The organism is Flavobacterium sp. UGB4466 (assembly GCF_903469665.1).
GTDB lineage: Bacteria > Bacteroidota > Bacteroidia > Flavobacteriales > Flavobacteriaceae > Flavobacterium > Flavobacterium lipolyticum.
Genome location: NZ_CAGKLC010000001.1, coordinates 13,852 through 71,522, shown reverse-complemented (window position 1 = coordinate 71,522; position 57,671 = coordinate 13,852). Strand labels below are relative to the sequence as shown.

Sequence of the window (57,671 nt, the reverse complement as noted above, 5' to 3'; positions counted from 1 at the left end):
CTAAATATATCCAGAGGGTCTCTGTTTGAGATTGAAACTCAATTAGTAATTGCAAATGAACTAGGATTTATAACTAACGAAGTTCTTTATAGAGAAATTCTAAATCTAATTGAAGAAGAATCAAAAATGATTAATTCTTTTTGCAAAACACTTAAAGACTAATCACTTTTCACTAATTACCAGTTACTAAACCATGAAAATAGGCCTTTATTTCGGAACGTATAACCCCATTCATGTTGGTCATTTAATCATTGCCAACCACATGGCTGAATTTGCCGATTTAGATCAGATATGGATGGTTGTTACCCCACACAATCCGCTTAAAAAGAAATCTACCTTGTTAGACGATCACCAACGCTTGCAAATGGTGTATTTGGCCACTGAAGATTATCCAAAAATAAGACCTTCAGACATCGAATTCAAATTACCACAGCCTAGTTATACGGTCAATACACTGGTTCATTTGCATGAAAAGTATCCATCGCATGGCTTTTCTTTAATCATGGGCGAAGACAACTTAAAAACGCTTCATAAATGGAAAAACTACGAAGTGCTTTTAGCAGATTACGATATTTATGTCTATCCTCGAATATCTGAAGAAGAGGAAAACATTGAATTAAAATCGCATCCAAAAGTGCATATCATTGATGCTCCAATTGTAGAAATCTCTTCTACTTTTATCCGAAACAGTATCAAAGAAGGCAAAAACATACAGCCTCTTTTACCGCCAAAAGTTTGGGAATATATCGATCATAATAATTTTTACAAGAAATAATTTCTACGCAATCTTGTCATTCCGAGGAACGAGGAATCACAAGTCCATAAAAAATGCCCCAAATAGTGTCTAACTTTTTGGGGCATGTTCAAAATTCAGGCTTTTACATTTTATAATGTAACGCTTATTTGAGATTTAACTCGAAATCTAATATCTGCTAAAGACTGCTCTGTTAAAAGTTTCCCGTCTCTGAAAACTTCTTTTAATTCGCCTTGTTTTTCTTCTTCCCAGGAAACATTGTCCGTTAAATGATATACCCCATCAATTAAATCAATTTTCATTAATCCTTTGGCTGATTTTTTAGTTCCGTCATCTGTGATTGGATCTTTAAAGATCGCTCTGCCTTCTCCATTAACTTCTCCATAAGTTGCTTTCATTGCAAAACCAAAAGTATCTCGGGTATTGTATTGATAGGTAAACGAACCGATCCCCAAAACAACGTTTGTAGAAGCAAATCCTTTTTCTTTTAATCTTTCGCAAATTTGGGTGGCCCTTGCTACCGTAATACTATCACCGTAAATGGCACCAATCTGCGGAATAAGCTCTTTATATCCTTTTGCATTAACCGTGCCTCCAAAAACATCCCAAAGCAGCTCAATTACTCCTTTTTTCTCTTCTGCTGTTTTTCCGTTTGGATTACCACAAATAATATCTACCGGATCGCCACTATCAGGTCGGATCACCACTTTACCTTCTCTGGCAATTATTTCTTCTTTCAATCGTGGTAAATAGTCGGTCAGAACTTTCCATAAATCCCAGGTATCCGAAACTATAGACACGATTCCTTTTGGATACACTTCTGTAACCAGTCTTTTAAACGTTTCGCATTCTCCTTCAGTGGTTCCCATACACATTACAGAGTGCTCTGTTGCCGCAACTGAACCTGCAATCAATTCGGTATCAGAGTTAGCATTATAATATTCTTCAAAAAAGTCAATTACCGGAATGGTATCAGAACCCGTAAAACTCAATAAATGTCCAGCAGCAGAAGTAATTGCTGCCTCGATTCCACCCATTCCTCTCATTGAGAAATCATGCGCCTGCCAATCTACAAATTCAGGAACTGATGCTGTTTCGTCGGCAAATTTATCCAATACTTTTCGATATTCTTTTGCAATAGTAGCAGAGTTACAAGGCAACCAGACTACAGCAGACAATAAGGTTTCGAAATAATTAGTTAGCCAGAAAAACTCCGGAAGCGTATTGTACATCGTAAACATGGGTACTCTTAATGGCACGCTAACACCTTCTGGCAACGCTTTAAAAACCATTGGAATATATCCTAAATCATGTAAATCTTCAATATGTTTGGTTCCAACCTGATTTTCCCCTAAATAATTGTTGATTCTGCGAGCGTATTTTTTAACGACTTCTTCTTTTGGTCTTTTAAAGAAATCGGCCTCAAAATCATGAATGATATATTTTTTGATGAAATATTGCAATCCAAAAAACACAACTTCTTCTAAACCTTCAATTCTTGATTTTCTTGGCGTCCAGTTGGAATATACTAATGTTGTTCCGTCTGGGTATTGTCTTCTGTGGTCAACTTTGTAACCGTCGGTTAATAATAATGGGTTCATAAAATTTCTTCGTTATTTTTTCAATTATTTATTTCTTCCTTTTTCATTTGGATAAAGCTCTTGTACTATATCACTTTGCCAAAATACTTTTGTCTCTACATCAAGCCCCGTTAATCTGCCATAAAAGCCAGCCCCGGTATCGACATTCCACACATTACATCCTTGCATTGGAATCTCTACATTATAATGAAGGGTTGGTGTGTGACCAATATAAATCTCATCATAAAGTAACAATCTTTTCGGATAGGAAAGCGAATCTTTTTTAATTCTCTTATCCATTGTCAAAGCCATTTCCCACAACGTTCTATCCCACGAATAATTGCTTTGGTAATGTTCTTTCTCCGGGCCATGCATGGACGAAAAACCGGCATGAATGAATAAATTGTTACTTTCGTCTACAAAGTAATCTTTCATAGTATTGAAAAAATGGCGATGTTTTTCTTTTTCCGAACGTTCAATATCGACATAACTCTCTATAGTCGATTTTCCTCCATGCAAAAACCAAATATCGTCTATAACATCATTCTCTAACCACTCCTGACACCAGACATCATGATTTCCTTTGATAAAAATACACTCCTGTTTTTGGGGTAAATCAATCAGAAAATCAATTAATTGTTTTGATTCACTCCAGCCGTCTACATAGTCTCCTAAAAAAATAAACCGATCCTTTTCTGAGCAATCCATTCTCTCTAACAACTGAATTAATGCTTTTAATCCGCCGTGAATATCCCCAAAAACAAAGGTTCTTTTCATGATTTAATTAAACTTATTTTCGAGAGCCGCATCTAATTTTATTAGAAAGTCTTTTCCAAATGTATCATTCTCCAAACCTTCATACAAAAATGCGGGCAGGTTTTCATCGCAGTTTTCTTTGTTACTTAAAATCGCCATACACAAGGCAGCAACCGTATCGGTATCTCCGCCATAATCGATACTTGTTTTTAAGCAATCTTTCATGGAAGTCGCTTCGGAAACGATTTTAATAACCGCCTGTGTAGTCGGATAACCGTGCATATCGATTGGCGAAGTAATTTTATAGGTTTCATTCTCCTTTAGCGTTTCGTTCAAAAATGACACTAAAGTCGATCCATCACCCAAATTGTATTTGAAATAGTGAACGGCCAAGGCAATACGCTTCGCACAACTAATCCCTTCAGGAGTATGATGAGAAGTTCTTGCCTGAATTTCGCAGAAACTCATCAACTGCTCTATATCTTTTAAATAACCAATACTATAGGCCCGCATAGCAGAACCGTTTCCGTTACTGCCATTGTTGATTATTTTAATGAAATCAGATCCATTTCTACTTGCGTCCAAGGCATTGTAGACTCTATCAGAGTATCCTCTTCTTTTATCTCGGTGAAATACCTCAACAAACTTATCGGCTACTTTGATTTCGTTCCAATTATCCTCTTCTAATAACAATTCTGAGATGGCAATTGCCATTTGCGTATCGTCTGTATAGCGTTTGTAAATTTCAGTATAAAGTCCGTGTTTGTGATACTGGGTTAAATGGTTGTTTTGAGCAATAAAATCTAAATCCCGAAATTCAAAACCTGCACCATATGCATCACCTATTGCTGCTTCTAGTATCATAATTTGTTGTGTTTTATAATTTTAAAATGATGCCTACTACTCCTTATAATTTAAACTCTATGTACTTTGCCGGAACCTCAGCGGTCAGCCAAACATTATTTTCGGACAGATAAAATTGAAATCCGTCTCTGTACATGGCACCACTTCTTACGGTTAGAATTTGGGGGGCTCCTCGCCTGCTTCCCACCTTTATTGCCGTTTCTTTGTCTTTGGAAAGGTGTACGTGCTGACGGCTCATTTTTTGTAAGCCATCAAGTTTTATGCTTTCCATAAATTTCCCAACGGTTCCGTGGTATAAAAACTCTGAAGGTTCGGCCTCCTTCAAGTTGAGCTCAACTGAAATTGAATGTCCCTGACTGGCTCTGATCTTTGTTTTGTCTTCATTAAAAGCAAAACGTTTTTTATCATTATTTTCTACCACATAGTCCAAAAGTTCAGCCGTCATCTGATTTTGGCTTCCATTTTTATTACATTTTATAATCAATTCTTCAACATCTGCCCATCCGTTTTCGTCTAAGTTTAAGCCGATGGTTTCAGGTGAATGTCTGAGCACCAGACTAAGAAATTTGCTGACGCTTTTTGCTGTTTTTTCATTCATAACTTTTATTATTTTAACTTTAAAAACAATCGTTCACACAAATCATCAATATCGTTTTTTCTTGCTAATCCCAAAATCCACTTCTGAGGAATGTTCTCAATTCCATAATAAATACCTGCCAAACCTCCTGTAATAGCTGCAGTTGTATCAGTATCACCTCCTAAGTTTACTGCCTTTAAAACGGTTCCTTCATAAGAATTCCAATTTAAAAAACACCATAAACTGGCTTCTAAACTATGAAGAACGTAACCTGACGAATGAATTTCATTTTCGGGATATTCGGCTATATTACTCTTTAAAATTCTATCAAACAATTGAAGTTCAACAGGACTAAATTTTTTATCTCGCAAAAAGCCAGCGACAACATCCTGCATCCTTCTATAAGCTTCTGTCTTATCATTGGCATTTAAAAGTTCTAAACAGTAAACAACATAAATAAAACAGGCAAATCCTGATCTAAAATGGGCATGGGTAATAGACGATACTTCTTTTACTTTTTTATAAATGACTTCGATATCTTTTTCATTTTTAAGATAAAAAACTAAAGGTAAGATTCTCATCAAAGAACCATTTCCGTTATCTTTTTCTTCAAAACCGCCGCATAATTCTGGTTCATGTCCTTTCCCAATATTATGAATTGCATTTCTGGTTGCTATTCCAATATCAAAAACCTTTCCGTGTGGCGTCCATAATTCTGTGTTATACCATTTTACAAAATTTCTTGCAATATCAGATAAATCATAACCATTACACAAACTTTCTGCTAAACAAAAAGCAAGTGAGCTGTCATCACTCCATGTTCCTGCTGGCTGGTGATGTGTTCCAAAACCTATCATTTCAGAAACAGGATTTTCTTTTAAATCAGATCTAGAATAAAACTCAACTGGAACACCTAATGCATCACCAACCGCTACTCCAAACAAGCCGGATTTAATTTTATAATTGAAGTCATTTTCTATTATATCATTATAAATTTTGAAATTCTCTTCATCAAAACAAACAAAAACAATTTTTTCGAAATGATTTTTTAATTCAAAATTATCGATCATATTAATCGCAATTTCCGCCGCCAAATCTTTTGGGAATTTATAAATACCAGTACTTATATTAGGAAAAGCGATTGTTTTTATATTATTTGTGACCGCCAATTCTAAAACACTTAAATAACAGTTTTGCAACAATTCGACTTCAAAACTTTTACCTCCGTTCCAAACAGGTCCAACAGTATGAATCACATATTTTGAAGGCAAATTACCAGCTGTCGTTAGCACGGCATCCCCAACTTTACATCCACCCTGTTTATTTCGAATTTGGGTACACTCCTCTAAAATGGCTTTTCCTCCTTTTCTATGAATAGCCCCATCAACCCCACCACCGCCTAATAAAGAAGTATTTGCTGCATTGACAATAGCATCAACGTGTATTTCGGTTATATCGGTTCTAATGATTTCTATTTTCATAACCTATAGTTATCTCAATTCATCCCTAACTTCCATCAAAGCAAAACCTAATAAATTCAGCCCTTTCCACTTTTCAGGATTCAGAACATCTTTATGGTCACCTGCCATTCCAATTCCCCAGATAGGATCAACGGGACTCGCTTCGACTATTACTCTTTCATCTGTGTTTAGCAAAAATGCTTTCAAATCGGGGTTTTGACTGAACTTATGGTAGTTTCCTTGTGTAACAATCTCAAATCGATTGGCTAACCAAAGTGTATCGTCATAATTTTTAACTTGACGTCCCAACTTTTTGGCTTCAGCAGGAGAATTGGCTTTAATAATTTTTGCTAAAACTTCATTGTCATTAAACAATTCGGCTTTTTTTGCCATCATCCAATGTTCGGCAGTTTTGTAAGTCACTTTATCAACGGTAAAGGCACTTAACCACCACTGACTGAAACAGGTTTTCGAAATGCTTCCATCTTTTGTTGGCTGGTGTCCCCAGAAAAATAAAAATTTACTTTCCGGAGCTATGGTATCTATATTGTATTTCATGTTTTTTGTTATTGAAACAAAGAAACGAGTTCTCTGTTATTCTGTTTCAGGTTCCTTATACAGCTTGAAACCTGTAACTTGAAACTTCTTAAATTAATTGATCCAATCCAATCACCTGAACGCTTTCACCTTCGAAGTCTTTTACTGAATTGGTGGTAAAAATGGCATCGAAACAATCCAAAACTTCAAAACCTTTATTAAAAATTCCGTGGCTTACGGCCAAATACAATTTTCCAGCATTTTTCTTTTTTAATTCTTCAGCCAGCCCTACGAAAGTTCCTCCTCCGTCGCAAATATCATCTACAATTAAACAGTCCATTCCGTTTAGATCGTCTTCATAAACTTTAAAACCAGATAGTCTTCCAGTTTTTACATCACGGCTTTTGCTGCATTCTACTACTTCAATACCTCCAAGAAATTCAGAAACTTTGTAAATTTTCTTTAATGCTCCGCCGTCCGGAGAAATTAATTTTACGTTTTCGCCAATGACTTTCAAAACCGCTGCAATAAAAGTATGATTCGGAATCACTTCGCAATTGTTTACTAAGGCCGGAGTCACTTCAGAATGCGCATCAAAAACAAACACTTTATTCAACTGAAGTGCATTAATGATATCAGCATATACTTTTACAGATAAAGATTCCCCTTTAATCATGACACGATCCTGTCTGGCTGCAGGAAAATAGGGAATAAAAAGATCAATTATTTTAACCTCCATTCTGCGCAATGCATCTACTGTGATGCACAATAAACCTAAATCGTTGAATGAATTTAATCGGTGTGTGATGGTTACTTTTTGGGTATTATCAAAATCAGGATTGATTTTAATATGTGGTTCTCCTCCTGAAAATGTAAAGCTTTGGAATTTTATTTCTTCTTTATTAAGAATTGGAGTGAATTTTGGGTCTAAATTAAGTATCATAGTATTTTAGTTTGCGTTAATTATACGCAAATATAAAGCAATATATTTATTAAACAATTTATTTTGTGTAAAATTTACGCAAACTTTATTTCAAAGTGAAACCCTTTCTCAATTAACTCTTTATATTTCAAATCGTTAAACTTGAAAAGTTTTGCAGGACGCCCACTTTTAACTGGCGAAAAATGATCGGTTTGATCTAAAAAGCCGTAGCTGAGTATCTTCTTTCTGAAATTTCGACGGTCTATTTCTTTCTCCAAAATGGTACAGTAAAGATTCTCGAGGTCAGAAAACAGAAATTCCTGCGGAAGTAAATCAAAACCAACGGGTTCATAAGTCAGTTTTGCTTTTAATCTTGTTATGGCAGTTTTTACGATTATATTATGATCGAATGCCAGATCAGGGATCTCATCAATTTTAAACCATTGCACGCGTTCGGCATCGGTATCGGCTTTAATTTCCAGACCTGAGGCATCTACTAAAGCATAATAGGCAACAGAAATTACGCGATTTCTGGAGTCCCGGTGAATGTCATCTCCAAAAGTATACAGCTGCTCCATAAAAGTAAGCTGAACGCTGGTCTCTTCATGCAACTCCCTAATCACAGCTTCACTTAAAGATTCGTCCTGTTTTACTAATCCACCCGGTAAAGCCCAATACTTATCGGCAGAGCCAAATTTTTGCTCAATTAAAAGCACATACAAACTGTTGTTCTTATATCCAAACACAATGGCATCAACCGCAATTCGAATATTTTGAAAATTTTCCATATTTAAAAACTCCTATCTCACAAATATAACGAATGAGAGTCAATTTTATAATCTATCACATCAGCAATAAATTATAAAATTGACTCTCATGAATATCCTTTTCCTTCGGCCTGCCTAGTTTATTGTTACGTTTCTCTTTGGAATAGAAGTACAATTTGCACCATCTTTTGCAACTGTAACTTCCGCTTTAACTTCATAGGTTCCTGCTGCCGGATAAAGATGTGTAATATCTTTACCTGTTCCGGTAGTCCCGTCTCCAAATGTCCAATTTACACTAACTAAAGTTCCGGTTCCGCTATATCCAACAGAATAGTTCATTAATTTTGGATTAGTAGCATCTGTAGAATTGTGCAATTTTACATAAATTGCTTCTGCAAAACAATCCAAGATAACCTCGTCGTCATGTTTGCTACAAGAATTAGCCGTATAAAATATCAGGGCAAGCATTAAAATTGATGCAATCTTTTTCATTTTTAAAAATATTAAGAATTTATCTCCCAAAATTATTCTTTAAAAATACAGAAAACAATGATTTTCATCATAATCTGTTACCAAAAAACAATTTTAACTCTTTGGAAATAATTTCAAAAAACGAATTCAGATTATTGTTTTTAGCGGTTAGCAGGTACACATACTCTTCCGGTACGTAAAAACTATTCCATAATAACTGCAATTTATTTTCTTTAATATATTTTCGTGCATTGCAGTTCCAGGTTATCGCTACTCCTTCATTATCGGATAACATCCTTAACATTTCAGATTCAGACGGAATAATATAGTTCGGAACCATAGAGGGCCTTTTTTTATTAAAAGCGTGTAGCCAAAATAACTTTATATGTGGAATTCTGGCATCGTGACTGTACCATTTTTGTTCATTGAGCCACTGCTCTACTTCCGTATAATTATCTGATTTTAATTTCTGACGGAACTCTGTTCCGTCCAAACGTACTGGTGCCACCATGATGAGCTTAATTTTCCCCACAATTTCGTAGACCGTATCAAAGGTGTCAAATCTTTTTGTGGTAATTGCGAAGTCAAGCTTTTTAGCATCCACTAACTCAAAAAGCACATCGTTTTCTGCAAAAGTAAAATCGATCAAATCGAACTTAGCAATCAACAGGTTTCCAATACAATTAAAAAGATTTTTGGAGATCCCAACAGAGATTAGCCGATTGGCATCTTCCGCTTTTGCCCGAAAGCTGCTTTCTACATTTTCAAGCCGATCCAGCGCATCTATAATTAAATTATTCAGTAACTTAGCGTATTCCGTTGGTTCTACGCCTTTTGACTTTCGATTGAACAATTTATTTCCAACATGTGCTTCCAGCATAGAGATTTGCTGGCTCACCGCAGGCTGACTCATAAATAACTCTTTTGCAGCGATAGAAAAATTCCCGTTTTTATATACAGCCTTAAAGGTTCTGTACCACTCCAAATTCACCATGATATAAATATATTTATAACAAACATAGTTTATTTTATTTTTACTGATATCACTTTAGTCGTAAATTTGATCAAAATTTAAACTTATGAAAAAGATAACCTTACTTACGATTATAGCCTTTAGTGCTTTTAGTACTTCAGCTATAGCACAAAAAGCAACGAAAAAAAGCACCAAAAAAGTACTATTTGTTGTGACCAGTAACGATAAACTGGGAAATACAGGAGAGAAAACCGGATTTTGGTCAGAAGAATTTGCTGCACCTTATTACGAATTGTTAGATCAGGGCGTCGAGATTACAATTGCTTCTCCACTAGGAGGTCAGCCTCCAATTGATCCTAAAAGTGCCGATCCGGCATCGGCCACTGAAGACACCAAACGTTTTGACGCCGATAAAACTTTACAGGAGAAGTTAAAACACACCCATAAACTTTCTACGATCAACCAGAAAGGTTATGATGCTGTTTTTTACCCGGGAGGTCATGGTCCGCTTTGGGATTTGGTAGAAGATAAAAGTTCCATTGCTTTAATTGAATCTTTCTATACTCATAAAAAACCCGTTGCTTTTGTTTGTCATGCTCCGGCAGTCTTAAAAAACGTAAAAGTTAAAGGCGAATTTTTAGTAAAAGGCAAAAAAGTAACCGGTTTCACAAATGCCGAAGAAGAAGCGGTGGGCTTAACCAAAGTAGTTCCGTTCTTATTGGAAGATGCTTTGACCAAAAATGGTGCTATCTTTTCGAAAGCAGCCAACTGGCAACCTTATGCTGTAGAAGACGGCCTTTTAATCACGGGGCAAAACCCCGCTTCATCTAAATTAGTAGCCGGAAAATTATTACAGCAATTGAATTAATAAAGACACTGAGATACTAAGGTTCTGAGGTTCTAAGCAACAGGACTTAGAAACATTAAAATAAAACAATTACTATAATGAAAGATGCTGAGACATTGAGATTTTAAGAATCTAAAGAAAACTTAGAACCATAGAACCTCAGCATCTTAGAAACTTAAAAAATTACCGGGCAAAACCCCGCTTCATCTAAATTAGTAGCCGGAAAATTATTACAGCAATTGAATTAATAAAGATTCTGAGGTACTAAGACACTAAGATTCTAAGTTATTAAACTAATGAACTTAACAATAAAAAAATAATGAAAGATGCTGAGACATTGAGATTTTAAGAATCTAAAGAAAAAACTTAGAACCCTAGCCCCTCAGCATCTTAGAAACTCTAAAAAAAATGCTAAACTTTGAATTATACAATCCGACGAATTTAATTTTCGGAAAAGGACAAATTGAAAAACTTTCTACTCTGGTTCCTAAAGATGCCAAAATCTTATTGGCCTATGGTGGTGGAAGTATTTTTAAAAACGGAATTCACGAACAGGTGATTCAAAACTTAAAAGGTTTCGATATTGTAGAATTTGGCGGAATCGAACCCAATCCGCATTTTGAAACGCTGATGAAAGCGGTTGCTGTGATCAAAGCTAAAAAAATTGATTTTATCTTAGCTGTTGGCGGTGGTTCCGTAATCGATGGTGTAAAATTTATTTCAGCAGCTGTAAATTTCGACGGAGATCCGATTGATATTCTGCAAAAACGATTACTTATTAAAGAAAATGCTATGCCTTTCGGAACTGTTCTGACTTTACCTGCAACAGGAAGTGAAATGAATTCGGGAGCGGTTGTCACTATTGAGGCAACTCAGGAAAAACTTGCTTTTGGCGGAAGTGCTCTTTTCCCTAAATTTTCAATTTGCGATCCGACTGTAATTGCTTCGTTACCAAAAAGACAATTACAAAATGGCGTTGTGGATGCTTATACGCACGTAATGGAGCAATACCTGACTTATCCGCACGAAGGTTTTTTACAAGACCGCATTGCTGAAGGAATTTTACAGACGTTAATTGAAGTTGGTCCAAAAGTGGTTGAAAATCCTACCGATTATGCTTTGGCTTCTAATTTTATGTGGAGCTGTACCATGGCTTTAAACGGATTGATTCAAAAAGGAGTTCCTTCAGACTGGGCAACTCACATGATCGGACACGAATTAACAGCCTTATACGGAATTGATCATGCCAGAACTTTGGCAATCATCGGACCTAGTTTATACCAAATCATGTTTGAGACCAAAAAAGAAAAACTTGCCCAATACGGCAGAAGAATTTTCAACTTAGCGGGTTCTGACGATGAAGTAGCAAAAGAAGCCATCAATCAAACGGTAGCATTTTTCCATACTATGGGAATGGATACTAAACTTTCGCAATACACAGACGATTATAGCAAAACGGCTGATTTTATTGTAAACCGATTTAATGAAAGAGGCTGGAAAGGTTTGGGCGAAAAACAACTAATTACTTTAGACAAAGTAAAATCGATTGTTGAAATGAGCTACTAAGGCATAAATTCTAAATAAAAAAATCCAAATTCCAATTTTAAGCTCATTTGGAATTTTACAAAAAAAGGCGTTCTCATTTTATGGGAACGCCTTCTTACAATACTAAAACAAAATTAACTAACTCAATTCTTGCTAAACTCATTAAATTCTAATTTATAAATAGTTACAACGTACTGATTACCTTTTTATTGTGTAATCGTTAAAATATTTTCTATTCCAATTTAAATCCTCCGGAAACCATTGTATTTAAAGAGCCTTTCCAAATTTCTTAAATGAGATTTTGTATTATTACTACATTATTAAGTACTTTTGCTTTAAATTATTAAAATAATGAGTGAAAATTTAAAATTTGCAGTAATTGGAGGAGGAAGCTGGGCAACGGCAATTGCAAAGATGTTATGTGTAAATCTTTCAGAAATTGCCTGGTACATGCGTAATGATGCTGCTATCGAACACATTCAGAAATACAAACACAATCCGAATTACTTAAGTTCGGTTGAATTTGATACGGCAAAACTTAAACTGACCAATAATATTAATGAAGCAGTTGCCTATGCAGATTATGTAATTTTTGCAATTCCTTCTGCTTTTTTAGATGGTGAATTGAAAAACTTAACGGTTTCATTGTCTGATAAAATTATCTTTTCTGCTATTAAAGGAATCGTTCCTGAAACAAGTTTGATTGTTGGGGAACATTTTCACATTCAATACGACATTCCCTACTACAATATCGGTGTAATTACTGGTCCTTGTCATGCTGAAGAAGTAGCATTAGAAAGACTTTCTTACTTAACAATTGCCTGTGGGGATCCGGAAAAAGCTTCAATCGTAGCAAAACATTTGTCCGGAAATTATATCAAAGCCAAAATCTCAGACGATATTATTGGTACTGAATATGCGGCAATGCTTAAAAACATTTATGCTATTGCAGCCGGAATTGCTCACGGATTAGGTTATGGGGATAACTTTCAATCGGTTATGATGAGTAACGGAATTCGCGAGATGAAGAAATTTATCCGCAAAGTTCATAAAATGAAACGTAACATCAATGACTCCGCTTATTTAGGCGATTTATTGGTTACAGGTTACTCTGTGTTCTCAAGAAACAGAATGTTCGGAAACATGATTGGTAAAGGCTATACGGTAAAAAGTGCGATGATGGAGATGAGTATGGTGGCCGAAGGTTATTACGCCACTAAAAGCGCTTATAAACTAAATCAGGGCTATGGTGCAAAAACGCCAATTATCGATGCTGTCTACGCTGTTTTATACGAAGGAAAAGATGCAAAATCGGTTTTCAAAAAATTAACGGAGTCTTTGGATTAGTTTCTTTTTAGAGAAGTGAGAGTATAGAATATAGAGGCAAGAGCAAAGAGTATAGAGACAAGAGCAAAGAAGCAAGATTATAAGATTGTGAGCTTGTTTTTGACAGATAAAAAAAGAGTCAGGACAGAATTAAAATTCATCTTGACTCTTTTTTATTTTAATATAAAGAAATCTAAACTCTATATTCTATTCTCTACAATCTATCTTCTTGCCTCTTTGCTCTAGCTTCTTGCTTCTTGCTTCTACAAATCTGCACTCCGCTCTACTTACTTCACCATAACTCCTTCAACAAATAAAATAGGCACTTCCTCCGTATCGTTTTCGTTGATCAGGTTTGCTTTAAAAGTAAATTTCTTGTCGTACAATGTATTTCCAATGAAGAACGTTACCATAAACTCGTTGTTCAGTACCAGTAAACTCTTTTCAACCATTTCGATTTTGACAACCGAAACTGCAGGAACTTCTACAAAGGCATGACGTAAAACAGACGTTTTTTTCATCTCGCCATCAATCGTTCCAAATGCTTTTGAAACTACCATCACGCTGTCGAGGTTAAAATCACTGTCATTTACCAGGTAAGCGTACCATACTTTTTCCATAAAGTCGTCGCTCCATTCCTGTACTGCTGCAAGAAATACGTTTTCTACTTCGGGAATTGTTATATCTTTTTTCATAATCTTAGTAATTCATAAAATGTAAATAGTGATTAGAAAGAAGGCTTCTCACTAATCACTATTCACTAATAACTTTATTTTTAAATATTGGCCTTGAACTGTTCTAAGAAACGAACATCATTTTCGTAAAACATACGAATATCACCAATTTGATACAGTAACATAGCAATACGCTCTACTCCCATTCCGAAAGCAAAACCGTTGTATTCATCAGGATTGATGTCACAATTTTTCAAAACATTTGGATCTACCATTCCGCAACCTCCAATTTCCAGCCAGCCAGTACCTTTGGTAATACGATAATCAGTTTCGGTTTTTAGACCCCAATAAATATCAATTTCGGCACTTGGTTCAGTAAATGGAAAGTAAGACGGACGCAAACGAATTTTCGATTTTCCGAACATTTCTTTAGTGAAATAAAGCAACGTCTGTTTTAAATCGGCAAACGATACCTCTTTGTCAATATACAAACCTTCTACCTGATGGAAAATACAGTGTGAACGAGACGAAATCGCTTCGTTACGAAACACACGTCCCGGAGAAATAGTACGAATTGGCGGTTTATGATTTTCCATATAACGCACCTGAACAGATGATGTATGCGTACGCAACAACACATCAGGATTAGTCTGAATGAAAAAAGTATCCTGCATATCACGTGCCGGATGGTATTCCGGTAAGTTCAAAGCGGTGAAATTATGCCAGTCGTCTTCGATTTCCGGACCTTCAGAAACGTTGAAACCAATGTTTGCAAAAATATCAATAATCTGATTTTTAACAATTGAAATCGGGTGACGTGAACCAATAATTACTGGTTCGGCCGCACGAGTTAAATCACCAAACATTCCTTTTACTTCCTGCTTGCTTTCCAGCTCTTCCTGAATCGCTTTTACCTTTTCTTCCGCAGCAGTTTTTAAAGTATTCATTACTACTCCAAAATCTTTTTTCTGGTCGTTTGGAATATTTTTAAACTCATTGAAAAGTTCTCTAACTAAACCTCTACTACCTAAATACTTGATACGGAATTGCTCTAAAGATTCTTTATTTTTATCATTAAAGGCTTTTGCTTCCTCTATATGTTCTTTTATCTTGTCTATCATCAGTCTTGCTTTGAAGGTGCAAATTTACATAATTTTACTTTAAAGTATACAGTCTCAGTCTCAGTTTTCAGTCTCAATTGGACTTAAAACTGAGGCTGAGACTAAAAACTACTCTATCAGTTCTCTTTCTAAAAAATAATTCACAATGGCTTCTTTCATCAAAACCGATTGTTCGCCTGCTTTCAGTGGCGGTAATTCTTCTTTTACTTTATAATGTGGCCATCCCTCGGCATCAAAAAAGTCAAATTCATAAAACCCATAAGGTTCCAATAATCGACAAATGGCGATGTGCATTAGGTTTAATTTTTCATCTTTTTTGAATTCACGGTGTACTTTTCCAAGTTCCTGAACTCCGATTAAATAAATTATGGCGTCTAAATCTAAATCTTCTCCTTGTGAAAATTGATTAGACAATATATCGACGAGCTTTTCCCATCGCTCTTTTAGTTGTGTATCTCTGGACATTTTATGATTTTAGATTCTTGAGTTTAGATCTTAGATTGTTGCAAAATTCAATTCTGAAGGGGACAGAATTACAATCTTAACACTAAATTTTGATTTACAAAGATACATAGTTCAACACATTGCACCTAAAAAAATTAAACACTTAGAAAAGAAGAACTCCAAAAAAACAGCTGAACCTTTGCCACTCTGAACCTCCGAACCTAAAAAAGTATATCTTTGCGCTTTTTTAAACACACCCAAATATGAGTTTTTTTGATATAATTGTGGCCGCTCTTTTAGCTTTTAGTTTATATAAAGGAATTAAAAACGGGCTTTTTGTAGAAGTTGCTTCTTTCGTTTCTTTATTGTTGGGAATCTATATTGCGATTAAATTCTCTTCTTTTATGAAAGAATTGATCATGAAGCATGTTTCCTGGAATCCGAACACGATACAAATCACTGCTTTTATTCTCACTTTTATTTTAGTGGTAATTGGTATTTACTTCCTAGCTAAAATCCTTACCGGAATTGCCGATTTTGCCTTTTTGGGATTACCCAATAAATTAGGCGGTGGCTTTTTCAGAATTTTAAAAACCATACTAATCTTAAGTATTTTTATCGCTCTTTTTGAGAAGATCAATTTCAATAACACTTTTGCTAAAAAAGAAACCTTGGATCATTCTATTTTTTACAATCCGGTTAAAAAAGTAGCCGCTTTTGTTTATCCATCAATCGAAAAATGGTATGGGGAATTTAAAGGCCACCATACAGAAACGTCTAAAGAGGAATAATAGTCTCACTACTTTGCCAAACAGGTTATAAAAAATTAATCTTTGCAAAACACCTCAACTGCAGACAATTGAGCAAAATAAATTATCTTGGTCGATATTTTAACAACCGATTTAATTTATACCCCAGACCTGTATGTTGTATTTAACCGGCATTATAATCACCTTTTTTTTGGTTGTTGTACTGGCAAGCAAAAGGAACAAAACCGAGGCCGACAAGATTCTGGCACTTTGGCTGTTTTTTACCGGCTTTCATTTATTCCTGTTCTATCTTCATTACAAAAATGACTATAGGGACTTCCCTTTTTTACTGGGTTTAGAACTCCCAATGCCTTTAGTTCAGGGACCTTTTTTATTTTTATACACTTCGGCTTTAACGAACCAAAATCGCTATAAAAAGTTTAATCTTTTACATTTTATTCCTTTTCTAGCTGCCATTCTGATACTGATTCCGTTTTATAATTTGTCTTTCGAAGAAAAAGCAGCCGTTTTTAAAAACAAAGGCAAAGGCTACGAAACCCTAATATCTATTTTGTATGCTGCAATCGTATTTTCGGGAATTATTTATCCTTTACTTTCGCTGCAAAAACTTGTAAAACACCAAAAGAACATCAACAATCAATTTTCGCATACCGAAAGAATCAACCTGACCTGGCTGCGCTATTTAATTCTTGGATCTTGCATTATCTGGCTGGCAATTCTCTTCTTTGATGATCAATATATTTTTTCAGTTGTGGTTTTCTATCTCATTTTTATTGGTTATTTCGGCGTTAAGCAGGTTGGAATTTTCACCAATCAGCCGCTTTCCGAAAATAATCATTCTAAGACTTTAACATCTGAAAGCGTTGACACCAAAAATACATCTGAAAAAATTAAATACGAGAAATCAGGACTTACTTCTTCAGAACTTACGGCTATCCATCAAAGACTGACACAACTCATGGATGATGAAAAAATCTACAAAAATGCCGATTTAACTTTAACCGAGCTTTCCCAAAAGATAAGTGTTCATCCCAACATACTTTCACAGGTTATCAACTCGGCAGAACAGAAAAACTTTTACGATTACATCAATTTCCAGCGTGTTGAAGAATTTAAAAGAACCATTCTTTTACCCGAAAATCAAAAATTTACTTTTCTCTCCATAGCATTTGAATGCGGATTTAATTCAAAAACAGCTTTCAACCGAAACTTCAAAAAAGCAACTGGAGTTTCTCCTTCTGAATATTTAAAAAAACTTTCATTTTAAATCCGACAGGTTTTTAAAAACCTGTCGGATTTGAATTTATAATTCAAAAATCAATTCTCCTAAACACATAGAAACATAGTCTTTGTAAACTTAAAAAAGGCATTTCATTTGTTTCAAACAAACATAGCTATGTGCGAAAACTTGTTTTTTGATCTCCTTTATTTTAAGATAAAAATCTATGTCCCTATGTGTTAAAAAATGAGCTCATTCCTTAATCCCTGAAATAACTTCAATTTTAAACCCGACAGGTTTTTAAGTTATAAACTGGAACCACCTTACAAGTTGGGGCGACCAGCATAGTACCACAGTACATCTTTGCAGAAATTTAAACCAATTTATGCAATGAGAAACAAAGCTTTTTACTCTGTCACAATTGTCCTTTCTCTTTTCCTTTTCTGGGGATGCGAACAGGAAAATGATGTTGATGAACCAGGAAATTTAGTTCCGAAAACAGTCGACCAGGATCCAACCTTACCTTCGATTTTTATAAACGGAACACAACTTCATGCTGAAACTTTCGGAAACCCTAACCATCCTATGTTAGTTTTCCTGCATGGTGGTCCCGGATCCGATTACAGAAATGGTCTGAATGTAAAACAACTCGCCGACGAAGGTTACTATGTGATTTTTTACGACCAAAGAGGTTCCGGATTATCCAAAAGACACGACAAAAACACCTACTCCATTCAATTGATGATCGACGATCTCTCTGAAGTCATAAAATATTACCGTAAAACACCCACTCAAAAGACATTTCTTTTCGGACATTCCTGGGGCGCCATGCTTGCCGCCGCCTATGTCAACAAATACCCAACGGCCATCAATGGTGTTATTCTGGCGGAACCGGGCGGACTAAACAAAAAACTATTAGACGATTACGGAGAAATGAGCCGTAAAATAAAATTATTCTCCGAGGCCACCAGCAATTTATTGTATATCGATCAATTTTTAACGGGAAAAGAAAACCAACATGAAATTCTTGACTATAAACTGGGAGTTTCTACAGGTTTCTCTTATGCGAAAGGCAACAAGGAAGGTATTTCAGGTCCATCCCCATTTTGGCGAATCGGAACAACCGTTTTAGAAAGTTTAACTGACATTGCTGAAAATGAAGGCTTTGATTTTACTACAAACCTAAGTCAGTACAAAACGAAAGTCCTGTTTTTGTATGGCGAATTAAATCAGTCCTATGGTTTATCCTTCGCCCAAAAAGAAGCCGCCTTTTTTCCTAATACTGCCCTAGCTGAAGTAAAAGGTACTGGGCACGAGATGATCTACTTCAAATGGGAAAATGTGCATCCTTTTGTACTGAACTATTTAAATGATCTAAAATAATCCCATGATGAAAACAGTATTATTAATCAGCACCTTTATCTTCTCTCTTTTCGTAGGAAAAACCTATTCTCAAACCTTAAACTGGGAAAGTCTTAACAAGAATCAAAAACACATTCTAAACATAAATGCCGGCTGGGAACATAGTTTTGTTTACGAACTTGCTTACGGTTACCATCTCAAAACCAAACTGCCAATTGTAGTCGAAGCATCTTTTTCCTTGCCATCAGGCGAAACAGTATTGGATGATTTTAAAACTAAAATTGGCGGACAACTGAACCTTTACCAGCTGAATCATTTCCGTTTTAATGCCGCCCTTCACGGAATTTATCGCCGATACGAAAATCCGTTAGTCACCTTACAAAACTTTGGCGCCGATGCAACTGCGATTGTTGGGTATTATAAACCGAGATGGTTTGTCGCCGGAGAATTTGGTTTTGATAAAGCCATTGCTACCCATTTTAAAAATTCGGCTATTTACAAAGACGTCTATCCCAATGTAAAAGACGGTTGGTATGAACCTGCGACCGGAGGCAATTTCAACTACGGCATACAAGCCGGATATTCCTTTCGCCGAAGTGACCTTACTTTACGACTGGGAAAAGTAATTACCCAGGATTTTAAAACAAAACCTATGGTTCCGTTGTACTTTCAACTGGGTTATAATTTAAAGTTAGAATAATTTAGTTAATTGTTTTGCTACACCAAACCCGACAGGTTTTAAAATCTGTCGGATTTGCTCTATTTTTAGAAAAATCACAGTATTATCTAGTCTTTTAAAAACTATTTTAAAATTCCGTATTCAACTATCGGAGATCAACATTCCAGAATCCAAAACTTTGCGCTATCTTTGCGGTTTATTAACATGCTCTAAGGCAATTGCTACAGTGCAAGTTTAGACCCGGAAATTACTTAAACTCGTTTAGAGAATTGACATATTAAAATGAAGAAGATACGTAACTTTTGCATTATTGCACACATTGACCACGGTAAAAGTACACTGGCAGACCGCTTATTGGGCGCTACACAAACCGTTACAGCTCGTGAAGAAAAAGCACAATTGCTTGACAACATGGATCTGGAACGTGAACGTGGAATTACCATTAAGAGTCACGCCATTCAGATGGAATACACTTACAAGGGAGAAGAATATATTTTAAATTTAATTGACACTCCCGGTCACGTCGACTTTTCATACGAAGTTTCGCGATCTATTGCGGCCTGTGAAGGTGCTCTTTTAATCGTTGATGCAGCACAAAGTATCCAGGCACAAACTATTTCCAACTTATATCTGGCTTTAGAGAATGATCTTGAGATTATTCCGGTTTTGAATAAAGTAGATTTACCTAGTGCCAATCCTGAAGAAGTAAGCGATGATATTATCGATTTATTAGGATGTAAATTAGAAGATATTATTCATGCTTCGGGAAAAACTGGTTTTGGTGTGGAGAATATCTTAGCCGCTATTATTGAAAAAATTCCGGCCCCAAAAGGAAATGTTGACGAACCATTGCAAGCATTGATCTTTGATTCACATTACAACCCGTTTCGTGGAATCGAGGTTATCTTCAGAGTGATGAATGGTGAAATCAGAAAAGGGCAAAAAATTAAATTCATGGCTACTGGCAATGAATATTTTGCCGATGAAGTGGGGACTTTAAAACTAAATCAGGTTCCAAAAAATGTAATTTCTACCGGTGATGTTGGTTATTTAATTTCAGGAATTAAAGAAGCCAAAGAGGTAAAAGTGGGAGATACTCTTACAGATGCCAAAACACCAACAACCAATATGATTACAGGTTTCGAGGATGTAAAACCAATGGTTTTCGCCGGAATTTATCCTGTTGATACCGAAGATTATGAAGATCTGCGTTCTTCTATGGAGAAATTGCAATTAAACGATGCTTCATTAGTCTTTACTCCGGAAAGCTCTGCCGCTTTAGGATTTGGTTTCCGTTGCGGATTCTTAGGAATGCTTCATATGGAAATTATCCAGGAACGTTTAGAGCGTGAGTTCGACATGACGGTTATTACTACCGTACCTAACGTTTCGTATTTGGCGTATACCAAAAAAGATCCCGAAACTGCATTTGTGGTGAACAATCCTTCAGACTTGCCTGAACCTTCTCGTTTAGACCGTGTTGAAGAACCTTTTATAAAAGCAACTATCATTACAAAAGCCGATTTCGTTGGAAACGTAATGAGCTTGTGTATCGAAAAACGTGGTCAGATTACCAATCAAACGTATTTGACAACAGAACGTGTGGAACTGAATTTTGACATGCCATTGGCCGAAATTGTATTCGATTTTTACGATCGTTTAAAAACGGTTTCTAAAGGTTATGCTTCTTTTGACTACTCTCCTATTGGAATGAGAACTTCAAAACTGGTAAAACTGGATGTTCTTTTGAACGCTCAAACGGTTGATGCACTTTCTGCTTTGATTCACGAAGACAACGCTTACAACATCGGTAAAAAAATGACCGAGAAATTACGTGAATTGATACCAAGACAACAATTCGACATTCCGATTCAGGCTGCGATTGGTGCTAAAATTATCGCTCGTGAAACGATTAAAGCACTTCGTAAAGACGTTACCGCAAAATGTTATGGTGGAGATATCTCCCGTAAACGTAAACTTCTTGAAAAACAGAAAAAAGGTAAGAAACGTATGCGTCAGGTAGGAAACGTTGAGATTCCACAAGAGGCATTTATGGCTGTTTTGAAATTGAACGACTAAGTTTTTTTTGAGAAAATAGAGTAAAGAACAAAGAATATAGAGAAAACCTGATGATGAAAATTGTCAGGTTTTTTTGTTTCAATTTGAAAAGGAATTTATGGTAATGATTCTATTTTTCAAAAAAAGCTTCAGAATAAACTCAATTACCTCCAGCCGGAGCAGCAGACAAATAAAAATAATCTTGTTGTCAAGAAATTCATTCACTTTAAAATCATTTTTTCATTAACTTTGTTCTTATGGAAACTATAAAATTAAACATCAATCTAAGTGTTAACCAATTGATTGAGGCAGTAAAACAACTATCCCCAAAAGACAGGCTGAAAATCAATGATGCTATCTGGAATGATAGTATGGAAATTCCGGTTGAGCATCAGAAAATAGTTTTAGACAGAATAACAAAAGCCAAAGCAAATCCAGAAAGACTTTTAGACTGGGATGATGTTGCTAAAAATCTATAATTTTTGAATTACTCTTTAAAAATAGATATTGATGCTTTCAATGACATTCAAAATACTTCTGAATGGTATGAAATGCAATCAAAAGGTTTGGGATCACGTTTTAAAAATCAAACCAAAAAACAAATTAATTCTTTAAAGAAAAATCCATATTTGTTTTCAAAGAAATATCATGAAATAAGATGTTGGAAGATTGAAAAATTTCCGTTTTTAATTCATTATTCAATTAACGAAGACCTTAAAACAGTAAACGTTCTTGCTGTTTTTCATACTTCAAGAAATCCTGAGATCTGGAAAAAATAAGTAACATGAAGGTAAGGACTAAAGTTATCGGTACTTTACTTTTTAATATTGTTGTGTTTTTAGAGAAGCGAGCAATACATATTGTTTATTGTAATTGAAATAATTCATACACTTTGTTCAAACACATTATCGTGAATTTTTGCAGACCAGGATATTTACAAAAATTAGAAAACCCTGTACTGTAAGGCAAAATATACCGCTCCGCTGGAGCTTTTCCCCCTACTGCTTTTTATTATCTATAAATATTTTGCTCCAACGGAGTAAACAATGCCAATTATCTGAATAAACAAAGGGGCTGACTCATAAATGATTCAGCCCCTTTGTTTTACATCAATTAAAATTTTTCTCGAAAAGAACTACCACTTTTTCTATCTCAAACTGCTCCAGCGGAGTAAAATACGCATCGAAAATGTAATTCCCCAGCATCAAAAAGCTCCAATGGAGCGAAATACCTTTTTGAAACCAGCAAACTGTTATTTTATATTTCAACAATAACCTTATGAGCACATTATATCGCAGACGCAAAACAAAAGCAATCTGTCTCAATTTGGAACAGCTTTTTATTTCTTTAAACATCAAACCTTTGTAACTTTGAACCTCTGAACCTTTGAACCTAGAAAAAATGGACGAAACTCCAAAACGATTTGACCGAATTATCGCCATCCTCATCCAATTACAATCCAAAAAAATTGTAAAAGCACAGGAATTGGCCGATCGTTTTGATTGTAGTTTACGAACGATTTATAGAGACATTCGAACGCTGGAAGCTTCAGGAGTCCCTATTTACAGTGAAGCCGGAGTGGGTTATGCGTTAATGGACGGTTACAGATTACCTCCCGTTATGTTTACACGCGAAGAAGTAAGCAGCTTTATTGCTGCCGAAAAACTTATGCAGAAATTTACCGATCCTTCGCTTGGAGCTCATTATGCTTCGGCCATGTACAAACTGAAATCTGTTTTAAGAAGTACCGATAAAGACTGGCTATCCAATATCGAATCGCGGGTTATAATGAACACTTCCGAACCGATGTTTAATGATAATTCGCCAAATACTTTAGCACTTCTTTTTGAAGGTATTGCAGAGAAAAAACAGCTTTTACTTTCGTACAAAACCTACGAAACCGATACGGCTACGCAAAGAAACATAGAACCTGTGGGTGTTTTTCACGATAACAACAACTGGTATTTTTTAGGATATTGTCATTTACGACAAGACTATCGTCAGTTTAGAACAGACAGAATTCAGGGTATTCGAAAAACAGATTCTGATTTTACGATCGAACACGATGCTTTAGAAACTTATATCAAAAAAACAGAAACTTGTCCAACAACAAAAGTCCGAATTTTAGTTGACAAAAAAATCGCCCGTTACCTGGGTACCGAAAAAAAGTACCACGGATTCATTTCAGAAAAAGAAGTAGACGGAAAAATAGAAATGACTTTTATGTCACGCGATATTGAAAACTCATTTCCGCGATGGTTTCTAATGTATGGAGATTACGCTACGATTCTGGAACCTGAAATACTCAAGGCCAAAACACTGGAATTACTGGAAATCAACCGTAAAAGACTGCTATAAAAAAAAACTCCTAAAGATAAAATATCATCCTTAGGAGTTTTTCAAATCTAGTGTTTCTCTTTTACCACATTGTAAAAATTATAATCAGTGTTAGAAGCATCAGTAATACCAACATTTCTTCCAATGGTTACAATTTGTCCTCGGTGATACGTTCCGTGATTCACCACCTGCAGCAAGTAGTCGCTTACAGGCTGTTCGCACTGAAACCATGGATTTTCAATTTTGATTGTTTTCAATAACTGTTCGTCTGATAATGATGTGATAAATGCAGCTAATTTTGTGGAGGTACTCAATAATCCTTCAAATATTTCATCCTTGTTCAAATCAACAGCTTCCCTTCTTTCCGGTTGTGGAATTTCGGCTATTATTGAAAACCAGTATTCTTCGGTTTCCCAAATATGATGTAGCGTTTTAATAATGCTAGGATAGCTTGAAAGAACTTCTTTATGCAGCAATTCATCGGTTTTTGCCGAAAGCCAATTCACAAATTGTTGATTTACCCATAAATTATAAGCGGCATAATTGGTCATGATTTTTTTAAAACTCATACTGTTCGATTTATATTAGAATAAAATTTATCAAATACTTCCGGTTACGATTATCTTTCCCAGAAAAATGGAGGTTCTATATTTAAAGCTCTTAAATACACATATCCTTGTCCGCGGTGGTGTACTTCATTGTCAATAAAATACAGTATGTTCTGATATATTGGAAATTCATACTGACCAAAAAGGTTAAAATTTTCACTAAAGTCTTCGATCGATAATTTTTGCCAGAGTTCATTGATTTCAGCTGTTGCTTCATCCCATTTTTCAAGATATTGCGCTTTGAAAATCAGTTTCTCTGTTGCTTCTTCTGAAAATGGCTTCACTTCTCTGTTTACAATTCCTTTAATACCCGGAACTGCGATAGCTAAAAGCTCATCGGTCAACTTGGCGAAAGTTCGCATTCCTCCAATTGAAAATTCGAAAAAATCTTTCTCCGGAAATTTTTCAATAAGGTTACGTGTAAGCTTACGGTGTCCTTGCCAGTGTATCAATAAATCTTCTGGAGTAATTACTTGAGCTGCTAATGTTTTCATAATTTTAAAGTTTTAATTATTTGATACTTCAAAAGTATTGAGGGTCGGTGACAACAGTATGTCAGCAGGAAAATAAAATTTTAAAAATATTTTCTTTTCTAACAGCAGGACGCACAAATTTATTACATTTTGCTCAGATTCAACGCCATAAATCACTGATAAACAAACTCTAAAAAACAAAACAATAAATTTGCTCAGTAAAAATACAGATGAAGCAGCTTCTTCCCTTTTGAATTTATCTAATTTGAAGGCGGGAAGAATCCTATCGAAAATAAACGGAATCGACTTTTCCGGTAAAGCTCTTCATAATGAAAAAGTAATGCAGACGACAATCCAAAAAATTAAACAAAACCTTTGTACCTTTGCCCCTTACAAACTTTGGAACTTAAAAGAAAATGATCGAAGATAAAAATCCGCAACGTACCAGTATAGCACAATTAGGCGAGTTTGGCCTAATTGACCATTTAACCAAAAATTTTGATGTCACTCAGGAATCTACCCTAAAAAGTATAGGCGATGATGCCGCTGTCCTTGATTTTAAGGACAAAAAAGTAGTGGTCTCCACCGATTTATTAATTGAGGGCGTACATTTTGACCTGGCGTATATGCCTTTAAAACATTTAGGTTACAAATCGGTTGTTGTTAACCTGTCCGACATTTGTGCGATGAATGCAAAACCAACGCAAATAACGGTTTCTGTGGCGGTTTCTAATCGTTTCCCACTAGAAGCCTTAGAAGAATTATTTGAAGGCATTACACATGCTGCAAAAGAGTACAAAGTAGATGTTATTGGTGGTGATACTACCTCATCGCAAAAAGGACTAATTATTAGCATCACTGCAATTGGTGAAGCTAACGAAGAAGAAATTGTTTACCGAAATGGTGCCAAACAAACCGACTTACTTGTTGTTACCGGAGACATAGGAGCAGCTTATATGGGATTGCAGGTATTGGAGCGTGAAAAACAGGTTTTTCAGGTGAATCCTAACAGCCAGCCGGATCTGGATATGTACAGTTATTTGATCGAGCGCCAGTTAAAACCAGAGGCCCGAAAAGATGTTCGTACTTTATTGCATGCACTTGAAATTAAACCTACAGCGATGATTGATATTTCAGACGGATTGTCTTCTGAAATTATGCATCTCTGCAAACAATCAAAAGTGGGTTGTAATTTGTATGAAGATAAACTTCCGCTAGACCCTCAATTCATTTCGACCTGTGAAGAATTCAATATCGACAGTACAACGGTTGCTATAAATGGCGGTGAAGATTATGAATTATTATTCACCATCGATATTAATGATTTTGATAAAATAAAAGGCAACCCTAACTTCTCGATTATTGGTCACATGGCTGATGAAAGCGAAGGAGTTCATCTGGTAACCCGTGCCAATACAAAAATTGCACTGAAAGCCCGTGGCTGGGATGCTCTGACGGAGTAGTTTTTTAGTCGCAGTTTTCAGGCGCAGTTCCCGGTCGCAGTCTTTAGTAAAAATGAAACTGAGAACTGAGACTGAGACTGAGAACTAAGAACTGAGAACTGAGACTGAAATAAAAAAAATCCAAATTCCGGTAATATCCCTGGAATTTGGATTTTTTTTTGGAATTTCCCCTTCTAAAAAAGCCCTTTACATTTCGCTTCTTTGACCAGGTCTTCATCAAAACCGCTTCTCACTTTAAGCAGTTCTTTAAGACCCGCTTTGCGCTTTTCGATTTCATTAACAGAAATTGGAATGTATTGCGGCATGTCTGCTACAGAAGTTCCTTTTGACAAGTGAAATAAAATTTGCTTGTCAAACTCATCAATTTCAATAGAATTATGAGCCGATTGATTGAGTATCTTCTGAACGGACTGGCTGTAATATTTATCACTTTTCATTACTTTATCAAATGCAAAAAGCAATTCATCAAAAGTGAGATCATTTTTGATAATTAAACCATTGGGGCTAATGGTTCTGATGATTGTTTTAATTTTTAATAATTCGGTATACATTGTTAACAGAATTATTTTGCATTTTGGCATTTTCTTCAGAAGTAATTTCGCCAGATCTTCACCCGAAAAAATATTCTTTTCTTCGTATGGAGGCATGCTGATATCTAAAAAAGCAACATCAAATTCAGGAGTCTGAGCATCTTCGATTAAATCATACCCTGATTTACAATCATGGGCCTGCAAAATAAAAAACTGATACTTATCAGGATTATAACGTGTTATCGCATTCTTATATCCTTCAATAATAAAAGGGTGATCGTCAACAATTAAAATGTTTTTCCTAATTAATTGAGGAGCCTGTGGATTGGGGTCAATTGTCATGTATGCTGTAGATTTATTTTTTGATCTATTGGAATTTTAACTATCATAAGAGTTCCTTCTCCTTTGGCCGATTTTAAGAAAACAGAGCCTTTACATTCTGTCGCTCTGTATTGAATATTATGCAATCCTATACCTTTTCTTGTTGTTTTGGTATTAAACCCGATTCCGTCATCAGCAATTGACAAAACCAAATGGTCGACTTCACTTTTGAATTCAACCACTATTGTACTCGCCTTCGCATACTTATTGCAATTTTGAAGCGCTTCCTGAATAATTCTGTATAAATTAATTTTTACGTTATTACTCACGAGTTCCCATTTAATATTGGAATCAAAAGAACTAATTAATTTTACCTCATAGGTGTTTCTTTGATCCTCAAACAATTTGTTTAAAATCGCGATAAAATTATTAATTAATTCCGATTTTTCTCTGTTTAAATCATGCGAAATCTCACGTATATCTTCTTCAATTTTTTTCAGTTCCTCAAGGTATTTTTTTCTCTTAGGAGCCGCCTCACCCTCATCTACTTTATCTAAACTATCAAGACTGATTCTCACACCAAACATTCTTCCCAACACACCATCGTGTAAATCCTGCGCTACTTTTTTCTTTTCTTTAATTCGGGTTTGTTCAATGTCATTTTGCTGCAAAATCATCAAATTATAGATGTCTTCGTTCGCAACCTGCTGCTGTTGTTTAAAGAGTAATTCCCTGTGTCTGGCCTGCTGTGTTTTATAAACATAAAAAAACAGACCAATTAATGTGCAAATACTGAAAACATAAATTAAAGTTTTATTTTTCTCCTGTAAACTTGAATTTTGGTTCTTTATTTCGCTGGTTTCATATTGTATTCTGGAAAATTTTTCCCCCATGTTTCTCTCCAATTTAAGCATCTTGTCGTTTAACTGAATAAACTCTGCGGAATAAACGGACGCATTTTGAGGATCTACAACGGCAATTTGCCTCAGAACTTCCAAAACATTATTGATTTGATTTGAGCTACGGGACAAAATCAAAGCCTGTTTTGAATATTGAATAGCTTTAAAAGTATCTTTTTTGGAAGCAAAATATTCCGACAAATGCATTTTACTTAAAACCACCCCCGATTTAAGACCAAGACTGTCTCTGATTTTCAATGATTTATAAAACTGGGTAGATAATTCCTCAGGCTCTTCTAACTTAAATCTAGAATAAGCCAAGTTATCTAAGATGATAGCGTACAATGTTGCATTTTGTTTGTACAAATTTTTCTCTTCCAAAGCTTCCTTAAAATATGACTTTGCAATCTTGTAGTTATGTTTCTTTAAATTGACAAAACCTATATTATTTAATGATGTTGCTTTCAATTGAAACTCAGCCGGGATTGATTTATCTGTGAGAATCGCCAATGCTTTATTATGAAATTCAAGAGCCTTATTAAACTCTTCCCGTTCATTGTACAACAACCCCAATAAGTTGTAACAATCATAAAGCAAATCATTGACATTCTTTTCCTCCTTTAAGATCCGAAGCGCTTTAAAAACACTAATTTCACTTTCAAAATAATCTCCTTCATTAAACTGAAGATTCGCTTTGTTCAAATAGGTCTTAGCTAAATTGTACCTGTCATTTATTTTTGAATAAACTTTCTCGGCCTTAAAATAATTCAAAAAGGCACTGTCTGATACCGATTTTGACACATAATAATCTCCTAAATAACTGTACGCTTTAGCTACATTAACAGAATCCCCGGAGTCTATCGATCGTTTCAAAATGAATTTTGTGGTTTGAAGATAATCTTTCCATTCATTCATATTGTAATACCGGTTGGCAACTTTAAAAAGATTTACTTTATTAAGCGAATCATCTTCCTGATTCGTAATAATCATCAATGCTTTTGTATTGTATTTCTTTTTATACTCAAGAGGCAGATTGATATCCTTTGCCAACGAAAGGTAAATAGCAAGACTATCTTCTTGCAAAATATCAGGTTTGTGTTCTTTATTCTTTTCGCTACAACCCAAAAAAACAAAACAAAAAAGGAATAATATTAGAGAAGTATTTTTCAATATCGTTATAAGAGTTTTACCAAAAATACTAAAAGTATAGACACAAAAAAAGGCTGTCCGTAATGGACAGCCTTTTTCTTATCGTTTGTATTTTTCTCTTAGTCTACTTTTACAGTCATTCTTGTTGATTGACTATCTGAAGCAAAACTACTTAATTGCTTACTATTTGATTTTAAATTACTTGCTAATGAAGCAACATCTGCTTTTTGTCGTCCCTGATTAGTAGCTCCACCACCAAAAATAGATCCATCAAAAAATACTGCCGAAGCAGATAAATTATTCGGAACTTCAGGAGAAGAAAAAGAAGTTGAAACCATTACTAAAGAAAATATTCCTAATACTAAAGCTGCTTTTTTCATAATTTGAGGGTATTAAATGTTTGTTGTTTTTTTTTAGTTTTAAAAATCATCGCTATGCGCGAATCATGGTGTAAAACTAAATACACATTTAAAAAAAATAACAGGAAAAAAAAGGTTTATGGTAGATCGTACCCAATTGATAGTCAATGAGGGGCAAATCAATGTAGTTGCTTATTTTTTACACTTCTAAATAATTCCCTATAGCGAAATCAGCAATAATTAAGTCAACATTTGATTTATAGGTTTTCGAAAAAGGAATCTTTTTGGAGGAATTCCTGATATAACAAGTCGAGTTCCCGCTATGGATTCTTGCAATATAATTTTGATTGATGATGTAACTGTTATGAATCCTAATGAAAGGATGCGACAATACGCCTTCAAAATGCTTTAAGGTTTTAAAAGCGGTTATCATTTCGCCTGAATTCAAATAAATATCGGTCGAATTATTATCTGCCTGAAAGTAACTAATATCATTGGAATTGATGTAGCGATAATCTCCATAGGATTTCACACATAACACAAGGGGCTGCTCAGTACTTTTTGCCGGTTCAGCAAACAATTCACTCAATGGCGTACTGTCTTCCTCAACGGTATCAGAATCATCTGCAGGAAATGCTTTTTCGAGTTTCAGAATAGTCTTCATCAAGTCGATCCGTAGAACAGGTTTTAAAATATAATCAAAAACACCATGCTGAATAGCCTCAAAAGCAAGCTCTTTTTTTGTTGTTGTGATTATGATCTTAGGAATAAGCGACAAGAACCGATGAAGTTCATTTACAAAAGCAAGTGACAAATTGCTTGATCTGTCTTTCGGATCTATTTCTAACAAAATGAGGTGTGGTCGATGCTCTAAAACCAAATTCAATCCCGATTGATAATTCGCAGCCGATCCCACAAAAGTAAGTTCTGAAAAACCTTCTGCAATCGTTCTGGTTTTCAAAATACTTTCCACATCATCGTCAATAATAATATACGAATACTTTTTCAATCTTACTTTAGTTGATTTTTCCTAAACCCCCGACAAACTTTTATTTCATCGATCCTTTTAAAAGGCTCCTGTTTCGCTATTTATTCGCAATTAAAAATACAAATTTCAATTATTCTGCTATTTCATTGTTAATATATTACAAACAAATGTTAACACAAAAGGATGAAATGCAAAAATAATCGCCAAAATACACTATTCGGTATTAAAAAAGCCCAAATTCCTTAAAGGAATTTGGGCTTTTATATCTAAATGTCGTAAATATTACATTTTCATCAACCAGTTTTTCATTGAAACCTCGTTCTCGATGATGTCTTTTAATTCAGAGATCTTAACGCGATCTTGTTTCATTGTATCTCTGTGACGAATCGTTACAGTTTCGTCTTCAATCGTTTGATGATCTACAGTAATACAAAATGGTGTTCCAAGTGCATCCTGTCTTCTGTATCGACGACCTACTGCATCTTTTTCATCATATGCTACGTTGAAATCCCATTTTAAATCTTCGATGATTTTTTTAGAAATCTCAGGTAAACCATCTCTTTTAATTAATGGTAATACAGCTGCTTTTGTTGGAGCTAAAACGGCCGGCAATTTCAATACGGTTCTTGTTGATCCGTCTTCTAAAACTTCTTCTTGCAAAGAAGTGGCAAAAACAGCCAGGAACATACGATCTAAACCTACAGAAGTTTCCACTACATATGGCACGTAGTTTTCATTCAACTCAGGGTCAAAATATTGCAATTTTCTACCGGAATATTCTTCGTGTGCTTTTAAATCAAAATCTGTACGAGAGTGAATCCCTTCTAATTCTTTAAATCCGAATGGGAAGTTGAACTCGATATCTGCAGCAGCATTTGCATAGTGTGCTAACTTTTCATGATCGTGAAAACGATAGTTTTGCTCTCCTAAACCTAAAGACAGGTGCCAATTTAAACGAGTAGTCTTCCAGTGTTCGTACCATTTCATTTCTTCACCCGGACGTACAAAAAACTGCATTTCCATTTGTTCAAATTCACGCATACGGAAAATAAATTGTCTTGCAACAATTTCATTTCTGAACGCTTTACCCGTTTGAGCAATTCCAAAAGGAACTTTCATACGACCCGATTTTTGTACATTAAGGAAATTCACAAAAATACCCTGAGCCGTTTCGGGACGCAAATACAAATCCATTGCAGACTCTGCAGAAGCTCCTAACTTCGTACCGAACATTAAATTGAACTGTTTCACATCCGTCCAGTTTCTGGAACCTGTTTCAGGATCAGCAATTTCTAATTCTTCGATTAGTGCTTTTACGTCTTCTAAATCTCCATTTCCTAAAGAACGTCCTAAACGCTCTCTAATTTCTTTTTCTTTAGCCAGATATTCAATTACACGGGCATTTGTAGTAACAAATTCCTGCTCATTAAAAGCATCTCCAAAACGAGCACTCGCTTTTTCAATTTCTTTTTTAGCTTTCAGATTAAGTTTTTCAGCATAATCTTCTACCAAAACATCGGCTCTGTATCTTTTCTTTGAATCTTTATTGTCAATTAATGGGTCATTAAATGCATCAACGTGGCCTGAAGCTTTCCAGGTTGTTGGGTGCATTAATATTGCAGCATCCAAACCGACAATATTTTCATTCATCTGAACCATTGATTTCCACCAATATTCACGAATATTCTTTTTTAACTCGACGCCATTTTGTGCATAATCATACACTGCACTTAATCCATCGTATACTTCGCTTGACGGAAAAATAAATCCGTACTCTTTTGCGTGCGAAACCACATTCTTAAATAAATCTTCTTGTTTTGCCATAGTGATGCAAAAATATAAAAAGTACTTTTAAAAAAAAGAAAAATAATAAAGTTTGAAGCAATGATTTGGTTATTTTTATAGCTAAATTCTTTCTATTTGTGTTTAATTATCTCATCAACCTCTTTTTTCCTAAAGTTTGTGTAGGATGTCACACCCTTTTACTTAGTGGTGAAACTATTTTGTGCACCCGTTGTCGCCACGAATTACCTCTTACTCAATACCATTTGAATCCAAAAAATGAGGCTGTGAAGAAATTTTATGGAAGAATCGACATGCAGCATGCATCGGCATTTTTGTATTTCAACAAAAAAGGAATTGTTCAGGAACTGATCCATAATCTCAAATACAAAGGTCATGAAGAAATCGGGACTTTTCTAGGTAATTGGTATGCCGAAGATTTAAAAGAATTACGTTTAAAAATTCCTTTTGATGTAATCATTCCTGTACCACTGCATCCCAAAAAACTAAAAAAACGAGGTTATAATCAGGTGACTACTTTTGGCACCACTTTATCTAAAAGTCTGGCAATTCCTTTTGACCCAGGCTTATTGTATCGAAAAAAATATTCAAAAACCCAATCTAAAAAAAATCTTTTAGGAAGATCTGAAAGCATCGAAAACATCTTCGACGTCAAATTTTCGAATGAAAATCACAACAAACATTTTTTAATCGTTGACGATGTATTGACAACGGGCGCTACCCTTGAGGCCTGTTCCAGAGCTTTACAAAAAATTCCCGGTGCCAAAATCAGCATTGTCTGTATGGCAATGGCAAATTCATAAGATAAAATTCCAATCAAAAAAAATCCAAACTCCAACAACAGCAGTTATTGAAATTTGGATTTTTTTCAAAAATTTATCTTTTCTCTAGTATAGGACTATTTTCTTAACCGTTCTGCGCTCCCCCTCTATTACAGTCACCAGGTACATCCCTGCTGTAGCTCCTGCTAATTGAATATTTTGATTAAAATAAGGCGTTTTATCAAAAGAGTTAAAATATACTTGTCTGCCAAGAATATCGTGTACATAAACCTGAACTCTGTTGATTGAATCACTAGTAAACTGAATGGTAAAATTTCCTCTGTTCGGATTCGGGTATAAAGTAAACGCTACATTTTCAATATCAATCTCTCCTAAAAAAAATGCTTTATTGCAAATATTCAATGAAGCTGAATTTATAGTTCCAAAATTACCCGAAACTGCATCTCGAACTCTAAAACTCCAGGTTCCTTTAGGATCCTGACCGTTAAACACACTCAATAAATCAATTGGAACAACAATCTGACTTGTAGTTTTGGAACAATCTAAAGCAACTCCGGCATCGTCAAACTGAAGAGCCAAAGTAGAATTTATTCCGCCACAGCTGTTACGATTATATAAATTAACCACCGTACCCTGCGGATTTACTATTTGCAATTCGAAATCTGAAAGCTTATCGTGTGTTACATTAACCAAAACATTTACATCGGAAATTGTCCCGGTTGATGCCGGCACATTTACCGTTTTAGAAGTAAAGGAATTTCCGGAAGGAATAGCAAAAGCATTCCCGAAACTATAAGAATCACAAGTTGTCGTTGAAGTATACCCCACTGCAAACGACTTACTATTTAAAGCATAATAAATATTTGCTGTTGGTTCAATCTTAAGTCTGCAATTTGTTGAAGCAGTTACACTGGTCGGAATCTGAACGGTTTGCGAACCGTCATTCGGTGTGTTTGAGGCTAAAATTATTGGAAATGTCAGACCTCCATCTGTTGATAGCTTGATATTTACTGACGAAGATCCCTGTAGTGTACTGGTATTGTTCACTGCCCATGTTATAGTCTGGTTCGATCCTATTGGCCAACTAACGTCATCTGTATTTTGCGAAGTAACCGTAAATGGTCCGGCACTAGTTACGACCGTTGCAATCATTGTATCAGTATTCGTCTGTGCAACTCCCGATGCACCATTGTCTCTTGCAGTCAGGGTAAAATGCAATGTTCTTGCAACAGAAGAAACCGATTCCCAAGTTGTGGTCAACTTGTTCAAAAGTACAGTGTTCAAGTCGGGCATATAACGAACAAGTGAATTCCCCGGACGTACAGACCTAAATAGAGGTCCATTTGGTTTTTCAGGATAGGCTGTACTATTGCTGTTTGCAGTTGATGATCCCGACGCACTATCCAATTGCTCCCAGGTATAGGTCACACCAGTAACAGCTGAACCAGTACCGGTTAAAATAAACGGTGTACTAATCGGAATTGTATAATCTGCACCGGCATCAACTACCGGAGGATTATTTGCTATGGCTGTACTAACGGGACAATTCTTTCCAGACAACGTATTCTGGATTTGCAGAATGCTGGCGTAAGCAAAATAATCGTCTGAATGATTCTGAACATCATAGCCCTTAGACACTCCTGCATAACCCATTATAGTTGATCCGCTTCCCGGTTCAACATTTAAGCCTGTTCTTTCTGATCCATCAAAAGAAAAAGTATGATATCCTCCAAACTGATGTCCCATTTCATGAGCAACAAAATCAATATCAAAGCTATCACCTTCCGGTTTCTGGTCAGACGGTGATGTATAAGCACTTCCCTTCCCCATTGCATCAGACGGTGTCGGACTATCGCAAACACAGCCAATGCAACCTGCATTTCCTCCTCCTCCTGACGCTCCAAACAAATGTCCGATATCATAATTAGCTTCTCCAATTACACTCGTTAAAGTGCTTTGAACTTCTTTGCTCCAATAATCATTACCATCTGAAGGATCTTTAGAGGTTCCTCTATCTGGATTAGAATAAGGATCTGTTAGCCCATTGGTATAAATTACAGCATCATTATTGGCAATTAACACCACTCTTACAGCGAGGTCTTTATTAAAAACAGCATTTACTCGTGCCAAAGTAGCATTCATTCCTGCCAATGCACCTGCTTTTGTACCTCCAAAATAAGCGGTGTATTCACCTGTACAAGACAGTGCCAGTCTAAAGGTTTTGAAAACTTTATTGTTTGCTGCCGATTTTGCAGTATTGGGTGAAGTACTTGTATGGGCTAATACATCTGTTGTTTTACAAGTCAAGCGAGATTTTGAAGCTACATCATTTTTGGTAAACAAAACATAGGACGATTTGTCTTCCTGATTTTGCTCGATATATTCTGATGGCTTATCTGTACGAAGTACCATCGTCTGAACCCCAATTGGCGCTACACTAAAATAAATCTTCGCCGTCTTGTCGTCTAAACCGCGTCCTTCATAAGCTCTGATTTCCGGATATTTTGCCTGTAACTCAGGCTCAAAATTAGAAGATTCCCAAACTGAAAAACGTTCCAGTACACCTCCGGCATTAGGGAATGTAATTTCTGTCGAAGTATTTCTTGCTGTTCTAGCAGTAGTAACACTAAGTTTAGCCTTCAGAAAATCTGAATTCAGCTTATAGTACAATCGCCCTGATTGAGGCATAACTCCTCTTTTGCTTAGTGAAACAGCATCAACTTTTTGCCACAAACCATCATTTTGGGCATATACACCAGCACAGCAAAAAGTAAAAAATAAAAAAAGTAGGTTTTTTTTCATATTCTAAATATAAAAGTATATCAAAATTACGCGAATTAAATCAAAATCTTACACTTATTAGAGACAATTATACAGTTTTAAATTATAGACTGACCTATTTTCACAAAAACTAACAGTTGGAGCGTAAAAAATCAATTACGCTTAGCATTAAATTTAAAATAGAATAGTATAAATTTGCACCATCTTAAATTATTTGTTTTGAAGCTCTTTCATTCTATAAACGATTTTCAGTCAACCAAGAAAACAATTTTAACTCTTGGAACTTTTGACGGTGTACATATTGGCCATAAAAAAATTCTGGAACGCATTACCCAAAACACTGAAAACGGAAAGTATGAAAGTTTAGTGCTTACCTTTTTTCCTCATCCAAGAATGGTACTGCAGGAAAAATCAGAAATAAAACTTTTAAATACCATCACTGAAAAGTCAAAGCTTCTGGAAGCAACCGGAATTGAAAATCTGATCATTCATCCTTTTAACGAAAGTTTCTCCAGACTAACCGCTGAAGAGTTTGTACATTCAATTTTGGTAGATCAGTTTCATATCCAGAAAATAATTATTGGTCATGATCACCGCTTTGGCAGAAACAGAACGGCCAATATTGATGATTTAATCGCTTTCGGTCATGAATACGGTTTTGAAGTTGAGCAAATCTCCGCTCAGGAAATTCAGGACGTTTCTGTAAGTTCAACCAAAATCAGAATAGCACTCAGCGAAGGAAATATGTCTTTGGCAAATGATTATCTGGGCTATCACTACTTTTTATCCGGTGAAGTTGTTCAGGGAAAACAGCTGGGAAGAACTATTGGTTTTCCAACAGCTAACATCGAAATTAATGATGAGTATAAACTGATTCCTAAAGCAGGCGTATACGTCGTAAAAGTTTTGATCGATCAAAAAGAGGTTTCGGGGATGATGAACATTGGTTTTAATCCAACTGTTGACGGGCAAAAACAAACCATCGAAGTGAATCTTTTTGATTTTGATGCCGATATTTATGGTAAAAAAATTCAGGTTTCGTTATTACAATACCTGAGGGAAGAACAAAAATTCGGCTCTGTCGATTTGTTAAAAGAACAATTGCATCTGGACAGAAAAAATGCTCTCGCATTTTTAAACAAAATTTAGAATAGCTTTCAACCTCTGAGTTGAAATCATTTTAACCAGAAAAAAAGTCTTTCCTTCTTAGCTTCCCATTTTTAGACACTTAGACCTATGTTTCTAAGTGTTACAATAAAAAATTCATCGTTTCTTTTTTAGGGCAATGTCGCCTGACATACTTTTTACCCTTTTTAAATCATCGTAGTTATTTTTTTAGTAAATTTGATATAGAACTCTGTTTATCAAATATTTGCTATTAACTTCTTTAAAAATAACCATTATGAAATTACCTAAAGAAATTACCAACGGTTTTCTGATTTTCCTTGGAATTGGAATTTACTTTTTATTGATGAACGTATTAGGTTTAGCTCATTTATTCTATCTGCGAACCCTAAATGTCTTTTTTATATTTTACGGCGTGAATAAAACCATGCGAATGAATCTTCATGAAGGTGAAACTAATTTTGTATCAAATGCAGTCTCAGCAATGGCTACCTCTGTAGTGGGTGTAGCATTAAGTGTTTTTGGACTGCTCGTTTACAGTTATGCCCGGGGTGGAGATGCTTATGTAAAAACACTTTCGGAAACTTTTATGTTTGGCGGAAATCCTTCGGTACCAACTTATTGCATCTGCTTACTTTTTGAAGGAATCGCTTCATCAGTAATCGTTACATTGATGATGATGCTGTACTGGAATAACAAATATGCAGCCGATTAATTTTTAAAAGTAAATCAAACTAAATAGCACTCTAAAATCATAAAAAATTAAAATTATATGATTTTAGAGTGTTTGTTTTTTGAAAATAGCTGTCAAATATTCATTTACAGGATTGGGCATTGGTTGATTGGAACTATTTAACTACTTTTGGAGCATCAAAAAACTGCATCAATGAGCATTACAAAACACAATTGGACAAAAGACGAAATAATTGCCATATATAATAAACCTATGATGGACTTGCTGTATGAAGCAGCAACAATTCACAGGCAAAAACATGATCCTAACGTAGTTCAGGTATCTACTTTACTTTCAATCAAAACCGGAGGCTGTCCGGAAGACTGCGGGTATTGCCCACAAGCTGCACGTTATAACACGGGTGTTGAAGGAAACGATCTAATGAGTGTTAGCCAGGTTAAAGCACAGGCTTTACGTGCAAAATCCAGTGGATCATCACGTGTATGTATGGGAGCTGCCTGGAGAAATGTAAAAGATGGTGAAGAATTCGACCAGGTTTTAGAGATGGTTCGTACCATTAACAAACTTGACATGGAGGTTTGCTGTACCTTAGGTATGATTACCGAAAATCAGGCGCAGCGTTTGGCTGAAGCAGGTCTATATGCTTACAACCACAATTTAGATACTTCTGAAGAATATTATAAAGATGTTATTTCAACCCGTGGTTTCGAAGACCGTTTGCAAACTATCGAGAATGTTCGTAAAACGAATGTTACCGTTTGCAGTGGAGGAATCATTGGAATGGGAGAAAGTATCGAAGACAGAGCCGGAATGCTTGTAGCGCTTTCTACTTTAAACCCTCAACCGGAATCTGTGCCAATTAATGCTTTGGTAGCTGTTGAAGGAACTCCAATGGAAGAGGAAAAACCAGTTGAAATTTGGGAAATGATCCGTATGGTTGCCACTACAAGAATTGTAATGCCGGATACACAGGTTCGTTTGTCAGCAGGAAGAACTAACATGAGCCGTGAAGGACAGGCAATGTGCTTTTTTGCAGGGGCCAATTCTATTTTTGCAGGTGATAAACTGCTTACGACACCAAACCCTGATGTTCATGAAGACATGAAGATGTTTGAAATGTTAGGATTGAATCCACAAAAGCCATTTACAAAAGTTTCACAACCTAAAACAGTTGAAGCAGCTGATTCTCAGTTCGTTCCTCTAGGAGAAAAACCAAAATGGTCAAGACCAGGACACACTATTGAAAGAAATCTTGAAGCTACGGCCAAATCAAAAATTTAAGAAAAAGAGTTCCTAAATCTCGATAAATATTTCTAAATTGCTTATAACATGTGTTATAAGCAATTTTTTTATTTAATAGAGATGAAGTTAAAGCAAATCGAAAGGGTAAAAAAAATCTCAAAGGCTGATTTTATTTCCCAGTATGTGAAAAATCAAATTCCTGTAGTTGTCGAAGAATTGACCGAAGACTGGCCAGCTTATCACAAATGGAAATTATCTTATATCAACGAAATCGCCGGAAATAGTATCGTTCCTCTATACGATGACAGACCTGTAAATCATGAAGATGGTTTTAACGAAGCTCATACCACTATGAAAATGAGTGATTACATTCATCTTCTGGAATCAAAACCAACGAACTACCGTATTTTTCTTTATAATCTGATGAAAGAAGTTCCGCTATTAAAAGAAGACTTTTTATGGCCGGATATTGGCTTGAATTTGGTGAAACAAATGCCAATGCTATTTTTTGGCGGAGAAAATGCACGGGTGTTCATGCATTATGATATTGACTACTCCAATATTTTACATTTTCATTTTCACGGAGAAAAACAGTGCATGCTTTTTGCTCCCGATCAATCCAAATACATGTACAAGGTACCACATGCCTTAATTTCAAGAGAAGACATTGATTTTGACAATCCTGACTATGAAAAATTTCCTGCTCTTAAAAATGCACAGGGATTTATTACCAATTTAAAACATGGCGAAATGCTGTACATGCCTGAAGGATACTGGCATTACATGAAATATTTAACCCCGGGCTTTTCGATGAGTCTGAGAGCTTTTCCTAAAAACATTACCAACCTGTCCAAAGCCTTTTACAATGTTTTTATTATGCGCTATTTCGATATCATGATGCGTAAATTCAAAGGTCAAAAATGGATTGACTATAAAAATGAAAAAGCCATCCGGAATACCAATGAAAATCTGCAAAAAACCTCTTAAGAGCATTCTTTTTATTTCTAAAAAACTATTTTTCGTGTTCCTGTAGCATCATTTTCCAAAATCACTTTTACCAGTACCATCTGATTACCTGGTGTTAAATTTTGTATTTGAAACTCTTTATTCCCAATTTTACTTTTATTGAAAAGCAGTTTCCCCGACACATCATAAACAAAAACATCTTTAAGCTGTTCTTTTGACGACACATTTATTATTCTATTTTTAACAGAAACCACAATAGCATTCTTTGCATTTTCAAAATCGTCTGTTCCTAATGTTTTTCCGGTATAACGCAGCACTAATCGGTCTGAGAAGGTTCCGACTGCGGTTGTAAACGTATAATTGCTCTGTTTTAAATTATGAACTTCCCCAGTTGTTTTATCTTCGATATAAATAGCCTGTTCATTCATACTATCATCTACCTCATCAATTGAAATAGTAAAATCACCCGCGATTGTCGTACGATATCCTAAAGGAACAATATCAGTATCTACAAAAGGTAAAGCTCTACCCTGAATGACATAATTGTTTCCGTTTGCCACGCTAAAAAAATCGAGATAAGGGTTAGCATTAAAACTAATCCCATCATAATTACTATCATATTCATTAGTCGCCCCCTCTATGTATCCTACCAGCAACTGTTTGAAAGCTCCAGTCGTATTGCTCATGTTTAACCAGATACGTTTTTTCACCAAAGTAACTTCCTTAGATGCCCTTTCAGTTCTAAAAAACTGATTGTTATTAGCTCCACCTACTCGCATTGAATTGTTAAATTGTACTTTTCCTGCTGCTACAGTAGTCACAAAAAAGGATTGTCCGGCTGCTATTTTACCTGTTGGTTTAATTCCGTTATCATTTGCCGGAATGTCACTGTGCAATGGATCCGACTTTGCTGAAACCCCTCCACTTAAATTATAAGAAGCATAATCATCGGCTGAGTACTGATTTGTATAGGTTAGTTGTACAGGCGTATTATGCGTCCAAAAATAGATTGTTCCGCCTAGTATACTATTTGTACTTATAAGAGCATCAGCATTTAAAGCAGATGGATAAGGATTTCCTACCAAATAACTTTTTCCCGAGCTCAAAGATTCTCCTTCCAGACTTCCATTGTTTGGAACTCCTGAAAAAATTCCTGTGAAGGTTGTTTTAACCGTATTCGAATAGCTCTCCGGACCACGAATAATATACCCCTTGCCTACCACCATATTAGTTGTTCTGTCGGTAGATACCCATTGGGCACCATCGTAACCAAAATACTTTGTTGCTGATGTTCCGGACGAAAGGTCGATTAATCTTTGTGGATTTACCGGAGTGGACCAATATAAATAATCCTTTTTTAAAATTCCGGGACTTGTTCTCTCGTACGAAATATTTCCGGAATTAACTGCACTATTCACCTGAACCAAACTTGAACTGGTTTTAAAAGTCAAAGAGGTTCCTGCTCCCGAATTCACAATTAATGCATTCTTAACTGTTAACGTATTTGAACTATTTATGGTTACTTTTTTTCCGGCATTTATCGTACAACCACAGCTATTCACATCTCCGGACGAAGAAAAATCATCTGCAAAAACAATATTCTGGCTTGTCGTTGGCGTCCCAAGTGACCATCCTCCTGCAATTGTATACGTATTCGTTGCCAAAGCATTTACGACAATATTCGACAATGACAAAGAAGCACAAGTGCCCGGATATTGTACTGTGAAATTATAAGTACCGGGAGCCAGACCTGTAATGGTATATTTAGTCCAATCGGCACCAACTCCTCCCGAATAAGTATTTGAGAACGTACCGGTTTGCGTAATCGTATAATCATTTCTGTTTGGCAAATTCTTTAAAACCACAGTTCCGGTAAGAACATCACAGGTGGGTTGAACCACCGGATCATTAAGTGGTGTACCTGGCTGCGTAAATGTGGTTATATTTTGTACTGTTGCGGTACCTGTAGCACTGGTTCCACAACCATTCTTTGATCTGAGTCTGTAATAATAGGTTGTACCTACAGTCAGTCCAGTCACTGTATAGGTCGTTACATTTCCGATATCAAGGGCATTATATCCTGAGACAGTAGTGGCAAATGTATTTACAAGAGAGACATCTAACAGATAACTCACCGCATTGACTTCCGCACTCCAATTTGCCATAAATGATGTACAAGAAGTATTAGTGGCTGCCTGCAAAACAACATTCCCCGGAGAAACAGCAGGTTTGTAAGTTATGGTGTTCGAATAAGCACTCAAACAGGTCCCATTAAATGCTCGAACTCTGTAATAGTAAGTAGTCGCATTGCTTAAACTTGTGATATTTACCGTTAAAACATTCCCCACATTCAAACCGTTGTAGGTTCCAACAAAACTTCCAAAATTAATATCTGTCGAAAGATCCAATGTGTAATACGTTGATCCTGAAACAGATTGCCAATTTGCTGTAATCTGGGTACAGGTTGCTCCGGTTCCTGCTAAAGCAACAGGAGCTGTCCCGGATGACGTTACATTTACTGAAGCAGTATTATTGGCACTGATGGTTGAAGCACAATTATCGGCAGCATTGCCACTTGTTCCAGAAGTTAAAGAGGTAACTGTTAGACTTTTACTTCCTAAAGCTGAAAATCCGGGAGCTGTAAAAGTACCGGTTCCACTTGCACTTACAGTCATAGTTACCGGCGTCTGAGTTACTCCGTCTACCTGATAAGCAACGCTATATACTCCTACCGGTAAAGTACCGTTTAGGGTTATCGTTGACGATGTTCCGGAACAGATATTTACCGCTGAAGCACTCGTACTGGTCAGACTATAAGCTGCACAATCGTATGAGATAACAACTCTTCCCGGACCTCCGTCACCTCCGGCTTTCCCTGCCCCAAGAATAGAACTTTTAGCTCCACCTCCACCTCCGCCGGGAACTGTACCCGGATTTCCATCCGCTGTACCCAATAAAGATGAAAATCCGGCACCACCGGCACCACCACCATTTCCTCCATTGCCGCCTGAACCAGAAGCAGCTGTTAAACCACTTTGTCCGTCTACTCCTGCTCCACCATCAAATGTATTTGTACCCACACTTGAAGAAGCAAGACCTCCCGCTCCTTTGGCCGGAGTACCTCCCGATGTATTGGCTGTACCGCCACCCCCGCCCACAGCAGAAACAAAACCCGTAACCAGAGAGGTTTTCCCTGTCTGACCATTAACTCCGGTACCTCCAACACCTCCACCACCTGCGGTAAGAGAGATTGTTGCACCTGACGAAATTGTATATACTCCTCCGGCAAAAGCACCACCACCACCACCGGCAGCTCCTTTTTCTAAGCTTAATCCGGCACTAGTTGTACCACCTCCGGCACCTCCACCTCCCCAGGCACTAATTGTTAAAGATGTTGAACCGGCCGGAATCACAAAACTCGTAGTTAAATTTGTTGTTCCTGTTGCCGAGAAAGAGACTGTTTTAGTCTGTGCATAAAAAAATAAAGGCAATGCAAATAACTGAAGTGTAAGTAAAAATTTTCTCATCGTGGTATTTTTTAATATTTAAAAACATAACTTTTCAATCAGACGAGAATCTGATTAAAGTAATTTCTAAATACCTCAAAAAATAAAACGCCGAAACAGGATAGACTAATCCTGATAGTACAAGTGAAATGTTGAAGTGAAGAGTACTTTTTGTTTCATTTAATCGGGGCATTTAAATTAGCAATCAGTATTTTAGGCAGGTAAAGAGTATAGACACTCTATTTATAAGCTTCAATAGAAAATGATAAAAATTAACTTAACAGGCTTTTAAGTATTTCAATCGTAAAGCAATAACCAAGGTACGATTTTATTTACATTAAAACTAAATATTTTCGATTTAATTGTGAGAATTTAACACTTATAACTTTTTCAATATGATCAGAAACAGTATTTTACCAGTAAATATGGCGATTTATGCTATATATATTTAAGATGATAAAAAACGATTATTCCTTTAAGACAGTCATTTAAAGCAAAATTTTCCTTGTCATTATTTTCCCGTCTCCAAATTTAATTTTCACTATTAAAACCTGATGATAAGAATTGAATTTTGGCAGTTGAAATTCCAGATTTTCAATATTTTCTTTTCTATACAGTGGTTTGCCCAAAATATCAAAAACAGTTATTTGAGTGATTATATCCTGAGTTGAAATGACTTTAATAATTCTATCCTCTACCGAAATAAATACGTCCGGATTTTCCTCCGAAAAACTGTTGCTTGCTAAAGTTTCCTCAATATCAGACAGCACAAAACGTTCATTAAAAGTTTCCCGGTCAATAGAAAATGAATACCCCCCCTGTTTTGAATGGTTCTGTATTTTTAATTTTTCGCCTTTTAGAAATACAACCTTATTAAAACCAATTCCATTTACACAATCATTTGCTGTACTGCTACGCAGTTGCACACCGATTAAATATCGACATAAAGTTTGATTAAGGCTTAGCGTACAGCTTTTTTTGTCGGATTGTAAAAATTCCCTTCCCACTGTATTACCTTTTTTTCTATAATCAATCGTGCTAAAAAAAACAGCTGCTTTCCCTCGTTCCGCGTAAAGCCACGTACTATGAAAATAGTTCGTCAAAATCAGAAAAAAAAGCACTTTTTTTATCAAAATTGAAAGTTAAGATGTTAAATTTTAACAAGAATTAACGCAAAAATAGACACTCTTTATAAAATCCACAATCACCAATTTTGGTGATTTTTTTAAACATCTTATTTTCTTAAACACAAAAAAATCCACTCCAAAAAACGGAATGGATTTTTTGAAATGAACTCTTATTTAAAATTTACTGAAAAATAACTTTTCTTGTTGTTGTAAAATCACTTGCCAAAGCTACCTTCACCAATAAAACCTGATTGGATGATGGCAGGTTTTGAATTAGTAATTCTGTATTACCTACTTTCTTTTTATGGTAAAGCATTTTTCCTGACACATCATATACCACAACTTCCTTAATATTTTCCTGTGAAGATTGTACCGCAATTACTTTGTCTTTTATCGAAACTAAAATCCCGTCTTTCAGGTTTTCAAAATCTCCGACACCTAAAGTTTTACCGGTGTAACGCAATACCAAACGTTCAGAAAAGTTTCCCACCTCAGTTTTAAAAGTATAACTGCTTTGTGTTAAATCATGAATAACTCCAGTTGTTTTATCTTCAATATAAATCTTCTGATTGGCCATTTTACCATCAACCTCGTCTATTGCAATTGTAAAATTACCTGCAACGGCAGTTCGGTAACCTAAAGGAACAATATCTGCATCTGTAAAAGGTACCGCACGTCCCTGAATTACAAGTTTATTCTCATTACTGATACTATAGAAATCCAAATATTTGTTGCCATCAAAAGTTAACCCGTCATAATTACTATCATAATCATTAGTTGCCCCCTGTATGTACCCCACCAATAATTGCTTAAAAGCGCCTGTTGCACTGGTCATGTTTAACCAGACATGGCTCTTTTCAATCGCAGCTTCTTTTTTCGGATTCACAGATCTAAAAAACTGACCATTATCTGCTGTCCCCAGTCGCATTGAATTGGTAAAAAGAACTTTTCCGGCTGCTTTAGTAGTCACAAAAAAAGCTTGTCCGGCCGCTATCTTGCCTGTTGGTTTCATACCTTTATCAAACACTCGATCACTATTATAACCAGGATCTGATTTTGCCGATACTCCGCCGCTAAGATTGTAAGAAGCATAATCATTGCTCGTATACTGATTTGTCAGTGTAGATACCGCAGCCGTATTATGAGTCCAAAAATAAAGTGTTCCGTTTATTACAGCATTATTTGCTGCATTAGCAATAAGATCATCTGCACTTACAGCAGACGGATAAGGATTTCCTATTAAATAAGCTTTCCCGGAAGCCAGCTGCTCCGTTTCTATATTTCCATTATTTGGGACTCCTTTAAAACTTGCCTGATAGGCAGCCTTAGAAGTATTCGAATAATTTGACGGGGCACGAATAATATAACCTTTTCCAACCATCATGTTATCAGCCTTATTCGTTTGCACCCATTGTGTGCCATCGAAACCGTAATACATCGTACTTGGTGTTAAAGGTGAAAGATTCACTAATGTTTGAGGGCTTACCGGAGTTGACCAATACACATAATCTTTTAACAATATAGGAGGCGTGGTACGCTCATAAGTAATATCACCTGTATTGGTAACGTTATTGGTTTGTACTAAACTTGCTGTATTTTTAAAGTTCATTGCACCTCCTGTAAATACTTTAACATCATTCGCAATGGCCAGAGTATTTCCACCCCCGATTACAACATTTGCTCCGGAATTAACTTCACAAAAGCATCCGTTTACATCACTTGTCGAAGTAAAATCAGAGTTAAAAACAAGTTTTTTGTCTATGGTTGGAGCAGTGCTCCAAATACCCTTATTATAAGTCGCTACTGATAAAGGATTAATCACAATATCCGAAGTTGCCAACGATGTACAATTTCCATTTCCAGCTGTATAGGTATATGTACCTGCTGCAAGATCACTATCTGTAACCGCAGTTCCGGTATAAGACACCACGATAGCTCCGGGTGATCTCGTTAAGATTCCCCCAGTAGGAAGTCCGCTTAAAGCAATACTGCCAAAAGCCGTAACACAGGTTGGTTGTGTAACGGATCCCACTACTGGTTTTCCCAGGACTTCATTTATTACAAAATTCACCTTTGTTCTACAAACTGGAGAATCACCGGAACAAACCGCATAATAAGGAGTCGTACCCACGGTGTTAGTATCAATAAGACCTGAACCACTAACACCTACCGGATTGAACGAGACTCCGGAACCAATTTTGGTACCACCAAAAGCCATTGTATACCAATCTACTGTTGCCGGTAATGTATAATTAACTGTAATGCTAATATTTGTAATATTAGCATCCGGATTTTCATCATCATCATGATCTTCTCTAAATCGAAATATCCAACTTCCTGAAGGATTTGTATTTCCCCAAGATGCTAAAGGAACATCTATAACACTCCCTCTATTACTAGCAGAGACGGGACTTATATCATTCAGCACTGTGCCCATCGCAGTTGGCGGCTGTATTCTAACCCGTAACTCATTCAAATACGAACTACCTATTGTATTATAACTTATAGTAGCATTGGTACTAGTAACAACAGCTCCAACAGGTAATGAAGGGAAAATTATACTAATATCTGTGTTTCCGGAACCTCCGTAAACGGTGCTTTTTACTGTCCCACCACTACCGCTTGCAATCATAGGGCTTTGGGCAACTGCAACTCCTGAGCAAGTAAATGGAGCCGTTAGTGAACCTGAACCTCCCTGACAAATTGTAACCCCCGTTGCAACGGAAGCTTTGTTAATCACAAAATTTACCATTGTTCTACACCCAGGATTATTGGTACAAGCCGCATAATAAGGAGTTGTACCCGCAGTATTGGTATCCATAAGGCCTGAACCGCTAACGCCTACCGGATTAAACGAAATCCCTGAACCAATTTTTGTTCCTCCAGAGGCTGATGTATACCAGTCTACTTCCAGCAAAACATAATTAACTCTAATGGTAATGTTTGTAATATTTGCATCAGTATTTACAAAAACATCAAGAAAGGACTCTCTAAATGCAAATACCCAAGTTCCGGATGGGTTCCCAGTACCCCATATTCCTAATGGCACATTAGTTGAAGTCCCTGGACTATCGAGTGTAGGAACAGGGTTCAAATCACTCTGAACTGCTCCAACTGCTGTTGGGGGTGTTGCCTTAACCCTCAACTCATTTCTAAAAGAAACACCATTTGCCTTAAAACTTATCGTAACATTTGTAGACGTTACTATTGCCCCCGCCGGTAACGAAGGAACATTTATGGTAATGTCTGTATTTGCACGATCACCATAAACTATGCTATTCGATATTCCTCCGCTACCTTTGGCAGTTACAGGGGTTTGGGCAACCGCAGCACAGGTAGATGAAACGGTTAAAAAACCTGAACCTCCTTCACAAATTGTAACACCGGCTGCAACAGGACAGTTTCCGTTTTGCATTGTATTACCTTGTTGAGCTAAAAGTATCGAACCATGGAAGCAGTCTGCCAAAACAAGGAAAAAAAGTATTTTTTTAATCATAACTCTAGGGGCTTAAGTTTTTCTTTGATCATAATTTGGCCTAAAACTACAACCCTTATATAAAATCCACAATCACCAATTTTGGTGATTTTTTAAACACCTTATTTTCTTAGACAAAAAAAAATCCACTCCGAAAAACGGAATGGATTTTTTGAAATGAACTCTTATTTAAAATTTATTGAAAAATAACTTTTCTTGTCGTAGTAAAATCATTTGCTAAAGTGATCTTCACCAATAAAACCTGATTGGCTGATGGCAGGTTTTGAATTTGTAATTCTGTATTACCTACTTTCTTTTTATGGTAAAGCATTTTTCCTGACACGTCATACACTATAACTTCTTTAATATTTTCCTGCGAAGATTGTACCGCAATTACTTTGTCTTTTATAGAAACTAAAATCCCGTCTTTAAGGTTTTCAAAATCTCCGACACCTAAAGTTTTACCGGTGTAACGCAATACCAAACGTTCAGAAAAGTTCCCCACCTCGGTTTTAAAAGTATAATTGCTTTGTGTTAAATCGTGAATAACTCCCGTTACTTTATCTTCAACATAAATCTTCTGATTGGTCATTTTACCATCAACCTCGTCTATTGCAATTGTAAAATCGCCTGCAACAGCAGTTCGGTAACCTAAGGGAACAATATCAGCATCTGTAAAAGGTACCGCACGTCCCTGAATTACAAATTTATTTGCATCACTTACACTGTAAAAATCCAAATACTGGTTACCATCAAGACTTAACCCGTCATACAGGGTTTCATAATTGTTGGTTGCACCTTCTATATACCCTAACAATAATTGTTTGAAGGCCCCGGTTGTACTAGTCATGTTTAACCAAATACGGTTCTTTTCAACAGTAGTTCTTCTTGAGGTATTAGCAGGTCTAAAAAACTGACCGTTATCTGTTGCCCCTAATCGCATTGCGTTAGTAAACAATATTTTTCCTGCAGCCTTAGTCGTTAGAAAAAATGACTGCCCAGCCGCAATTTCTCCAGTTGGTTTAACACCGCCTCCTGAACCAAAATCTACATCCGATCTCGCCGCTGTTCCTCCAGTCAAATTGAATGAAGCATAATCATCCGCACTGTACTGATTACTTGGAACAGGTTTTGCCGGTGTATTGTGTGTCCAGAAATAAAGGGTACCATTTATTACATTTTCATTTGTTTTTATAAACCCTTCTATGCCCTCTGAAACAAACCTCTCTGCGCTTAAAGCAGACGGGTAAGGATTCCCTATCAAATAACTTTTTCCTGAAGCCAACATTTCTGTTTCGATATTTCCATTGTTCGGAACTCCTTTAAAACTTGCCGGATAGGCTGTCTTAGAGCTATTCGAATAATTGGATGGAGCACGAATAATATACCCTTTACCTACCACCATATTATCAGTTCTATTCGTTCGAACCCATTGTGTACCATCGAAACCGTAATACATAGTGCTAGGCGTTAAAGACGAAAGATCGACCAATCGTTGAGGGCTAACCGGAGTTGACCAATACACATAATCTTTTAGCAATATAGGAGGCGTGGTACGCTCATAAGTAATATCGCCTGTATTGGTAACGTTATTGGTTTGTACTAAACTTGCTGTATTTTTAAAAGTCATCGTACCACCACTAAGTACTTTAACCTCATTGGCAATCTTCAAGGTATGTCCCACTCCTATTACAACATTTGCACCTGAATTGACTTCACAGGTACATCCGCTCACATCTCCTATTGAAGTAAAATTGGAGTTAAAAATAAGTTTCTTATCTATAGTTGCAGTGTTATCCCATCCACTCGCACCATAGGTTGCTGTCGGAACCGGATTAATTACAATTCCTGTAGTCGAAATTGAGGAACAAGGACCATTTGCAACGGCGTACGAATAGGTTCCTGCCGCAAGATTAGTATCTGTTACCGTCGTTCCTGTATAAGGTACAGCTACTGCTCCAGGTGATCTTGTTAAAGTTCCTCCCGAAGGTAATCCGCTTAAGGCAATACTACCGAAAGTAACGGTACAGGTTGGCTGCGTCACAGTACCTACGACTGGCGCCGGCATAGCCGAATTCACTGTAAGCGTTACTGCATTTGATGTAACTGATGGACAGGCACCTCCAACAATACAACGATATTGATAATTGTTCATTGTAGCGATAGCAGAAGTGATATTCATCGTTGCTGAAGTAACATTCGAATAAACTCCACCGTTGGATAAATCGCTGAAAGTTGATCCGCTATTAGTACTAACCTGCCATTTATAAGTTAAACTGGTTCCTGTGCCAGCAACACTAAATGCTGCATTATTACCCACACAGGTAGTTGCAGCTGATGGCTGAGTTGTAATCGCTGTTGTTAAATTAGTTGCGTTTACTGTCCATGAACCTGAATTTGTACAGGTTGTTAGAGAGGTCGTTAAATTATAAGTCCCATTTGGTACTCCTGTTAAATTCTTTGAACTGGAAGTAAATCCGGGAGGAGTAGAAGTCCATGAATACGTATAAGGATCTGTCCATACCGGAGAAGGACTCCCTATCAAAGTTCCATTCGTTGCGGCACTACCAACACCATATAATGTAGAACCGGTGCCTTCATTAAAACTATAACCGGCAAGTAACCCATTTTGTGATGCATCATAATCTACAAACCCTGACGCTAAAGTAGAAATTTCTGTCCCAGTCAATGCCCTGTTCCAAACTCCCAATTTAAAGATTTCACCGGTTAAACCCACTCCGGCATTGTCCATAACCCCGTATCCCATTTTTGTTGTATTGCTGTTGCTCCCATAATTGGTAGCACTTACTGTAGTTGAAATAGGATCTCCTCCATTTAAATAAATTTTCATCGAACTACCATCAGCTGTCACGGCTATGTGATTCCATGTATATCCTGCAGGAAATGAAGATAAGGGCAAATCCACCGTTCCACGAGTTGTCCAGAATCTAAGATTATTACCCTCAAAACCAACTTCAATAATATCATTTTGACCAAAAAGTGCCATCCTTGCTATGTATTTGGTCTTATCAAATTTAATCCATCCTTCTAAAGTAAAGGCTGTTCTGTTAGATAACAAAGAAGCGTTTAAATCAATTCCCTGATTGTTTGCACTAACAAAATTAGCAGAAGCCGGGGCAACAGCATTCGTAACTGTGATGCTTCCTGTGGCTTCACCCGGACAAGAAACATTTACAACCGTTGCAGTAGGAACCGGTGGTGAACTGTAGCGATAAATATTTACAGAATTATTCATTACGGCAGAACACAATGATGTTGTATTTGTCGCCATAACAGTATACAATCCCGTATTATTAAACGTTCCAAAATTGATTGCTGCACCTGTGCCCGTTATTGGTGAACCCACGGCCACGTTACCTCTTACTAATTGATAACGGCAATTAGTCTGCGAGTTAGACAAACCGATTGAAGAACCGGCATTTGAGCTGCAAAATGCTCCTCCTGCACCTGTTACATTATAAGGCGTCGGTGCCGCCCCCGCGCAAGTAGATACAGTGATGATCCCTGTTACTGCGGAAAAGTATAAATCATTCTGATTTGCTGCACTTGAAGAAGAGCTCCCCCAAGTTCCTGACGGCCTGTTTACTTCTCCGAGAACTAAAGCTTTTACGGTATGTGTAGCAGTACTTAAATTAGCCACTATGCCATTGCCAATAGTCAGAACATTTGAAGCAGTAACACCAGCTGAAGGAAATGTTTTTGTACCACTTCCCGATAAGGTAAGATTTGTATAAGAATTTGCCTTTATTGTTTGAGCTCCTCCACTATAGTCGACTGTATTACCAGCAAATGTCGCAGTTAAAGTGGTAATAGTTGGAACTGGAGAGGCACTAATATTTAACTGCGAGCTATTATTAATAGATGCAATTGAATTAGAACCATTAACATTGATTGTACCAGTATTTGTAAAATTCGTTGTTGTAGATCCAGACGAGCCATTAAGGTTTAAAGTTCCTGCATTAGCAAGAGTAGTACTTATTGTCGACGTCCCTCCAATCGTGAGTGTACCACTTGATGAATTAATCAATGTTCCATTCCCAGAAAGTACATTTGCGACAGCAAAAGCGGAATTATTAGTATAGGTACCCGTAATAGACACTAAAGGAATTATAGTTGTTGTTGATCCGCTGAATGTTTTAGATGCTCCACTAAAAGTATGAATTCCCGTCGTTCCTACGGCATTAAAAGATGTTGCATTATTGACTAAATTATCAGCAAATGTATAGCTATTATTTGCTCCGTTTCCCGACGAAGGTTCACCCCATATTGATCCATTGTTTAAAGTTACTGCACCTCTAAATATAATCGTTCTTGCGGTACTATTTGTTGAAGCAAAGCTTATTGTACCAGAAATAGTGGCAGAGCCATTAACTGTAAAATTTCGATTCACTGTAAGAGTAGCTCCAGAACTAATTGTAATATTATTACATTGCGCATTTGCACTTGAAATTATCGGTTGACTTGCTAAACTAGGTATTACAACATTACTTGTACCTGTTGGAACAGAATTGGTACTCCAGTTTGTTGGTGTATTCCAGTTTCCATCCCCACTCCAGCCATCCCAGGTTACTGTTTGCCCATACCCCAAATTCATAACCAAAAACATTCCCAGACAGGCTAATTTGATAACGGGATTAGAAGTTTTTCTGGCCTGGGGATCAGAAAATTTTAAAAATACAGAGCGAACGCTCAAAAGTAATTTTTGAATCATATGAAAGTGGTATTTATGATTAAATTTGTTTTTGGGCAACAAAACACAAAAAAATACTCCCTATTAAATTCAGGAGTTGTTTTTTATACTTTGTTTTAAAACTAAAAGCTAAAACCCTGTTTTACAAGGTCATAAAAAACTGTTAATTTTGTGTACAAAAATATTATAATTCCCCACATATACAACATTTTAACAAAAGACTTTTCTGAGAAAAACAAAAAAAATAGTTGTGATTTTAACATTTAAATGACTATTTTTAGCCGTAATCGTTAAAAAGAAAGAAAAAAGCCATGAATTCAATTTGCACTCCCAAAGAGGCTTTACTGAAGTTAGAACACTACTGTGCTTATCAGGAGCGCTGTCATGCCGAAGTGGTATCCAAACTGTACAGCCTAAAAATGACTGCCGATGAAATCGATACTATTGTGGTTCAATTGATTGAAACTAACTTTCTAAACGAAACCCGATTTGCCTGCAGCTTTGCCAGAGGCAAACATCGCATGAAACATTGGGGCAGAATTCGAATTACCAATGAACTGAAAGCAAAACAAATTTCGTCGGCTAATATTACGCTTGCTTTAAAAGAAATTACTATCGAGGAATACGAAGCCACTTTCGACCAGCTTTCTGAGCGATGCTGGAATAGCATTTCCGAAAAAAACACCTTAAAAAAACGAAAAAAATTCTGCGACTATATGCTTCGCCGCGGCTACGAAAGTTTTCTTGTTTACGATAAAGTTACTTTGCTTGAGAAAGAATTCTAGCCCACAAAAATCACGGGCTTAACCTCATTACTTTTTGATTTTTTTCGTCAAAATCACTACACTCGCACATTCAATTTTCTTGCAAATTTTTTACTTAAAAGACGTTTTTTGTGCTTATAGTTCTAAAAACAGGATCATTTTGAGTGTTATTTTGCGATTTTTCTTATACTTTAAAATTACTATTTATAAGAAATAACATAAAATACCATTTTTAAAGATGTATTTCGTCGACTATTTTGACATTTTGTCGATTAAATGATCGTTCTGAAAACCTTCATATGTCCAATCACGTATGTGTATCTATCTTTGCCAAGGCAAAAAATTATCCTGTTCCGGCATAACAAATTGTATAGAATACACCTACTATGAAGAAAACTTTACTTTTTAAAACACCTACCTTTCCTTTTAATCTTTCGTCAAAAAAAATTAGTTCCGATAGAAAAATCAACTTTTTTTCAGCTATAAAAAACACTTTCGAAGCCCCAAAAAATTACTTTAAATTACTCGTTGCTCTTAGCCTATTTATCAACGTCAGTCATTTAAATGCGCAATGCAATTCCAATGCAACTCCTGGCACGGTTAGCAGCAATAATAGTAAATTATGCGTAGGTTCTACAGAATTGTTCTGGGCCGCCGGAGGATGGAGCGGAGGAACCTGGTCCTCATCAGATCCATCAGTTCTCGAAGTTGTTACTAAAAGTGACGGAGGCGCCAATGCCATTGCAAAAGCTCCCGGAGTTGCAAACGTCATTTATACGATAACACAGCCAAATTGCCCTACTGTTAAAACCTCTCAAAAAAAGATAACAGTTTACGAAGCATTAGGTGAAACTGGCGAAATCACAGGTTTTTCACCACAATGTCCAAGAAATACAGGGCAAGTTTACTCGATTCCACCAGTAACAAATGCCACCAAATATGTATGGACAGTACCTTCTGGCTGGACTATTACCTCAGGAGCAAATACCAACTCCATTACCGTAACTACCAGCTCAACCGCAGGAAATCTTACTGTTGTAGCCTCTAACGATTGTAAAACAAATGATGCCATATACAAATACGTCAATATCACTAACGGAAAAACGTCAAGACCTACTATTACCGCAAGCGGACCAACTACTTTTTGCCAGGGAGGCAGTGTAGTATTGACTTCAAGTATTGAAGACAACTACCTTTGGTCAAACGGGCAAACTACCAGAAGCATAAGGGTTACAGCATCGGGTACCTACTCGGTAATTACACAAAATAAAGACTATATGTGTCCTAGCAATGCCTCAAACAGTATAGCAGTCAATGTACAAGCAGGATTAACGTTCACCAGTCAACCACAGGATTTAGTTGCCTGCGAAGGTCAATCCGGCACCTTTAGCGTAACCGCATCAGCCTCGAATGCGACCTACCAATGGCAATATTCTGCCAATGGCTCAACAAACTGGACTAATACCAATGGCGTTCAGGGGGTATCAGGTCATAATACAGCAACCTTAAATTTGACCAACCTTCCTTTGTCCTATAGTGACTACTATGTTCGTTGTGTCGCAAGAAGCTCAACCACTTGTCCTGCCAATACCAACACAAACTCAAATACTGCTAAACTAACGGTTAACCCATCATTAGAAATTACCTCACAGTCTACCGCTACTCAAACCAAATGCCTCAACGATGCCTTTACACCTTTAACGGTTACCGCTACAGCATCAGGAACCTTAACCTATCAATGGTTCAGTAATACTGCTGCAACTGCCACAAACGGAACGGCATTAGGAGCTGCAAATGGCGCTAGAACCAATAGTTACACGCCACAATCCACAACATCAGGAACATTGTATTACTATGCGGTAGTAACATCAAACTGCGGAACGGCAACCACTGCAATTTCGGAAGCTATTATAACCAAACAGGCAAATATTGCCCCAACAGTAGGAACGATCAAACAACCTACCTGTACTACCCCAAGCGGAAGTGTTGTTTTAGAAAATGTACCTACATCAGGAAGATTAGTCGAGTCACGAGGAACTGTCTACAATTATACAACTTCCGGAACCACATATGAAATTTCAGGATTAGCTCCCGGAACTTATAAATTTGCCATTGATGATAACTGCACAAGAGTATATTCGTCAGACATTGTAATCCTACCCGGAAATGTGTGGAATGGCACTAAATGGTCAGGTGGAACACCTTCGTTAAACGATCCAATTCAATTTACAGGAAATTATACTGCAGAAACAGATCTTAACGGATGTTCCTGCACAATCATGAATGGAGCAACAGTAACTATAAAATCAGGAAACACCTTAACTATTGCCAATAGTATAGACGTAAACTCCGGATCTTTAGTTTTTGAAAACAGTTCCAGTTTGATACAAAAAAGCAATGCTAAGAATACGGGAAGTATTTCATACATCCGTACCAGTCCGCCTATATTCCAAAAAGATTATTTGTATTGGTCTACTCCGGTAACTCCACAAAAATTAGTAGACGTTTCGCCTTCTACGCCTGCCACTATGTATTATGGCAATGACGGTACACAATGGGTACGAACCAATAGAGAAAGCAATATGATTGTTGGAAAAGGCTACATTATTCGAGGCCCCTCGAACTATACAAATGCAACCAAACAAGAATTTACCACAACTTTCAAAGGAATTCCAAACAATGGAGATTTAGAGGGAGAATACCTAACCGCAATGAAAGGCCACCTGATTGGAAATCCGTACCCGTCTGCCCTAAGTGCTGATAGGCTTTTAAAAGACAATCCAATGTTAGACGGAACGCTCTATTTCTGGACGCATAACACTCCTGCAAAACCTGTTCCAAGTAATCAGTACAGCGCGGATGACTATGCTTCATACAACCTTAGTGGAGGAGTTTCTGCAAAATCGGATAAACAGCACAATAACGATCCTGCAAAAGACAAAGGCACTAAACCGACGGGCAACATAGCAGCCGGGCAAGCCTTTTTTGTAACGACGAATGCTGCAGGAAAAGTGAAGTTCAACAATTTAATGCGATTGGGCGGAGCCAATAACGGTCAGTTTTTCAGACCCGGAAACACCTCAAAAGTGGCGGCTATAGAAAAACACCGCATTTGGTTAAACATGACCAATACCACGGGAGCTTTTAAACAATTGCTAGTAAGCTACATTGAAGGAGCAACCAATGACTATGAAAACAGATATGACGGACTAACTTTTGACGGCAATCAATATTTAGATTTTTACACTACGGATCAAAAAAACAAATATGTAATTCAGGGACGTGCTCTGCCATTTACAGATGCCGATCTTGTTCCATTAGGATACCGCACAACAGTTGCAGGTGATTTTACTGTGGCAATTGACGAAGTAGATGGAAACATGAGCAATCAAGCCATTTACATTGAAGACAAAACAACCGGGACTGTTCATGATTTAACACAAAGCAACTATACTTTTAAAACCGAAGCCGGTACCTTTACCGAACGTTTGACACTGCGCTATAAACCAGGCAAAACTTTAGGTACAGGAGATTTTGAAAACATCGAAAATGGCATTCTTATTTCGACTAGCAATAAAACTATTCAAATGTCTTCATCAAAAGAAAACATTAAACAAGTTGTTGTTTTTGATATTACCGGCAAACAATTATACAGTAAGAACAAATTAAACAGTGCGACCTTTCAAATTGAAAATTTACCGTCAGCCAATCAGGTTTTATTGGTGAAGATCACTTTAGCAAATGATTTTACTGTCACCCGAAAAGTACTGTTTCAGTAATTCGTTAATTCGTTAATTCGTTAATTCGTTAATTCGTTAATTCGTTAATTCGTTAATTCGTTAATTCGTTAATTCGTTAATTC

At 36.4% G+C, this 57,671-nt stretch carries 46 protein-coding genes (1 of these 46 running past the window's edge); 21 read left to right on the top strand and 25 right to left on the bottom strand.

Features of this window, described 5'->3' with window-relative positions; genetic code table 11:
* Both JO950_RS00295 and nadD read left to right on the top strand, forming a co-directional pair.
* Nucleotides 1-162, top strand: partial view of a four helix bundle protein gene (locus tag JO950_RS00295; RefSeq protein WP_202700527.1) — the final stretch only. 204 nt of this gene lie to the left of the window's left edge; only the last 162 of its 366 coding nucleotides appear in the window; the start codon falls outside the window, past its left edge; it ends in the stop codon at nucleotides 160-162.
* A gap of 31 nt (nucleotides 163-193) precedes the next feature.
* A complete protein-coding gene (gene nadD / locus JO950_RS00290) occupies nucleotides 194-775 on the top strand; it encodes a nicotinate (nicotinamide) nucleotide adenylyltransferase (RefSeq protein ID WP_202700525.1) in 582 nt (193 codons plus the stop codon).
* A gap of 110 nt (nucleotides 776-885) precedes the next feature.
* Here nadD and JO950_RS00285 read toward each other — a convergent pair whose 3' ends face one another.
* From JO950_RS00285 to JO950_RS00240, 10 genes are all read right to left on the bottom strand, one after another.
* Complete coding sequence (locus tag JO950_RS00285) at nucleotides 886-2,355, bottom strand: nicotinate phosphoribosyltransferase (RefSeq protein ID WP_202700523.1); 1,470 nt, start codon at nucleotides 2,353-2,355, stop codon at nucleotides 886-888.
* Nucleotides 2,356-2,379: 24 nt separating this feature from the next.
* On the bottom strand, nucleotides 2,380-3,111 hold the full coding sequence (locus JO950_RS00280) for a metallophosphoesterase (protein WP_202700521.1): 732 nt from the start codon (nucleotides 3,109-3,111) through the stop codon (nucleotides 2,380-2,382).
* A 3-nt stretch (nucleotides 3,112-3,114) separates the two neighbouring features.
* Complete coding sequence (locus JO950_RS00275; protein WP_202700519.1) at nucleotides 3,115-3,954, bottom strand: ADP-ribosylglycohydrolase family protein; 840 nt, start codon at nucleotides 3,952-3,954, stop codon at nucleotides 3,115-3,117.
* A gap of 43 nt (nucleotides 3,955-3,997) precedes the next feature.
* A complete protein-coding gene (locus JO950_RS00270; protein WP_202700517.1) occupies nucleotides 3,998-4,552 on the bottom strand; it encodes an RNA 2'-phosphotransferase in 555 nt (184 codons plus the stop codon).
* Between the two features lie 8 nt (nucleotides 4,553-4,560).
* On the bottom strand, nucleotides 4,561-6,012 hold the full coding sequence (locus JO950_RS00265; protein WP_202700516.1) for an O-acetyl-ADP-ribose deacetylase: 1,452 nt from the start codon (nucleotides 6,010-6,012) through the stop codon (nucleotides 4,561-4,563).
* Nucleotides 6,013-6,021: 9 nt separating this feature from the next.
* Entirely contained in the window at nucleotides 6,022-6,549 is a 528-nt protein-coding gene (locus tag JO950_RS00260; protein WP_202700515.1) for an NADAR family protein, read from the bottom strand.
* Nucleotides 6,550-6,637: 88 nt separating this feature from the next.
* Nucleotides 6,638-7,471, bottom strand: coding sequence for a ribose-phosphate diphosphokinase (prs, locus tag JO950_RS00255; protein ID WP_202700514.1), 834 nt, complete (start codon nucleotides 7,469-7,471; stop codon nucleotides 6,638-6,640).
* A 74-nt stretch (nucleotides 7,472-7,545) separates the two neighbouring features.
* Nucleotides 7,546-8,238, bottom strand: coding sequence for an NUDIX domain-containing protein (locus JO950_RS00250; RefSeq protein WP_202700513.1), 693 nt, complete (start codon nucleotides 8,236-8,238; stop codon nucleotides 7,546-7,548).
* Between the two features lie 114 nt (nucleotides 8,239-8,352).
* A complete protein-coding gene (locus JO950_RS00245) occupies nucleotides 8,353-8,709 on the bottom strand; it encodes a PKD domain-containing protein (RefSeq protein ID WP_202700512.1) in 357 nt (118 codons plus the stop codon).
* Between the two features lie 67 nt (nucleotides 8,710-8,776).
* Nucleotides 8,777-9,682 carry a LysR family transcriptional regulator gene (locus JO950_RS00240; RefSeq protein ID WP_202700511.1) on the bottom strand — a complete coding sequence of 302 codons (906 nt, stop codon included), beginning with the start codon at nucleotides 9,680-9,682 and terminating at the stop codon, nucleotides 8,777-8,779.
* A gap of 85 nt (nucleotides 9,683-9,767) precedes the next feature.
* On the opposite strand from JO950_RS00240, the gene JO950_RS00235 reads away from it, so the two are divergent.
* The 3 genes from JO950_RS00235 to JO950_RS00225 all read left to right on the top strand — a co-directional run bounded on the left by JO950_RS00235 (nucleotide 9,768) and on the right by JO950_RS00225 (nucleotide 13,400).
* Nucleotides 9,768-10,529: a type 1 glutamine amidotransferase domain-containing protein gene (locus JO950_RS00235; RefSeq protein ID WP_202700510.1), complete on the top strand. Its 762-nt coding sequence runs from the start codon at nucleotides 9,768-9,770 to the stop codon at nucleotides 10,527-10,529.
* Between the two features lie 387 nt (nucleotides 10,530-10,916).
* A complete protein-coding gene (locus JO950_RS00230) occupies nucleotides 10,917-12,074 on the top strand; it encodes an iron-containing alcohol dehydrogenase (RefSeq protein ID WP_202700509.1) in 1,158 nt (385 codons plus the stop codon).
* Nucleotides 12,075-12,404: 330 nt separating this feature from the next.
* Nucleotides 12,405-13,400, top strand: coding sequence for an NAD(P)H-dependent glycerol-3-phosphate dehydrogenase (locus JO950_RS00225; protein WP_017497416.1), 996 nt, complete (start codon nucleotides 12,405-12,407; stop codon nucleotides 13,398-13,400).
* A gap of 266 nt (nucleotides 13,401-13,666) precedes the next feature.
* Here the strand turns inward: JO950_RS00225 and JO950_RS00220 are convergent, their stop codons facing one another.
* The 3 genes from JO950_RS00220 to JO950_RS00210 all read right to left on the bottom strand — a co-directional run bounded on the left by JO950_RS00220 (nucleotide 13,667) and on the right by JO950_RS00210 (nucleotide 15,639).
* Nucleotides 13,667-14,074, bottom strand: coding sequence for a hypothetical protein (locus JO950_RS00220; RefSeq protein WP_070906388.1), 408 nt, complete (start codon nucleotides 14,072-14,074; stop codon nucleotides 13,667-13,669).
* An 80-nt stretch (nucleotides 14,075-14,154) separates the two neighbouring features.
* Complete coding sequence (gene pheS / locus JO950_RS00215; protein ID WP_202700508.1) at nucleotides 14,155-15,174, bottom strand: phenylalanine--tRNA ligase subunit alpha; 1,020 nt, start codon at nucleotides 15,172-15,174, stop codon at nucleotides 14,155-14,157.
* A 108-nt stretch (nucleotides 15,175-15,282) separates the two neighbouring features.
* Nucleotides 15,283-15,639 carry a hypothetical protein gene (locus JO950_RS00210; protein WP_029270935.1) on the bottom strand — a complete coding sequence of 119 codons (357 nt, stop codon included), beginning with the start codon at nucleotides 15,637-15,639 and terminating at the stop codon, nucleotides 15,283-15,285.
* Nucleotides 15,640-15,881: 242 nt separating this feature from the next.
* Between JO950_RS00210 and JO950_RS00205 the strand changes: the two genes are divergently transcribed.
* The 8 genes from JO950_RS00205 to JO950_RS00170 all read left to right on the top strand — a co-directional run bounded on the left by JO950_RS00205 (nucleotide 15,882) and on the right by JO950_RS00170 (nucleotide 24,064).
* Nucleotides 15,882-16,409, top strand: a complete 528-nt coding sequence (locus JO950_RS00205) for a CvpA family protein (protein WP_202700507.1) — start codon at nucleotides 15,882-15,884, stop codon at nucleotides 16,407-16,409.
* Nucleotides 16,410-16,542: 133 nt separating this feature from the next.
* Nucleotides 16,543-17,655, top strand: coding sequence for a helix-turn-helix domain-containing protein (locus tag JO950_RS00200; protein WP_202700502.1), 1,113 nt, complete (start codon nucleotides 16,543-16,545; stop codon nucleotides 17,653-17,655).
* A 342-nt stretch (nucleotides 17,656-17,997) separates the two neighbouring features.
* On the top strand, nucleotides 17,998-18,990 hold the full coding sequence (locus tag JO950_RS00195; protein WP_202700500.1) for an alpha/beta fold hydrolase: 993 nt from the start codon (nucleotides 17,998-18,000) through the stop codon (nucleotides 18,988-18,990).
* A 4-nt stretch (nucleotides 18,991-18,994) separates the two neighbouring features.
* Nucleotides 18,995-19,669, top strand: coding sequence for a hypothetical protein (locus JO950_RS00190; protein WP_237732247.1), 675 nt, complete (start codon nucleotides 18,995-18,997; stop codon nucleotides 19,667-19,669).
* Between the two features lie 261 nt (nucleotides 19,670-19,930).
* Nucleotides 19,931-21,727 (top strand): translation elongation factor 4, encoded by a 1,797-nt coding sequence (gene lepA / locus JO950_RS00185; protein ID WP_202700498.1) that lies wholly within the window; start codon nucleotides 19,931-19,933, stop codon nucleotides 21,725-21,727.
* A gap of 236 nt (nucleotides 21,728-21,963) precedes the next feature.
* Complete coding sequence (locus JO950_RS00180) at nucleotides 21,964-22,185, top strand: addiction module protein (protein ID WP_202700496.1); 222 nt, start codon at nucleotides 21,964-21,966, stop codon at nucleotides 22,183-22,185.
* A 3-nt stretch (nucleotides 22,186-22,188) separates the two neighbouring features.
* Nucleotides 22,189-22,485, top strand: a complete 297-nt coding sequence (locus tag JO950_RS00175; protein WP_202700494.1) for a type II toxin-antitoxin system RelE/ParE family toxin — start codon at nucleotides 22,189-22,191, stop codon at nucleotides 22,483-22,485.
* Nucleotides 22,486-23,107: 622 nt separating this feature from the next.
* Entirely contained in the window at nucleotides 23,108-24,064 is a 957-nt protein-coding gene (locus JO950_RS00170) for a YafY family protein (protein ID WP_202700606.1), read from the top strand.
* 47 nt (nucleotides 24,065-24,111) lie between these two features.
* Here the strand turns inward: JO950_RS00170 and JO950_RS00165 are convergent, their stop codons facing one another.
* A complete protein-coding gene (locus tag JO950_RS00165) occupies nucleotides 24,112-24,612 on the bottom strand; it encodes a DinB family protein (RefSeq protein ID WP_202700491.1) in 501 nt (166 codons plus the stop codon).
* Between the two features lie 50 nt (nucleotides 24,613-24,662).
* Nucleotides 24,663-25,145 (bottom strand): DinB family protein, encoded by a 483-nt coding sequence (locus tag JO950_RS00160; RefSeq protein ID WP_202700490.1) that lies wholly within the window; start codon nucleotides 25,143-25,145, stop codon nucleotides 24,663-24,665.
* A 395-nt stretch (nucleotides 25,146-25,540) separates the two neighbouring features.
* Between JO950_RS00160 and thiL the strand changes: the two genes are divergently transcribed.
* Nucleotides 25,541-26,587 (top strand): thiamine-phosphate kinase, encoded by a 1,047-nt coding sequence (thiL, locus tag JO950_RS00150; RefSeq protein WP_173965104.1) that lies wholly within the window; start codon nucleotides 25,541-25,543, stop codon nucleotides 26,585-26,587.
* Nucleotides 26,588-26,760: 173 nt separating this feature from the next.
* Here the strand turns inward: thiL and JO950_RS00145 are convergent, their stop codons facing one another.
* The 5 genes from JO950_RS00145 to JO950_RS00125 all read right to left on the bottom strand — a co-directional run bounded on the left by JO950_RS00145 (nucleotide 26,761) and on the right by JO950_RS00125 (nucleotide 32,657).
* On the bottom strand, nucleotides 26,761-27,459 hold the full coding sequence (locus tag JO950_RS00145; protein WP_202700468.1) for a response regulator transcription factor: 699 nt from the start codon (nucleotides 27,457-27,459) through the stop codon (nucleotides 26,761-26,763).
* Nucleotides 27,456-29,420: a tetratricopeptide repeat-containing sensor histidine kinase gene (locus tag JO950_RS00140; protein WP_237732246.1), complete on the bottom strand. Its 1,965-nt coding sequence runs from the start codon at nucleotides 29,418-29,420 to the stop codon at nucleotides 27,456-27,458. The genes JO950_RS00145 and JO950_RS00140 overlap by 4 nt, the downstream gene beginning before the upstream one ends.
* 185 nt (nucleotides 29,421-29,605) lie before the next feature.
* On the bottom strand, nucleotides 29,606-29,866 hold the full coding sequence (locus tag JO950_RS00135; protein ID WP_202700466.1) for a hypothetical protein: 261 nt from the start codon (nucleotides 29,864-29,866) through the stop codon (nucleotides 29,606-29,608).
* A 178-nt stretch (nucleotides 29,867-30,044) separates the two neighbouring features.
* A complete protein-coding gene (locus JO950_RS00130; RefSeq protein WP_202700465.1) occupies nucleotides 30,045-30,854 on the bottom strand; it encodes a LytTR family DNA-binding domain-containing protein in 810 nt (269 codons plus the stop codon).
* A gap of 261 nt (nucleotides 30,855-31,115) precedes the next feature.
* Entirely contained in the window at nucleotides 31,116-32,657 is a 1,542-nt protein-coding gene (locus JO950_RS00125; RefSeq protein ID WP_017497392.1) for a glycine--tRNA ligase, read from the bottom strand.
* Between the two features lie 98 nt (nucleotides 32,658-32,755).
* On the opposite strand from JO950_RS00125, the gene JO950_RS00120 reads away from it, so the two are divergent.
* On the top strand, nucleotides 32,756-33,439 hold the full coding sequence (locus JO950_RS00120; RefSeq protein WP_202700464.1) for a ComF family protein: 684 nt from the start codon (nucleotides 32,756-32,758) through the stop codon (nucleotides 33,437-33,439).
* Nucleotides 33,440-33,523: 84 nt separating this feature from the next.
* Here JO950_RS00120 and JO950_RS00115 read toward each other — a convergent pair whose 3' ends face one another.
* Nucleotides 33,524-36,220, bottom strand: coding sequence for a reprolysin-like metallopeptidase (locus JO950_RS00115; protein ID WP_202700463.1), 2,697 nt, complete (start codon nucleotides 36,218-36,220; stop codon nucleotides 33,524-33,526).
* A 198-nt stretch (nucleotides 36,221-36,418) separates the two neighbouring features.
* Between JO950_RS00115 and JO950_RS00110 the strand changes: the two genes are divergently transcribed.
* The 4 genes from JO950_RS00110 (at nucleotide 36,419) to JO950_RS00095 (ending at nucleotide 40,247) form a co-directional block, all read left to right on the top strand.
* Nucleotides 36,419-37,348, top strand: coding sequence for a bifunctional riboflavin kinase/FAD synthetase (locus tag JO950_RS00110; RefSeq protein WP_202700462.1), 930 nt, complete (start codon nucleotides 36,419-36,421; stop codon nucleotides 37,346-37,348).
* Nucleotides 37,349-37,601: 253 nt separating this feature from the next.
* Complete coding sequence (locus tag JO950_RS00105) at nucleotides 37,602-38,039, top strand: hypothetical protein (RefSeq protein ID WP_017497388.1); 438 nt, start codon at nucleotides 37,602-37,604, stop codon at nucleotides 38,037-38,039.
* A gap of 171 nt (nucleotides 38,040-38,210) precedes the next feature.
* Nucleotides 38,211-39,299 (top strand): biotin synthase BioB, encoded by a 1,089-nt coding sequence (gene bioB, locus JO950_RS00100; RefSeq protein WP_017497387.1) that lies wholly within the window; start codon nucleotides 38,211-38,213, stop codon nucleotides 39,297-39,299.
* A gap of 81 nt (nucleotides 39,300-39,380) precedes the next feature.
* Nucleotides 39,381-40,247 carry a cupin-like domain-containing protein gene (locus tag JO950_RS00095; RefSeq protein ID WP_202700461.1) on the top strand — a complete coding sequence of 289 codons (867 nt, stop codon included), beginning with the start codon at nucleotides 39,381-39,383 and terminating at the stop codon, nucleotides 40,245-40,247.
* A 17-nt stretch (nucleotides 40,248-40,264) separates the two neighbouring features.
* Here the strand turns inward: JO950_RS00095 and JO950_RS00090 are convergent, their stop codons facing one another.
* The 4 genes from JO950_RS00090 to JO950_RS00075 form a co-directional block, all read right to left on the bottom strand.
* Entirely contained in the window at nucleotides 40,265-43,753 is a 3,489-nt protein-coding gene (locus tag JO950_RS00090; RefSeq protein ID WP_202700460.1) for a T9SS sorting signal type C domain-containing protein, read from the bottom strand.
* A gap of 467 nt (nucleotides 43,754-44,220) precedes the next feature.
* Nucleotides 44,221-44,739: a T9SS sorting signal type C domain-containing protein gene (locus tag JO950_RS00085; RefSeq protein ID WP_237732245.1), complete on the bottom strand. Its 519-nt coding sequence runs from the start codon at nucleotides 44,737-44,739 to the stop codon at nucleotides 44,221-44,223.
* Between the two features lie 301 nt (nucleotides 44,740-45,040).
* Entirely contained in the window at nucleotides 45,041-48,355 is a 3,315-nt protein-coding gene (locus JO950_RS00080) for a T9SS sorting signal type C domain-containing protein (RefSeq protein ID WP_202700459.1), read from the bottom strand.
* A gap of 175 nt (nucleotides 48,356-48,530) precedes the next feature.
* A complete protein-coding gene (locus tag JO950_RS00075) occupies nucleotides 48,531-53,066 on the bottom strand; it encodes a LamG-like jellyroll fold domain-containing protein (RefSeq protein ID WP_202700458.1) in 4,536 nt (1,511 codons plus the stop codon).
* A gap of 290 nt (nucleotides 53,067-53,356) precedes the next feature.
* Between JO950_RS00075 and JO950_RS00070 the strand changes: the two genes are divergently transcribed.
* Nucleotides 53,357-53,830: a regulatory protein RecX gene (locus tag JO950_RS00070; protein ID WP_202700457.1), complete on the top strand. Its 474-nt coding sequence runs from the start codon at nucleotides 53,357-53,359 to the stop codon at nucleotides 53,828-53,830.
* 365 nt (nucleotides 53,831-54,195) lie between these two features.
* Nucleotides 54,196-57,588, top strand: a complete 3,393-nt coding sequence (locus tag JO950_RS00065; RefSeq protein ID WP_202700456.1) for a T9SS sorting signal type C domain-containing protein — start codon at nucleotides 54,196-54,198, stop codon at nucleotides 57,586-57,588.
* Nucleotides 57,589-57,671: the final 83 nt, after the last annotated feature.

What these genes read in the sequence shown, in the direction of transcription:
- nadD (WP_202700525.1), top strand. Translation starts at nt 194, where the DNA reads ATGAAAATAGGCCTTTATTTCGGAACGTATAACCCCATTCATGTTGGT.
- JO950_RS00285 (WP_202700523.1), bottom strand. Translation starts at nt 2,355, where the DNA reads ATGAACCCATTATTATTAACCGACGGTTACAAAGTTGACCACAGAAGA.
- JO950_RS00280 (WP_202700521.1), bottom strand. Translation starts at nt 3,111, where the DNA reads ATGAAAAGAACCTTTGTTTTTGGGGATATTCACGGCGGATTAAAAGCA.
- JO950_RS00275 (WP_202700519.1), bottom strand. Translation starts at nt 3,954, where the DNA reads ATGATACTAGAAGCAGCAATAGGTGATGCATATGGTGCAGGTTTTGAA.
- JO950_RS00270 (WP_202700517.1), bottom strand. Translation starts at nt 4,552, where the DNA reads ATGAATGAAAAAACAGCAAAAAGCGTCAGCAAATTTCTTAGTCTGGTG.
- JO950_RS00265 (WP_202700516.1), bottom strand. Translation starts at nt 6,012, where the DNA reads ATGAAAATAGAAATCATTAGAACCGATATAACCGAAATACACGTTGAT.
- JO950_RS00260 (WP_202700515.1), bottom strand. Translation starts at nt 6,549, where the DNA reads ATGAAATACAATATAGATACCATAGCTCCGGAAAGTAAATTTTTATTT.
- prs (WP_202700514.1), bottom strand. Translation starts at nt 7,471, where the DNA reads ATGATACTTAATTTAGACCCAAAATTCACTCCAATTCTTAATAAAGAA.
- JO950_RS00250 (WP_202700513.1), bottom strand. Translation starts at nt 8,238, where the DNA reads ATGGAAAATTTTCAAAATATTCGAATTGCGGTTGATGCCATTGTGTTT.
- JO950_RS00245 (WP_202700512.1), bottom strand. Translation starts at nt 8,709, where the DNA reads ATGAAAAAGATTGCATCAATTTTAATGCTTGCCCTGATATTTTATACG.
- JO950_RS00240 (WP_202700511.1), bottom strand. Translation starts at nt 9,682, where the DNA reads ATGGTGAATTTGGAGTGGTACAGAACCTTTAAGGCTGTATATAAAAAC.
- JO950_RS00235 (WP_202700510.1), top strand. Translation starts at nt 9,768, where the DNA reads ATGAAAAAGATAACCTTACTTACGATTATAGCCTTTAGTGCTTTTAGT.
- JO950_RS00230 (WP_202700509.1), top strand. Translation starts at nt 10,917, where the DNA reads ATGCTAAACTTTGAATTATACAATCCGACGAATTTAATTTTCGGAAAA.
- JO950_RS00225 (WP_017497416.1), top strand. Translation starts at nt 12,405, where the DNA reads ATGAGTGAAAATTTAAAATTTGCAGTAATTGGAGGAGGAAGCTGGGCA.
- JO950_RS00220 (WP_070906388.1), bottom strand. Translation starts at nt 14,074, where the DNA reads ATGAAAAAAGATATAACAATTCCCGAAGTAGAAAACGTATTTCTTGCA.
- pheS (WP_202700508.1), bottom strand. Translation starts at nt 15,174, where the DNA reads ATGATAGACAAGATAAAAGAACATATAGAGGAAGCAAAAGCCTTTAAT.
- JO950_RS00210 (WP_029270935.1), bottom strand. Translation starts at nt 15,639, where the DNA reads ATGTCCAGAGATACACAACTAAAAGAGCGATGGGAAAAGCTCGTCGAT.
- JO950_RS00205 (WP_202700507.1), top strand. Translation starts at nt 15,882, where the DNA reads ATGAGTTTTTTTGATATAATTGTGGCCGCTCTTTTAGCTTTTAGTTTA.
- JO950_RS00200 (WP_202700502.1), top strand. Translation starts at nt 16,543, where the DNA reads ATGTTGTATTTAACCGGCATTATAATCACCTTTTTTTTGGTTGTTGTA.
- JO950_RS00195 (WP_202700500.1), top strand. Translation starts at nt 17,998, where the DNA reads ATGAGAAACAAAGCTTTTTACTCTGTCACAATTGTCCTTTCTCTTTTC.
- JO950_RS00190 (WP_237732247.1), top strand. Translation starts at nt 18,995, where the DNA reads ATGATGAAAACAGTATTATTAATCAGCACCTTTATCTTCTCTCTTTTC.
- lepA (WP_202700498.1), top strand. Translation starts at nt 19,931, where the DNA reads ATGAAGAAGATACGTAACTTTTGCATTATTGCACACATTGACCACGGT.
- JO950_RS00180 (WP_202700496.1), top strand. Translation starts at nt 21,964, where the DNA reads ATGGAAACTATAAAATTAAACATCAATCTAAGTGTTAACCAATTGATT.
- JO950_RS00170 (WP_202700606.1), top strand. Translation starts at nt 23,108, where the DNA reads ATGGACGAAACTCCAAAACGATTTGACCGAATTATCGCCATCCTCATC.
- JO950_RS00165 (WP_202700491.1), bottom strand. Translation starts at nt 24,612, where the DNA reads ATGAGTTTTAAAAAAATCATGACCAATTATGCCGCTTATAATTTATGG.
- JO950_RS00160 (WP_202700490.1), bottom strand. Translation starts at nt 25,145, where the DNA reads ATGAAAACATTAGCAGCTCAAGTAATTACTCCAGAAGATTTATTGATA.
- thiL (WP_173965104.1), top strand. Translation starts at nt 25,541, where the DNA reads ATGATCGAAGATAAAAATCCGCAACGTACCAGTATAGCACAATTAGGC.
- JO950_RS00145 (WP_202700468.1), bottom strand. Translation starts at nt 27,459, where the DNA reads ATGACAATTGACCCCAATCCACAGGCTCCTCAATTAATTAGGAAAAAC.
- JO950_RS00135 (WP_202700466.1), bottom strand. Translation starts at nt 29,866, where the DNA reads ATGAAAAAAGCAGCTTTAGTATTAGGAATATTTTCTTTAGTAATGGTT.
- JO950_RS00125 (WP_017497392.1), bottom strand. Translation starts at nt 32,657, where the DNA reads ATGGCAAAACAAGAAGATTTATTTAAGAATGTGGTTTCGCACGCAAAA.
- JO950_RS00115 (WP_202700463.1), bottom strand. Translation starts at nt 36,220, where the DNA reads ATGAAAAAAAACCTACTTTTTTTATTTTTTACTTTTTGCTGTGCTGGT.
- JO950_RS00105 (WP_017497388.1), top strand. Translation starts at nt 37,602, where the DNA reads ATGAAATTACCTAAAGAAATTACCAACGGTTTTCTGATTTTCCTTGGA.
- bioB (WP_017497387.1), top strand. Translation starts at nt 38,211, where the DNA reads ATGAGCATTACAAAACACAATTGGACAAAAGACGAAATAATTGCCATA.
- JO950_RS00095 (WP_202700461.1), top strand. Translation starts at nt 39,381, where the DNA reads ATGAAGTTAAAGCAAATCGAAAGGGTAAAAAAAATCTCAAAGGCTGAT.
- JO950_RS00090 (WP_202700460.1), bottom strand. Translation starts at nt 43,753, where the DNA reads ATGAGAAAATTTTTACTTACACTTCAGTTATTTGCATTGCCTTTATTT.
- JO950_RS00080 (WP_202700459.1), bottom strand. Translation starts at nt 48,355, where the DNA reads ATGATTAAAAAAATACTTTTTTTCCTTGTTTTGGCAGACTGCTTCCAT.
- JO950_RS00075 (WP_202700458.1), bottom strand. Translation starts at nt 53,066, where the DNA reads ATGATTCAAAAATTACTTTTGAGCGTTCGCTCTGTATTTTTAAAATTT.
- JO950_RS00070 (WP_202700457.1), top strand. Translation starts at nt 53,357, where the DNA reads ATGAATTCAATTTGCACTCCCAAAGAGGCTTTACTGAAGTTAGAACAC.
- JO950_RS00065 (WP_202700456.1), top strand. Translation starts at nt 54,196, where the DNA reads ATGAAGAAAACTTTACTTTTTAAAACACCTACCTTTCCTTTTAATCTT.